The 57671-nt window shown below is 62.7% G+C and carries 50 protein-coding genes, 1 tRNA gene and 1 pseudogene (1 of these 52 running past the window's edge); 26 read left to right on the top strand and 26 right to left on the bottom strand.

Annotated features, from left to right (window positions below; translation table 11 throughout):
* The 5 genes from IPM16_17820 to IPM16_17800 form a co-directional block, all read right to left on the bottom strand.
* Nucleotides 1-714: the 5' portion of an HAD-IC family P-type ATPase gene (locus IPM16_17820; protein ID MBK9124957.1), read on the bottom strand. Its footprint begins 498 nt before the window's first position; only the first 714 of its 1212 coding nucleotides appear in the window; its start codon is at nucleotides 712-714; the stop codon falls past the left edge of the window.
* The gene (locus IPM16_17815) at nucleotides 632-2416 is read right to left on the bottom strand and encodes an HAD-IC family P-type ATPase (protein MBK9124956.1); all 1785 of its coding nucleotides are present in this window, start codon (nucleotides 2414-2416) and stop codon (nucleotides 632-634) included. Before IPM16_17815 ends, IPM16_17820 begins: the two co-directional genes overlap by 83 nt.
* Nucleotides 2417-2500: 84 nt before the next feature.
* Nucleotides 2501-3481 carry an ABC transporter permease gene (locus tag IPM16_17810; protein ID MBK9124955.1) on the bottom strand — a complete coding sequence of 327 codons (981 nt, stop codon included), beginning with the start codon at nucleotides 3479-3481 and terminating at the stop codon, nucleotides 2501-2503.
* The gene (locus IPM16_17805) at nucleotides 3478-4524 is read right to left on the bottom strand and encodes an ABC transporter permease (protein ID MBK9124954.1); all 1047 of its coding nucleotides are present in this window, start codon (nucleotides 4522-4524) and stop codon (nucleotides 3478-3480) included. Before IPM16_17805 ends, IPM16_17810 begins: the two co-directional genes overlap by 4 nt.
* Nucleotides 4525-4621: 97 nt before the next feature.
* Entirely contained in the window at nucleotides 4622-5440 is an 819-nt protein-coding gene (locus tag IPM16_17800; protein ID MBK9124953.1) for a hypothetical protein, read from the bottom strand.
* A 100-nt stretch (nucleotides 5441-5540) separates the two neighbouring features.
* Here IPM16_17800 and IPM16_17795 point away from each other — a divergent pair, with 100 nt between their 5' ends.
* The 4 genes from IPM16_17795 to IPM16_17780 all read left to right on the top strand — a co-directional run bounded on the left by IPM16_17795 (nucleotide 5541) and on the right by IPM16_17780 (nucleotide 9060).
* Nucleotides 5541-6161 (top strand): class I SAM-dependent methyltransferase, encoded by a 621-nt coding sequence (locus IPM16_17795; protein MBK9124952.1) that lies wholly within the window; start codon nucleotides 5541-5543, stop codon nucleotides 6159-6161.
* Between the two features lie 75 nt (nucleotides 6162-6236).
* Nucleotides 6237-7691 carry an NADP-dependent isocitrate dehydrogenase gene (locus tag IPM16_17790; GenBank protein ID MBK9124951.1) on the top strand — a complete coding sequence of 485 codons (1455 nt, stop codon included), beginning with the start codon at nucleotides 6237-6239 and terminating at the stop codon, nucleotides 7689-7691.
* A gap of 3 nt (nucleotides 7692-7694) precedes the next feature.
* A complete protein-coding gene (locus IPM16_17785; GenBank protein ID MBK9124950.1) occupies nucleotides 7695-8288 on the top strand; it encodes a hypothetical protein in 594 nt (197 codons plus the stop codon).
* Complete coding sequence (locus IPM16_17780) at nucleotides 8275-9060, top strand: class I SAM-dependent methyltransferase (protein ID MBK9124949.1); 786 nt, start codon at nucleotides 8275-8277, stop codon at nucleotides 9058-9060. The genes IPM16_17785 and IPM16_17780 overlap by 14 nt, the downstream gene beginning before the upstream one ends.
* 6 nt (nucleotides 9061-9066) lie before the next feature.
* Here the strand turns inward: IPM16_17780 and IPM16_17775 are convergent, their stop codons facing one another.
* From IPM16_17775 to IPM16_17750, 6 genes are all read right to left on the bottom strand, one after another.
* Complete coding sequence (locus IPM16_17775; protein ID MBK9124948.1) at nucleotides 9067-9438, bottom strand: hypothetical protein; 372 nt, start codon at nucleotides 9436-9438, stop codon at nucleotides 9067-9069.
* Between the two features lie 71 nt (nucleotides 9439-9509).
* Nucleotides 9510-9992: a hypothetical protein gene (locus IPM16_17770; protein ID MBK9124947.1), complete on the bottom strand. Its 483-nt coding sequence runs from the start codon at nucleotides 9990-9992 to the stop codon at nucleotides 9510-9512.
* Nucleotides 9993-10360: 368 nt separating this feature from the next.
* Nucleotides 10361-10744, bottom strand: a complete 384-nt coding sequence (locus IPM16_17765) for a DUF302 domain-containing protein (GenBank protein ID MBK9124946.1) — start codon at nucleotides 10742-10744, stop codon at nucleotides 10361-10363.
* 85 nt (nucleotides 10745-10829) lie between these two features.
* Nucleotides 10830-11642, bottom strand: coding sequence for an ABC transporter permease (locus tag IPM16_17760; GenBank protein MBK9124945.1), 813 nt, complete (start codon nucleotides 11640-11642; stop codon nucleotides 10830-10832).
* The gene (locus IPM16_17755) at nucleotides 11639-12571 is read right to left on the bottom strand and encodes an ABC transporter ATP-binding protein (protein ID MBK9124944.1); all 933 of its coding nucleotides are present in this window, start codon (nucleotides 12569-12571) and stop codon (nucleotides 11639-11641) included. Before IPM16_17755 ends, IPM16_17760 begins: the two co-directional genes overlap by 4 nt.
* A 112-nt stretch (nucleotides 12572-12683) precedes the next feature.
* Complete coding sequence (locus tag IPM16_17750; protein ID MBK9124943.1) at nucleotides 12684-15209, bottom strand: DNA translocase FtsK; 2526 nt, start codon at nucleotides 15207-15209, stop codon at nucleotides 12684-12686.
* 155 nt (nucleotides 15210-15364) lie between these two features.
* Between IPM16_17750 and IPM16_17745 the strand changes: the two genes are divergently transcribed.
* Nucleotides 15365-19705, top strand: coding sequence for a hypothetical protein (locus tag IPM16_17745; GenBank protein ID MBK9124942.1), 4341 nt, complete (start codon nucleotides 15365-15367; stop codon nucleotides 19703-19705).
* Between the two features lie 85 nt (nucleotides 19706-19790).
* Here IPM16_17745 and IPM16_17740 read toward each other — a convergent pair whose 3' ends face one another.
* Genes IPM16_17740 through IPM16_17730 form a run of 3 tightly spaced genes read right to left on the bottom strand, consistent with a single transcriptional unit; the run spans nucleotide 19791 to nucleotide 21468 of the window.
* A complete protein-coding gene (locus IPM16_17740; protein MBK9124941.1) occupies nucleotides 19791-19997 on the bottom strand; it encodes a cation transporter in 207 nt (68 codons plus the stop codon).
* A gap of 33 nt (nucleotides 19998-20030) precedes the next feature.
* Nucleotides 20031-20291 (bottom strand): hypothetical protein, encoded by a 261-nt coding sequence (locus tag IPM16_17735; protein MBK9124940.1) that lies wholly within the window; start codon nucleotides 20289-20291, stop codon nucleotides 20031-20033.
* 1 nt (nucleotide 20292) lies between these two features.
* Entirely contained in the window at nucleotides 20293-21468 is a 1176-nt protein-coding gene (locus tag IPM16_17730; protein ID MBK9124939.1) for a hypothetical protein, read from the bottom strand.
* Between the two features lie 70 nt (nucleotides 21469-21538).
* Between IPM16_17730 and IPM16_17725 the strand changes: the two genes are divergently transcribed.
* From IPM16_17725 to IPM16_17715, 3 genes are all read left to right on the top strand, one after another.
* Nucleotides 21539-22663, top strand: a complete 1125-nt coding sequence (locus IPM16_17725) for a hypothetical protein (protein MBK9124938.1) — start codon at nucleotides 21539-21541, stop codon at nucleotides 22661-22663.
* A 32-nt stretch (nucleotides 22664-22695) separates the two neighbouring features.
* Nucleotides 22696-22998, top strand: a complete 303-nt coding sequence (locus tag IPM16_17720) for a hypothetical protein (protein MBK9124937.1) — start codon at nucleotides 22696-22698, stop codon at nucleotides 22996-22998.
* 71 nt (nucleotides 22999-23069) lie between these two features.
* Nucleotides 23070-24362 (top strand): SH3 domain-containing protein, encoded by a 1293-nt coding sequence (locus tag IPM16_17715; protein ID MBK9124936.1) that lies wholly within the window; start codon nucleotides 23070-23072, stop codon nucleotides 24360-24362.
* A 63-nt stretch (nucleotides 24363-24425) separates the two neighbouring features.
* Here the strand turns inward: IPM16_17715 and IPM16_17710 are convergent, their stop codons facing one another.
* Nucleotides 24426-25706: a hypothetical protein gene (locus IPM16_17710; GenBank protein MBK9124935.1), complete on the bottom strand. Its 1281-nt coding sequence runs from the start codon at nucleotides 25704-25706 to the stop codon at nucleotides 24426-24428.
* A 4-nt stretch (nucleotides 25707-25710) separates the two neighbouring features.
* Nucleotides 25711-26001, bottom strand: coding sequence for an Asp-tRNA(Asn)/Glu-tRNA(Gln) amidotransferase subunit GatC (gene gatC / locus IPM16_17705; protein ID MBK9124934.1), 291 nt, complete (start codon nucleotides 25999-26001; stop codon nucleotides 25711-25713).
* A gap of 145 nt (nucleotides 26002-26146) precedes the next feature.
* Here gatC and IPM16_17700 point away from each other — a divergent pair, with 145 nt between their 5' ends.
* The 7 genes from IPM16_17700 to IPM16_17670 all read left to right on the top strand — a co-directional run bounded on the left by IPM16_17700 (nucleotide 26147) and on the right by IPM16_17670 (nucleotide 34802).
* Nucleotides 26147-29344 carry a VWA domain-containing protein gene (locus IPM16_17700; protein ID MBK9124933.1) on the top strand — a complete coding sequence of 1066 codons (3198 nt, stop codon included), beginning with the start codon at nucleotides 26147-26149 and terminating at the stop codon, nucleotides 29342-29344.
* A gap of 93 nt (nucleotides 29345-29437) precedes the next feature.
* Nucleotides 29438-30592: a thiolase family protein gene (locus tag IPM16_17695; GenBank protein ID MBK9124932.1), complete on the top strand. Its 1155-nt coding sequence runs from the start codon at nucleotides 29438-29440 to the stop codon at nucleotides 30590-30592.
* 3 nt (nucleotides 30593-30595) lie between these two features.
* Nucleotides 30596-31351, top strand: a complete 756-nt coding sequence (locus IPM16_17690; protein ID MBK9124931.1) for an NAD-dependent deacylase — start codon at nucleotides 30596-30598, stop codon at nucleotides 31349-31351.
* Nucleotides 31344-32414, top strand: coding sequence for a hypothetical protein (locus IPM16_17685; protein MBK9124930.1), 1071 nt, complete (start codon nucleotides 31344-31346; stop codon nucleotides 32412-32414). Before IPM16_17690 ends, IPM16_17685 begins: the two co-directional genes overlap by 8 nt.
* Nucleotides 32415-32428: 14 nt before the next feature.
* Nucleotides 32429-33160 carry an endonuclease III gene (locus IPM16_17680; GenBank protein MBK9124929.1) on the top strand — a complete coding sequence of 244 codons (732 nt, stop codon included), beginning with the start codon at nucleotides 32429-32431 and terminating at the stop codon, nucleotides 33158-33160.
* Nucleotides 33161-33162: 2 nt separating this feature from the next.
* Complete coding sequence (locus tag IPM16_17675; GenBank protein ID MBK9124928.1) at nucleotides 33163-33936, top strand: PIG-L family deacetylase; 774 nt, start codon at nucleotides 33163-33165, stop codon at nucleotides 33934-33936.
* A complete protein-coding gene (locus IPM16_17670; protein ID MBK9124927.1) occupies nucleotides 33933-34802 on the top strand; it encodes a HAMP domain-containing histidine kinase in 870 nt (289 codons plus the stop codon). Before IPM16_17675 ends, IPM16_17670 begins: the two co-directional genes overlap by 4 nt.
* A gap of 4 nt (nucleotides 34803-34806) precedes the next feature.
* Here IPM16_17670 and IPM16_17665 read toward each other — a convergent pair whose 3' ends face one another.
* Complete coding sequence (locus IPM16_17665; GenBank protein MBK9124926.1) at nucleotides 34807-35934, bottom strand: hypothetical protein; 1128 nt, start codon at nucleotides 35932-35934, stop codon at nucleotides 34807-34809.
* A gap of 180 nt (nucleotides 35935-36114) precedes the next feature.
* On the opposite strand from IPM16_17665, the gene IPM16_17660 reads away from it, so the two are divergent.
* Together IPM16_17660 and IPM16_17655 are read left to right on the top strand one after the other, a co-directional pair.
* The gene (locus IPM16_17660; protein MBK9124925.1) at nucleotides 36115-37047 is read left to right on the top strand and encodes a Stp1/IreP family PP2C-type Ser/Thr phosphatase; all 933 of its coding nucleotides are present in this window, start codon (nucleotides 36115-36117) and stop codon (nucleotides 37045-37047) included.
* Between the two features lie 43 nt (nucleotides 37048-37090).
* Nucleotides 37091-37162 (top strand) — tRNA-Gln (locus tag IPM16_17655).
* 794 nt (nucleotides 37163-37956) lie between these two features.
* Here IPM16_17655 and IPM16_17650 read toward each other — a convergent pair.
* The 3 genes and pseudogenes from IPM16_17650 to IPM16_17640 all read right to left on the bottom strand — a co-directional run bounded on the left by IPM16_17650 (nucleotide 37957) and on the right by IPM16_17640 (nucleotide 40044).
* A pseudogene (locus IPM16_17650) lies at nucleotides 37957-38490 on the bottom strand (recombinase family protein).
* A gap of 386 nt (nucleotides 38491-38876) precedes the next feature.
* Nucleotides 38877-39815, bottom strand: a complete 939-nt coding sequence (locus IPM16_17645) for a recombinase family protein (protein ID MBK9124924.1) — start codon at nucleotides 39813-39815, stop codon at nucleotides 38877-38879.
* A 13-nt stretch (nucleotides 39816-39828) separates the two neighbouring features.
* Nucleotides 39829-40044, bottom strand: a complete 216-nt coding sequence (locus tag IPM16_17640) for a hypothetical protein (protein ID MBK9124923.1) — start codon at nucleotides 40042-40044, stop codon at nucleotides 39829-39831.
* A gap of 399 nt (nucleotides 40045-40443) precedes the next feature.
* On the opposite strand from IPM16_17640, the gene IPM16_17635 reads away from it, so the two are divergent.
* Nucleotides 40444-41103: a response regulator transcription factor gene (locus tag IPM16_17635; GenBank protein MBK9124922.1), complete on the top strand. Its 660-nt coding sequence runs from the start codon at nucleotides 40444-40446 to the stop codon at nucleotides 41101-41103.
* A 21-nt stretch (nucleotides 41104-41124) separates the two neighbouring features.
* Here the strand turns inward: IPM16_17635 and IPM16_17630 are convergent, their stop codons facing one another.
* Nucleotides 41125-43923, bottom strand: coding sequence for a tetratricopeptide repeat protein (locus tag IPM16_17630; GenBank protein MBK9124921.1), 2799 nt, complete (start codon nucleotides 43921-43923; stop codon nucleotides 41125-41127).
* 120 nt (nucleotides 43924-44043) lie between these two features.
* Between IPM16_17630 and IPM16_17625 the strand changes: the two genes are divergently transcribed.
* From IPM16_17625 to IPM16_17615, 3 genes are all read left to right on the top strand, one after another.
* Nucleotides 44044-44772, top strand: a complete 729-nt coding sequence (locus tag IPM16_17625; protein ID MBK9124920.1) for a hypothetical protein — start codon at nucleotides 44044-44046, stop codon at nucleotides 44770-44772.
* Nucleotides 44773-44784: 12 nt separating this feature from the next.
* The gene (locus IPM16_17620) at nucleotides 44785-45174 is read left to right on the top strand and encodes a hypothetical protein (protein ID MBK9124919.1); all 390 of its coding nucleotides are present in this window, start codon (nucleotides 44785-44787) and stop codon (nucleotides 45172-45174) included.
* Nucleotides 45175-45384: 210 nt separating this feature from the next.
* On the top strand, nucleotides 45385-48135 hold the full coding sequence (locus IPM16_17615) for an SBBP repeat-containing protein (GenBank protein ID MBK9124918.1): 2751 nt from the start codon (nucleotides 45385-45387) through the stop codon (nucleotides 48133-48135).
* Nucleotides 48136-48483: 348 nt separating this feature from the next.
* On the opposite strand, the gene IPM16_17610 is transcribed toward IPM16_17615, so the two are convergent.
* From IPM16_17610 to IPM16_17600, 3 genes are all read right to left on the bottom strand, one after another.
* Nucleotides 48484-48732 (bottom strand): hypothetical protein, encoded by a 249-nt coding sequence (locus tag IPM16_17610; protein ID MBK9124917.1) that lies wholly within the window; start codon nucleotides 48730-48732, stop codon nucleotides 48484-48486.
* Nucleotides 48733-48797: 65 nt separating this feature from the next.
* Nucleotides 48798-49568: a hypothetical protein gene (locus tag IPM16_17605; GenBank protein ID MBK9124916.1), complete on the bottom strand. Its 771-nt coding sequence runs from the start codon at nucleotides 49566-49568 to the stop codon at nucleotides 48798-48800.
* Nucleotides 49569-49653: 85 nt separating this feature from the next.
* Nucleotides 49654-49932, bottom strand: a complete 279-nt coding sequence (locus IPM16_17600; protein MBK9124915.1) for a hypothetical protein — start codon at nucleotides 49930-49932, stop codon at nucleotides 49654-49656.
* Between the two features lie 236 nt (nucleotides 49933-50168).
* On the opposite strand from IPM16_17600, the gene IPM16_17595 reads away from it, so the two are divergent.
* The 5 genes from IPM16_17595 to IPM16_17575 all read left to right on the top strand — a co-directional run bounded on the left by IPM16_17595 (nucleotide 50169) and on the right by IPM16_17575 (nucleotide 56522).
* Nucleotides 50169-50807: a response regulator transcription factor gene (locus tag IPM16_17595; protein ID MBK9124914.1), complete on the top strand. Its 639-nt coding sequence runs from the start codon at nucleotides 50169-50171 to the stop codon at nucleotides 50805-50807.
* 104 nt (nucleotides 50808-50911) lie between these two features.
* Entirely contained in the window at nucleotides 50912-52126 is a 1215-nt protein-coding gene (locus tag IPM16_17590) for a hypothetical protein (protein ID MBK9124913.1), read from the top strand.
* A gap of 12 nt (nucleotides 52127-52138) precedes the next feature.
* Nucleotides 52139-52804, top strand: coding sequence for a hypothetical protein (locus tag IPM16_17585; GenBank protein MBK9124912.1), 666 nt, complete (start codon nucleotides 52139-52141; stop codon nucleotides 52802-52804).
* Nucleotides 52805-52815: 11 nt separating this feature from the next.
* Nucleotides 52816-55170, top strand: a complete 2355-nt coding sequence (locus IPM16_17580) for a hypothetical protein (protein MBK9124911.1) — start codon at nucleotides 52816-52818, stop codon at nucleotides 55168-55170.
* Complete coding sequence (locus IPM16_17575) at nucleotides 55170-56522, top strand: hypothetical protein (GenBank protein ID MBK9124910.1); 1353 nt, start codon at nucleotides 55170-55172, stop codon at nucleotides 56520-56522. Before IPM16_17580 ends, IPM16_17575 begins: the two co-directional genes overlap by 1 nt.
* Before the next feature lie 283 nt (nucleotides 56523-56805).
* On the opposite strand, the gene IPM16_17570 is transcribed toward IPM16_17575, so the two are convergent.
* Together IPM16_17570 and IPM16_17565 are read right to left on the bottom strand one after the other, a co-directional pair.
* A complete protein-coding gene (locus tag IPM16_17570; GenBank protein ID MBK9124909.1) occupies nucleotides 56806-57315 on the bottom strand; it encodes a DUF4411 family protein in 510 nt (169 codons plus the stop codon).
* Nucleotides 57315-57671 (bottom strand): peptidase (locus IPM16_17565; GenBank protein ID MBK9124908.1); only part of this gene is annotated, 357 nt, incomplete at its 5' end. The genes IPM16_17565 and IPM16_17570, both read right to left, overlap by 1 nt.

The following is a 57671-nucleotide window of genomic DNA, read 5'->3' as shown; positions in this document are numbered from 1 at the left end:
TGGGTCCAGCCCGTAGCTGACGTGCCCGAGCGCAAAGCCGATCAGCGTGACGATCGCCAGCACCACGGCCATCACGATCACCTGCCGGCCCAGCCCGCGGGCGAAGATGCTCTCGTCCTTGGCGCGCGGTGGCCGGTTCATCACCGTCGGCTCCGGCGGCTCAAACCCGAGCGCGATGGCCGGCAAGCCGTCGGTGACGAGGTTGATCCACAGAATCTGGATCGCCAGCAGCGGGATCGGCATGCCGATCAGGATGGCGACCAGCATAACGAGGATTTCGCCGATGTTGGAGCTGAGCAGGTAGCGTACAAATTTACGGATGTTGTCGTAGATCGTGCGGCCTTCCTCGACCGCAGCGACGATGCTGGCAAAGTTGTCGTCGGTCAGCACCATGTCGGCCGCGCCCTTGCTGACCTCGGTGCCGGTGATGCCCATCGCCACGCCGATGTCGGCCTGCTTGAGCGCCGGCGCGTCGTTGACGCCGTCGCCGGTCATGGCGGCCACGTGGCCTTGCGATTGGAGCGCCTTAACGAGCCTCAGCTTATGCTCGGGCGACACGCGGGCGAAGACCGACGTGCGTTCAAGCGCCTTGACCATGCCAGCGTCGTCCAGCTTCTCAAGTTCGAGGCCGCTAACCGCCTGTTCGCCCTCGCGCATGATACCGAGGCTCTTGGCGATGGCCTCGGCGGTCAGCACGTGGTCGCCGGTGATCATGATCGGCCGGATGCCTGCGCTGCGGGACTTTCTCGACCGCGGCGCGCGCTTCAGGCCGGGCCGGATCGAGGATGCCGACCAGCCCAAGCAGGTTGATCTGGCGTTCGATCTCCGGCGTCACTTTGTCAGGGAGGCTGTCGAGCGGGCGATAGCCGACACCCAACACGCGCAGGCCCTGAGCCGCCATACTGTCGACTTGATCCTGCCACGCCTTGTGGCGCTCTTTCGACAGCGGGACCACCCCTTCAGGCGTGTGTTCATAGCCAGCCCACTCGATCAGCCGGTCGGGCGCGCCCTTGGTGATTGCGATGTACTTGCCGTCGAACAGCAAGTCGGCTTGATTACCTTTCACCTCGTGGATGGTCGTCATGGCCTTGCGTTCGCTGCTAAAGGGCAGCTCGGCCACGCGCGGCAAGTCCTTCTCCAACTGCTCGCGCGTCCATCCGATCTTCTGCGCGGCGACCAGCAGCGCGCCTTCGGTCGTGTCCCCGACCACGTTGAAACGGCCCTCGGAGTCGCGTTCCAGATACGCGTCGGTATCGAGCGCCATCGCCTTGAGGAACCGGCCGATGCTGGGTGTCGTGCGCGGATCGACGCTCTCGTCGCCGATCTTGAAGTCCCCGTCCGGGGTGTAGCCGATGCCGGTCACGTCGACATCGTCAATTCCGGGCAGGGCGAGCATCGTCGCCGTCATTTCGTTCTTGGTGAGCGTGCCGGTCTTGTCCGAGCAGATGACGGTCACGCTGCCGAGCGTTTCGACGGCCGGCAGGCGGCGGATAAGCGCGTTACGGCGCACCATGCGGGCCGCGCCCAGCGACAGGCTGACGGTGATCACGGCGGGCAGACCCTCCGGCACCGCGGCGACCGCAAGGCCAATCGCGGTGATCAGCATGCGCTCCAGCGCGAAGCCGCGCAGCAGGCCGACGACGAACACGACGAACACGATCAGGATCGCGCCGCGCACCAACGTGATGCTCAGGCGATGGAGGTTTTCCTGCAGCGGCGTGCGCGTCTCTTCGACACCCATCAACATCTTGGCGATCTTGCCCAGTTCGGTCTCGAGCGCCGTGCCGGTGACGATCATCTCGCCGCGGCCGAAGTTGATCGCCGTGCCCATGTAGGCCATGTTGTCGCGGTCGCCTAACCCCGTCTCTTTCTCGTAGACGATCTCGGCGTTCTTCTCCTCAGGCTGAGATTCGCCGGTGAGCGCGGCCTCTTCGACGTTCAGGCTCTTGGCGACCGTCAGGCGCCCGTCGGCGGGGATGCGGTCGCCTTCTTGCAGCAGCACGATGTCGCCGGGGACCAATTCCTCGGCGCTGATCTCGGTCACCTTGCCGTCGCGCTTGACGCGTACACGCGGCACCTGCATGGCGCCCAAGGCTGCCAGCGCCTGCTCGGCGCGGTACTCCTGATACGTGCCGAGAAGCGCGTTCAGCACGACGATAACCATGATGACCAGCGCGTCTTCGAGTTCGCCCAGCAGGCCCGAAATGACCGCAGCACCGATGAGCACGAGGACGAGCAGATCGGCAAACTGGCTGAACAGAATCTTCCACACCGACGTGCCTTCGCCGGTGGGCAGCAGATTATGTCCGTATTTCGCCAGCCTCTGCTGTGCCTCTGCCGTGCTTAGGCCGGTATCGATATCGACGCCGAGTTCCTCTGCAGATTGCTTGACGCTAAGCTGGTGAAATGCTGGCATCGCAATGTCCTGACTGTATCGATGCGGAGTGAACGTTACCGATTGTACATGATGGCGCGCAAATCGCAGGAACTGCGGACTCCGTCAGCGCTGCGGCTCGAAGGGTGTACCGAGTGCGCTCGGCGGGTTGGAGCGCAGAATCGCACGCGCTGGCCGCTGAATGCGCTCAGGCAGCACACGCAGGACGCGCTCGATCCAGCCCGCGCTGACCAGCATCAGCGTCCCGATCATCAACAGCCACGGCAGCGTGTTGAGCAGCACGACCGGAAAGTTCACGTCCGGCGAACGTTGAATCTCGGACGCAACCGCGCGCAATGCTGCCAGCAGATAGGCGCCCAGCACAACGCGGAAGGGGTGCCACCCGGCGAAAATGACGATCGCCAGCGCGATCCACCCGTCGCCGTCCATGGGCGGGTTTGCGGCCCAGCCTGCCTTGATCCGCAGCGAGTACGCCGCACCGGCGAGGCCGACCAATGCCCCGCCGATCATCGTGTACACGAACCGCTGCACGTTGACGTTGGCGCCGCGGGCATAGGCCGTCTCAGGGCGTTCGCCGATGGCGCGCAGCGTCAGGCCGGTGCGGGTGCGGAACAACAGCCACCACGTCGCGAACACCAGCGCGAAGCTGAAGTAGACCGACAGGTCGTGCGTAAACAGCACGCGGCCGACCACCGGCAGGTCGCTCAGCAGCGGTATGGGCAGGGTTTCGAGGCGCGGGCCGGGGATGTTGACGAAGGGCTTGCCGAGAAAGCGGGCGAGGTCGGCGCACAGCAGTGTGAGCACAAACCCGACCGCGACCTGTTCTTGCTTGAGCTTGATGGCGGTGAACGCCAGCACGAGCGCCACCAACGCTCCGACGGCGGCAGCAGCGGCGAGGCCGACGAGTACCGACCCGGTCGCTTGCGCCGCGGCGAATCCAGCCATGGCGGCTAACAGGATACTGCCGTTGAGCGAGAGGTTGACGACGCCGGCACGCTCGGTGATTGTCTCGCCGATGCCGGCAATCACCAGCGGCGTGGCCGTCGCGACGATGCTGGCGAGGATGTTGATCAGGGTCTCGCTCATGCTGCACCGCCCTTACGCGCGAAGTACGTTTGTCGCACGCCCGCGCCGACCAAGATGAGCAGCACGATCAGCCCTTGCAGCACACCGACCAGCGACGGGTCGACGCCGAGCAGCGTGTTGACGCGCGTGCTGCCGGCCAAAATCGCGGCGAGGATAAACGTCAGCACCGGGATCGGCAGCGCGCGGAAGCCCGCCAGCAGCGCGATCAGCAGTGCGTAGAAGCCGATACCGCCGCTGACCAGCGGGCGCAGCGCGTGGTACGTGTGCAGGACGCGATGCGATCCGGCCATGCCCGCCAGCGCGCCGCACAGGATCAGCGCAAGCAGGGCGGTGCGTGTCACCGGCACGCCGAGCAATCGGGCCGATTTGGCATTCTTGCCGGTTGCCTTGAGTTCGAGGCCAAAGCGGGTGCCGCGCAGGCTGGCGATGACGAGCAGGGTGAGGCCGACCACGAGCGCCAGCATGAATAGGCTGACCGGGAACTCGCTACTGGCGACCGGCAGCCAGGCGTCAAGCGGGAAGGGCGGCGTCGACTGTGCGCTGCCGCCCTCCGGGGGCTGCCACGGGCCAGAGATGAAGTAGATCGCGACGGTGTTGGCGATCGCGTTGAGCGCCACACCGCCGAAGATTTCGTTCACGCCGAAGCGCGTCTTGAGCAGCCCGACCAGCGCGGCCCAGCCCATGCCACCGAGCGCCCCCAGCGTGACGCATACCGGGATTAACACAGGCTGCGGCAGGCTGATGAACTGCGCGCCCCAACTGGCCGCCATCGCTCCAGCCATCATCTGCCCTTCGACGCCGATGTTCCACAGCCCCGCCGTGAACGTGATGACGAGGCCGATCGCGCACAACGTGAGCGGAATCCACAGGTTCAGCACGGCGGCCACGCGGGCGCTGTCGCGGAACGCGCCGGTCCACGCCATGTTGAAGACTTCGAGCGGGTCGTTGCCCAGCGCGGCGATCAGGACGGCCGTGATGGCAAGCGATACGGCAACCGGCACGAGGATGAACAGCGCGCGGTTCAGTAGGCGGGGGACGGGCATCAGCGGGTGACTCAATGCATAAGAACGACCGCCTAACTATAGCCAGCCAACGCCGCGAGGGCTATATACAGCGTGACCACACGCGCACGGGGCCGAATCAGCTCAGGTCAAGGCCGATGTCAAACACTGCCGTATAGCCGGATTCGCCTTCTTCTTCCGCCTCGTCTTCCGTGAAAGGCACGAGGTCGAGGACGAGCTGCTCGCCGCCGCTGCGGTAAATGCCGTCGCGGCTGTTGGGCGTGTTGGGCAGACCGCGATCGCCATAGGGCAATTCCGCGTAGATGGTCTCGATCTGCTCAGGATCGAAGAACCACTGCGACGTGAACCCGTAGCCCCGTTCGGCCTCCGGATCGGTGCGGATCTTGAAGTGGATGTGGACCGCACGGCCCGGGTACCAGCCCGGCACGATCGTCTTGAACTCGGCTAACCCGAATTCGTCCGTGATCTGATACCCGCGCAGGAACAGCGTGTCAGGCGATCCGGCGACGCCGGAGTACACACCATAGGCGTCGCAATGCCACACGTCGACCTGGGCGCCGGGGAGCGGCTTGCAGTCGCCGCTGGTGACGTCCATGACCTGTACCTTGAGCTTCATCAGCATGCCGGGCACGATGCTGTCGTCGGACGGCTCGACGCGAATGTCGGAGCGGTTGAGGATCGTTTCGACGAAGTACGGTCCTTCGGTCAGTTCCGGCCGCACGATGCACGTTGGCAGCGCGGTGCCGGTAGGTGCAGCGCCGGTGGCAGCTGTGCCGGCCGGCGTGGCCGTCTGTTCGAGCGGGATTACGCGCAGGCCGGCGCCCAACGCGATCACCACCGCGCCCGCGCCGCCGAAGAGGCTCAAGACCTCGCGCCGGCTCAGCACCCGGCCGACCGGCTTGTCGTCATCGTGCTGTTCGCTATCGTTGTGCGTCATAGAATCCATCTCCTCGTTTCGGTACGATCAATCTAACGCCGACCCGTGAGTACCGCCTGCAAAACACGTAAACTCTGTGTAAACCGGAAAGGACGATTCTGTGGACATGCAAGCGCATTGGTCACGCGTGTATCAAACGAAAGCCGCTGATGACGTGAGCTGGTATCAAGCCACGCCGCGCGTTTCCCTTGATCTGCTGCGGCGGACTGGCGCGACGCCCGCAAGCCGTCTGATCGATGTCGGCGCAGGGGCATCGACACTGGTGGACCACCTACTGGCGAATGGTTACGCGACTGTCACGCTTCTGGATATCGCGCCCGAGGCGCTTGATGCCGTGCGCGCTCGGTTGGGTGAACGCGCCGCATCAGTCACGTTCATCGCCGGAGACGTCACGCGTATCACACTTCCCGCCGACGCATACGACGTCTGGCACGACCGCGCGGTGTTTCACTTTCTGCGCGATCCGGCACAGCGTGCGGCGTATGTCGAATCGGCGCGGCGTGCGCTCAAGCCGGGCGGTGTGGTGATCATGGCGACGTTCGCGCTCGATGGCCCGCAGCAGTGCAGCGGGCTCGACGTGATGCGTTACGACGCCGCCGGCCTGCAGCGCGAATTCGGGCCGCAGTTCGATTTGGTCGAAAGCATGGACGAGACGCACCGCACGCCGTGGGGCGGCGAGCAGCAGTTCGTCTACTGCGTGCTGCGGCGGGTCGAAAGCTAGCGACTGAAAACGGCGAAGCTCCATGATACAATGCGCGTCGTTCCGACGGCACACGACAGCATGGACTTGCCCCTGATGACCAACAAAGTCCCGATTACCTACACGCGCGGCGACGGCATCGGCCCCGAGATTATGGACGCCTGCCTGCACATCCTGACCGAAGCCGGCGCGCAGATCGAACCCGAGGAGATCGTGCTCGGTGAGCGCGTCTTCCTTGCCGGTACGCTGACCGGCATCACACAGGACGCCTTTGACTCGATCTTCCGTACCGGCGTGATCTACAAGGCGCCGCTGACCACGCCGCAAGGCAGCGGCTTCAAGAGCGTCAACGTCACCCTGCGCAAGACGCTCGGATTGTTCTCCAATGTGCGCCCGGTCGTCAGCTATCACCCCTTCGTGGCGACCAAGTACCCGGATGTCGACATCGTCATCATCCGCGAGAACGAGGAAGACCTCTACGCCGGCATCGAGCACCGGCAGTCCCGCGAGGTCTACCAGACCCTCAAGCTCATCTCGCGCCCCGGCTCCGAGCGCATCATCCGCTACGCGTTCGAGTTCGCCCGCCGCAACGGCCGCAAGAAGGTGACGTGCTTCACCAAAGACAACATCATGAAGATGACCGACGGCCTGTTTCACAAGGTCTTCGACGAGGTCTCTGAGGAGTACCCGGAAATCGAGACCGACCACAAGATCATCGACATCGGCGCCGCCCGCGCGGCGACTCAGCCCGAGACGTTCGACGTGATCGTGATGTCGAACCTGTACGGCGACATCGTCAGCGACATTGTGGCCGAACTGACCGGTTCAGTCGGCTTGGCCGGGTCGGCCAACGTGGGCGACAAGTTCGCCATGTTCGAGGCGATCCACGGCAGCGCGCCCGATATCGCCGGCAAGAGCATTGCCAACCCGTCCGGGCTGCTGTTAGGTGGCGTCCAGATGATGCTGCACATCGGTCAGCCCGAGGTCGCAACGCGCGTCCATAACGCGTGGCTGCGCACCATCGAGGACGGTATCCACACCGGCGACATCTTCAAGACTGGCATCAGCAAGCAGCGCGTCAACACGAAGGAATTCACCGACGCCGTGATCGCCCGCCTCGGTCAAGCGCCGCAGCAGTTGAAGGCGGTGTCGTACGAGTCGGCTGAGCCGATCCGGGCCGAGTACCGGCCGCGGCTCGTCCGCCACAAGGAGCTGGTCGGCGTCGACCTGTTCCTCGATTGGGGGAACGACCACGACGTGCGCGATCCGAACGCGCTGGGCGAGGCGCTGCGGAAGATCGACGGCGACGGCTTGCAGCTCATCATGATTACGAACCGCGGCCAGAAGGTGTGGCCGCAAACGCGCACCGAAACGTTTCTGACCGACCACTGGCGCTGCCGGTTCGAATCGGTCGGCGAGCTTCCGCTCAAGCCGCAGCAGGTGATCAACCTGCTCAGCCGCGCCGTAGAAGCCGGTTTCGACGTCATCAAGACCGAGAACCTCTACATGTTTGATGGCGAGCGCGGCTTCTCGCTCGGGCAGGGGCAGTAGCCGATGGTCAGCGTTACGCGCAGCGGCAAGCTGGGCAGCTTTGCCTATACGCCACCGTCATCGATCTTCCGTACGGTGCGCGTTCTGCTCACGCTGTCACAGTCGGCGCAGGCCCCGGCGATCGCGGCGGCGCTGCGCGGCTTGTGGCGCTTCACACCCCTGACCCGCGCGCTGGTCACCGAACATCCCGCGCTCGAAGCGTGGATGTTGGGCGCCAACATGGCGGTCGTCGATGTCGACGCGCTGCCCGCGCGGCCGTACGTCCCGATTGGCTCGACGACGGCCCGCCCGGTGATGGCGTCGCACCTGTTTGGCGACTGCGACGGGTGCATCACGCTGTGCGCCGTCGACCCGGCCGCGCTCGACGCGCCGCCGTCGCTGAGCACGATCGCGGAATACATGCGCGGCAATACCGATCTGGCTGCGATCTATCGCACGATGCGGACGTATTTCGTCGGAGCCATCGTGCAGATCGGCCAGCAAGTGATCTGGGGCGACGACCTGCTGGATGTCGACGCCGCTGTGTATCGGGCGGCAGGGCGCCCCGAACACCCCGTATTGAGTGAACTCAGGAGCACGACGAATGAACACGCGTGAACTGAACCGGCGCGCACGTGAACAGTGGGACGCTAAAGCTGAGTTCTGGGATATGCTGCACGGCTATGACGGCAATCAATTCCACAAGGAGTTGATCAGCCCGTCCGCTGAGCGGCTGCTGGATGTCAAGACCGGCGAGGTCGTGCTCGATCTGGCGTGCGGCAACGGCGTGTTTTCACGCCGCCTCGCCGAACTCGGGGCCGCCGTGGTCGCCACCGACTTCAGCGCGGCGCTCATCGAACGGGCGAAAGCACGCACGACCAGCGCCAATGTCACCTACAAAGTGGTCGACGCGACCGACGAGTCGGCGCTGTTGGGACTGGGAGTCGGGCGTTTCGATGCCGCCGTGTGCAACATGGCCATTCAGGACATCGCCGACATCAGCCCCCTGATGCGCGCGCTGCGCCGCCTCGTCAAGCCGGGCGGACGCTTCGTCATCACGACGTCGCATCCGGCCTTCAATATGGTCGGAACCGCGTTCATCGAGGAGCGCAGCGAACGCGACGGCGAGATCGTCTACAGCAAGTCGCTGCAGTTGTCGTCGTACCTCACCGAAGTTGCGGAAGAAGGCCTCGGGGCTGTGGGTGAGCCCGCCTCGCATCCGTACTTCCACCGTCCGCTGCACGTGCTGGTCAATACAGCGTGCGAGGCCGGCTGGATGATCGACCGCATCGAAGAGCCGGCCTTCGCCGAAGGCTCGATCGGAAGCCGGCGCCTGAGCTGGACGGAGTTTCCCGAATTCCCGCCCGTGCTGGCGATCCGCTTGCGGTAATCGCGCTCAGCGCGCCAGTCGCGCCAGCGCGCCGTGCTTGCGCGCATTGAGGATGTGCAGTCCGGGGCGGCGTTCGTGCTGAACGACGCGCAGGTCGAACGTCACCCGGTTATCTACGTCCAGAAAGCCGCTTTCGATCGGCGTTACCGAGACCGTCACGACGTGCCCGTTCGGGATCAGGTCGAGGGCCGTCACACGCTGGCCGTTGGAGTAGAAGTCCAGCGCGACGGACACTGGCTCTGCGTGTCCTTCGTATCCGACCATCCGATCCCATCCATTGTCTGCCGGATCATGTGACGTATTGGATGCCGTGAGGCACACGATGGCCGTTCCGCTGATAACGAGGACGCGCTGCTGCCGGGCCATATTGATCTCCATGTCGAACTCCAGTCAAATTCAAGGGAAGCGCCCGACAGCCGAAACCGCCGGGCGCATGATGTGCCGGATCGTTAATCGTCGTCGATGTTGTAGGCGAACAGCTTGCCGTTGGATGTATAGAATTCGACTTTCACGCGGCCGCCGACGTAGTAATCCGCGTCGCCTTCGACGGTCGCAAACTTGGTCTTGAACTTTGCGCCGCCGACGATGATGCGCTTATGGTTCTTATCGGTGATCATGCCGCTGAGCAGGCCGACGCCATCGAGCGGGTCGTCATCGTCATCGATGTACGTCGCGCGGAACACGCCATCGCGCAAGTTGTAGTCGACTTTGACTCCCAGCCCGACCCGCAGCCGGTCGATATCGTCATCCAGCCCGGCCTTGTTGACCTTCACGACGAGGCCGGAGATCACGGCGTATTTGCCATAGAGGCTCTCGATTTCGCCTTCGAACCAACCGGTTACGCCGCTGGACTGCGCACTTGCCGACGATACGGACAGCGCAACAAGGCTGATCAGGACGATCATGAGTACGAGAATACGTTTTGCGTTCACTGCTGTTTTCCTTCTTCGGTAGGATGCGATATATGGCTGGGCAATTTCAGCCCGTCCACCCATACCGACGGAGGAATCGAAGAAAGGTTGCGGTCAGTTTTATGAGAGATTGCGAAACCGGGCAATAGGCGAAAAGGCCCACACGCCCCGACCGGCGCCCGGTTGAGGGAACCGGACGCCAAATTACACGGCTACGTCGGCACAGTAAGCGACCGTGTCCGGGTGGTGGGCGGCGATCCCCCCCCCCCCCCCCCCCCCCCCCCCCCCCCCCCCCCCCCCCCCCCCCCCCCCCCCCCCCCCCCCCCCCCCCCCCCCCCCCCCCCCCCCCCCCCCCCCCCCCCCCGGGCCCGCCGCCCGCTGTGCTGATGTTAGGCCGAGCGCAGGGCGTTTGCCACCCGCTGCAGCTTCTCGCGGGCTTCGACCGAGATCGCGTCGAGGTCGGGGTGCTGCATGATGTCCATCATGGCGGTCGGGTCGACGATTGAGACCTCGACTTCCTCCGCGCCAAGCTGCGTGACGGTGACGTTGCACGGCAGCAGCAGGCCGACCTCGCCGGTGGCCGTCAGCGCACGATGGGCCAACGTCGGGTTGCACGCGCCGAGGATGCGATAGGGCCGGAAGTCGACGTTAAGCTTGTTCTTGAACGTGGCCTGCACGTCGATCTCGGTCAGCACGCCAAACCCTTCGGCCTTCAGCGCGGCGGTGACGGCCTCCAGCGCGTGCGCGAAATCGGTGTTGAGGACAGCCTTCATGCCGAGTTGCGGTGGTGCGTGAGTCATTGCGGTCTCTCCTTTGGTACAGTGCAGCGAACCTATGACGTGCGTACCCGCGGTCTCCCTACAGGTACGAGACTGCCAGCGCCAGCACAAACGGGATAAGCGGAATCAGCGCGAGTGCGCGGTTTCGCGGTGCGCGATTCTGGTTGTCCCAACTGAACAGGTAAATCGCGATTCCGAGCGCCAGCGCCCCTGCCGCAAACAGCGCAGCGGCCGAGACGTACGGGTTCAGCGTGACGATGCCGTCAGGGGCCCAGCCGTTGATGACGTTCATGGCGTGCGTGGTCGGCAGCAAGAACGAGACCTTCGACAAGGTAGCAGGCAGCAGGTGGGCCGGGAACATCAAGCCGCCGATCATCATCGACGGCAGGAAGAAGGCTTGCCCGAGCAGGATCGTCGCGCGGCTGTTGGGCGCGATCACGCCGATCAGCAAGCCGAGCGACGCGCATGCGAAGGCCGCCATCAGGTAGCCGAGCGCAAAGCTGAGCAGGTTGCCGGGCATGACGGCGTCGAACAACAGCGGCGCGGTAAGCACGATGATGGCCGACACGATAGTGGTGTGCAGGATCGTCGTCAGCACCGGGATGATCAGGATCGAAAGCTGCGGGACGCCGTGAATCTTGTAGCTGCGATAAATGCCGGCGTCGCGCGCGTTCACGATCGGGTCGGGCAGGCCGAGGAACGTGCTGGTCAGTACGGTGAACAGCACCATCGCCGGGATGAGGGTAGCGCGGAAGTCCGGGTTGAGGCCGGTCATCAGCATACTCGCCATCAGGTAGAAGCCCAGCGGAAAAAGGTAGTAAAGCAAGAGCAGCGACCGATTGCGGATGCCGCTGCGGAACTCGAAGTTGAGATGAATCGCAAAGGCGCTCACCGGGTCACCTCCGGTTTCGCGGCGTGGTCTGCCCGGGTGATCTCAAGGAACCGTTCTTCCAGCGAGGGCCGCTCGACGCGCAGGTCGATCAGCGCATCGTCGTGCTGCGCCAGATGTTCAAGCAACGCCGCCACCGTTTTGGCCGGCGCTGTGCTGAAATACACCAGATGATGATCGACGATGGAATGCTGTTGAACGCCGGGGAACGCGTGGCCGTCGCTCAGGCTGTCGCCCTCGGACTGCACGGTGATTTTGGTCAAGCCGGCGCCGGTCGCGGTCAAGTCGTACGGCGAACCGATAGCCGCAATCGTGCCACGCAGCAGAATCGCCACGCGATCGACCAGCTTCTCGACCTCGGCCATGTCGTGCGACGACAGGATGATAGTCGTGCCGTCGCTGTTAAGTTCGTGGATGATGTCGTGCAGTTCAACGCGCGACGAGACATCGAGGCCCGCGGTCGGCTCGTCGAGGAACAGCACTTGTGGACGATGCGCGATCGCCAGCGCCAGTGCAAGCCGCCGTTTTTGCCCGGTAGAGAGCATGCTGAACTGCGTATCGAACTTGGCGCTGAGGCCGAAGCGCTCGATCAGGTCGAAGCGCGGCGCGACGCCGTGATACGCGCAGAAGAAGCGCATCGCCTCGCGCACGGTGATGTTCTCCGGCATGGCCGACGACTGAAGCTGGACGCCGGTCAAATCGCGCAGGCGGGCGGCGTCATGTGCAGGGTCGAGGCCCATGATGCGCAGAATGCCGGCGTCGGGTTGACGCAGGCCTTCCAAACATTCGAGCGTTGTGGTCTTGCCAGCTCCGTTGGGGCCAAGCAGACCAAAGACCTCGCCCCTTCCCACGTCGAACGTAATCGAGTTCACCGCTGTAAACGTGCCGTACTTCTTGGTGAACTCACGAACTTGGACAACGCAATCATCCATGGCCGACCTCACTGAGTGACAGGCAGACTCCACCATGATCTCAGTGTGGCACCATCAAGGCGTGAACGGCAGTAACGGACGTAACCCGCAACCGCGCCGAATATCAGGGCAGCTAGGATTTGCCCATGCGTTCGTCGATCAGATCCTTAAACGGGTCTTTGCCCTTGGGGATGAGCACCTTGCGGCTTCGCCCGCCGTTGATCGTTTCGCCGACGATGCCGAGTTCAACCAACAGGTCGAGGATGCGTGCCGCGCGCGGATAGCCCAGATCGAGCTTGCGTTGAATCTGCGAGGCGGACGCTTCCTGTTCCTCGACCACAAGCCTGATCGCGTCTTCGAGCAGCGGGTCGGTTTGGGCGAGGAACTCGCGATAGGTCAGGCTGCGCTCCCACGGCACCGATGACTCGCGCGGGAGCCTGCCGGAGTCGATGGCGTCCTGTTTCCACACCCGCCAGTGGCGGACGATCTCGCGCACTTCGTCGTCGCTGACGAGGCAGCCCTGAATACGCTGCGGGCCCGCCGCGTCGCCGGCGAGGTACAGCATGTCGCCCTTTCCCAACAGCGTGTCTGCGCCGCCGGTGTCGAGGATCACGCGGCTGTCGACGCCGGACGCCACCGCGAATGCGATGCGCGACGGGAAGTTGGCCTTAATCAAGCCGGTCAAGACGTCGACGCTGGGCCGCTGCGTGGCGATCACGAGGTGCATACCGACCGCGCGTGCCATCTGCGCAAGGCGGGCGATGGCCGCTTCGGTCTCCTCGCCGCGGCTCATCATCAAGTCGCCGACCTCGTCCACCATGATGACGATGTACGGCAGTTGATCCTTGCGCCGGCGCGGCCCCATCTTCGCGTTGAACGCCTCGATGTGGCGTGCACCGGCCTCTTCGAGCAGTTTGTAGCGGCGCTCCATTTCGGTCACGCACCACTTCAGCGCCGCCACGATGCGCTCGATGTCGGTCTCGACTGGGCCGATCAAGTGCGGAAGCGTATTGAACCGGCTGAGTTCGACCATTTTCGGGTCGAGCAGCACCATACGCAGCTGCTCGGGCGTGTTGTCGAGCGTCAACGCCGTGATCGTCGCGGCCATGAACACCGACTTGCCCGACCCGGTCGTGCCGGCGACGAGCAGGTGCGGGCAGGTGGCGATGTCGATTCCGATGGGCTGGCCGGTGACGTCGCGCCCCAGCGGCACCATCAGCGGGGTCTTGCGCTTGGCGTAGGCATCGGCAAACGCCTTGCTCTCGTATACCGACCGCAGCGTGACGAGGCTCGGCATGCGATTCGGGACCTCGATGCCGAGATAGTTCTGCCCGGGTACGGGCGTTTCGAGGCGCAGGCGTTTGGCGGCCAGCGACAGCGACAGGTCGTTGGTCAGCGCGGCGATCTTGCTCAACCGCGTGCGGTGCAGCGTGGTCGCGCCGAGGTCGTCCTTGGCCTCGACGTACGGGCGCACCGCGTACTGCGTCACCGTTGGCCCGACGCGCACGTTAACGATGTCAACGTCGATATCGAACTCAAGCAGCGTGTTTTCGATCAGGACGACATTCTTGTTGATTTCCTCGTCGTCCGGCACCACCAGTTCACCCTCGTTCAGCAGCGTGATGGAAGGCAGGGCTGCGTCGCGCTTGATCGGTTTGCGCTGTTCCTTGATACCCTCGACAGTGAAGTAGCGACGCACGCGTCCATCCGGGCGCTGCACAAGTGGATAGCCTTCGGCGCTGACCTCTTTCAGCAGCGTGCCGATGCTCGACGGGTCGATGCCCGCTTTTTCGGGCCGGCTGAACAGCGCTTGTTCCTCGGCGGTTAGCGTCGCAATCTTCGACTCTTCAAGCCCCAGCGGAGGAAGCTGCGCGTCCCGCAGCGACGGTCGGATGTGCTCCGGATTGGGTTTGATGCGCATGATGCTCGAGGTCGGGCTGCGCCCCTGCCCGACGATCGCTTTCACCCGGCGCTGATTGACAGCATAGCGATAGCGCAAGTCGGTACGGTCGCGGAAGCGGCTCAAGGCACGGCCGACACGCTGGAGGCCGCGGGTAAAGTGCTCGCGGCGAAAGCCGAGCGCCACCGCGCCCGCCGTCCCCAGAATGATAGCGAACACAAGGCCAGCCGCTGCGCTGCCGATCATGCCGGTCACGACACTGCTCAGCGCCCCGCCGATCGCACCGCCTCCCTGACCGGCACGCGCCACCGCGCGGAACTCCGTATCGCCGACCGCCAGATGCAGCATCGCGAGGATGGCGAAAAAAGCCAGTTCGATGGCGAGGATGCGATGGATCCCGAGTTTGACGTGGACCCCGATGCGCGGCAGCAAGATCCAAACACCGAGCATGAAGATGCCCAAGCACACGAGAATCGCGCCGTAGCCGAACAACGACGTCAGCGCGCCGCCCCACGCCCGCGCCATCGCCGCACTGCCAGACACGTCGGCCAGCGCCATGAACGACACAAGGCCGAACATGATCAACACGACGGCGATCACTTCCGGTGTCCACGGCGGGATGTTGTCGAACACCGTGTCCCAAAACTCAGGCGAGACGCGGAACTGTTCGAGCTTTTCACGCCGGCTCATCGGAGGCGGGGTGGGTTCGGCGGGGGCTGCCGGGGGTTTCCGGCCGCCGTTGGTGGGGCGCTGGGCCACGCGCGGTAATACCTCTATTCAGGGTGCCTTGACGCCCCATTTTAGCACGGACGGCGGCTGGCACACCGTTGATTGCGAGCGCGAGTTCTGTCGGTACAATAGGGGCCTGATGCCTGTCGGTGCGCGCCACCGGGGCAAACAGGAGAGTTTCTTTCATGGCGGAAAGCCTTTTTGACGGTCGATTCCGGTACGACCTGATCTATCCGCGGGGGCGCAGCGGTGAAACGCTGCGGGCGGTGGATACGGCGAACGGAGATCGTCCGGTTGTCATCAAGCGCCCGGCCCCGGGCGATGCGCCCCCGATTCGTGCGGCTCAAGAAGTGAGTATCGCCAACGAACGGCGGGCGCTGACGCGTTTGGCCGGCCATCCCGTATTGACCGAACTGGTCGCCGAGGGGCAGTACATCGTCGGCGGGCAGGCGCACCAGTACATCGTGGTCGAACGTGCCGACGGCATCATCGTCGCTGACGAGGTGCTGCGGTTGTCTCAGCAAGGCGACCGGCTTCCCGAGCTGGAGATGCTGGTCATCGCCGACCGCCTGCTCGATCTGCTGTACACCGCGCACAGCAAGGACATCGTCTACAACGACGTCGACGCCAAGCACCTGTTCTGGAACCGCGACACCTACCGGCTCAAGGTCATCGACTGGGGCAATGCGGTATTCCTGCAAGGCGACGAGGTGACCGGGCAGGGCATCAGCAAGCAGAGCGACATCTATCAAGTCGGCGAACTGCTGTATTTTATCGTGACCGGCGGCGGACGGCCGGAAGTCCCGCGCGACGCCCCCGACGAGTGGTCGCCCGACTTCAAGGAGGACGACCCGCGCATCCAGCCGCGCTTGCGGGCGATCATCGGGCGGGCGCTGCATCCCCGTACCGCGCGCCGCTATCAGTACCTGATCGAAATGCAGCGGGCCTTAACCGAATATCGTCAGCCGTTGGAGCGCGAGCGTGACTCGGTGCTGGCACGCTGCCGCGACCGGCTCAAGAGCAACTTGAGTAAGAACGACCTTATCGCGCTCAACCAGACGCTGGAGAGCGCGCTGGCGATGGACCCCGGATTCCCGGCCGCCAAGCAAATCCGCGCGGATATCGACTCGCGCCTGCAAGCCCTCGACCTCGCGGCCGGGCTGGATGCTGCGCGAATCTACATGGAAGGCGGCAACTACCCGCGCGCGATCGAGTTGTTCAGCGAGTTGGCGCAGCGCGCCAGCGGCGATTGGTTGCTGCGCGTTAACGTGTTGATCGACTCGGCGCAGATTCTGCATGACATGGCGCCCGGGCGCGCGCCCGGCACCGGGATTCTCGACGGGTTGGACTTGCTGTTCGACGGCAAGTTCGCCGCGGCGGGCTATCTGTTGGTCGCGGCGGACAGCGAGGACGCCGCGTCGCGCAAAGCGCAGTGGCTGATCGCCGAGCGGATTTCGGCGCACGTGCCGGAAGTTCAGCTCCTGAGGCCGAACCTGTACCGGCTTGAACTTGCTCTGTCGGCGTTGGGCAGCGCAGGCGTGAGCGTGGGCGAGCCGCGGCGCGTGTTGTCCGAAGTGCGCACGACGCTCGACAGCATGGAGCCCGATACGCAGGTCGCCGAACTGCGCGATCGCTTCCGCGACGTCGTGGATCGACTGACCGCGCTTCAGGCGCCGCTGACAACGCTCACAGTCAAGAACAGCTTGACCGACGCACAGCTTCCACTCGGTGCGCTCGACCGCGCGACCAACGCGGCAATGGCGCTGGCCGACTGTATGCACGTTATTGGGCGGCAGGCGGTGACCAGCCCGGTCGACGCGCGCGACGCGGTGCAAGCCAGCCGTGCCATCGACCCGACCAACCCGGCGTGGGACGAAATCGAACACCTGTTGGCGGGCATGTATCAACGCCTGCAGACGTACCAGACGTATACGCCGACGCCCGACGGCGCCGATATCGACGGCTGGCTGACGCAAACGCAGGCCGAACTCGATCCGTACCGGCAGGTGCTGTTCGACGACACGCTCGACAGCATGCTGGCCGGGATCAAGTCGGCGCAGTCCAAGTGGAAGGACTTCGCCGCGTCGTCGATCGTCGGCAACCGCGGCGAAGCGGTCAACGCGCTGACGCAGGCCATCGACAACGTCTCGATGCTCAGCCCGACGCTGTCCGGGTGGCTCAGTCACCTGCGCAGCGTGGTCGAGAATACGCGCTATGTCGAACGCCACGCGCTGTACGGCGGGTTGGGCCGCACGCTTGCGGACGGGTGGGAAGCATTCGACCGAGGGCGGTTGGTCGACGCCGAACGCTTGGGTGAGGATGCGCTCCAGATCGCACATGACGAACGCGAGCGCGCCGCGGCTTCCAAGCTGCACAGCCTGTCGAAGCTGGCCCGTGAGTGGGTCGAGCGCGGCGGCGCTGCCAGCGCCATCCGCAGCAAGCAGGTGCTCGACCTGCTGGTGAACGAATACGAACCCGACCAAGCGGAGTTGAAGCAGGACTTCGACGCGCAGATGCCCAGCAGGGAAGCCTATCTCAAGTCGATGAGCCGGGCGCTGGTCGAAATCTTCGCGCGGCACAGCACGGCATCGACCCGCGTACTGGCGTTCGACTATCTGCTCAACGCGACGATACAAGCCCACGAAGGGCAGTTCGCCAGCTACGAGTTCTACCGCGAGGCGGCGATGCGCGCGTTCGGCGAGGCCGGCGCACGCCATCCGCTGACACGCTCGCTTGAGGAGTTTGTCGACCGCAAGCGCGAGCTGATCCGGATCAGCGACGAGACCAACAAGCTGTCCGGCGCGCAGGCGCTCCCCCACATCGAGCGCGTGCGGCGGACCATCGATGAAAGCCCGTTGAACAAGAGTCTGCTGTCGCTGGTCGGCAGCTTGCGCGATGTCGAGGCGGCCCTGCGCGATTGGGGCGACGGCGAGTTCCGCGTCGCGGGCGGACGCATCGAGTCGGCGATCAAGCAGCTTCAAGAGGCGGAAACGGCGCACGGCGTCGTCGCGCCGGCGTACCGTGCGTGGCTGGAAAACCTCATCCGGGCCGCGGCCGAACTCACCGTCCAGATGCGCGCCATGCGCCAGACCATCGAGAAGATGCCCGACGTCCCGCCAGATACCGTGCGCGATGCACACCACAAGATCGTCGACATTAGCACCAAGCAGGTCGGCGACCTGACCGCGGCGAAGCTCATCCAATGGCGCGACACCTACGAGAAGTTCCTCGCCGTATTTACCGACACGCGGGTGCGCCGCAGCGCGCGCCTCGAACGCTTCAGCGAACTGTTCCGCGCCATGTTCATCGACCGGCATCCGGCGTATCCGTTGTACCGGCACTGGTATACGGTCACCGAGAACGCGCCGGAATTCCCCGCGCCACCGACCAGCGAGCCGGTACCGACCCTGCGCGACGAGGACGATTTGATTCTGACGCCGTCGGTCATGCCGCCGCTCGATGACGACGACGAGCAGGTTCTGCCGCCAGAGACTCGCCCAAAGCGCAGCGCACGGCCAGCACCTGAGCCGGCGCCAAAGCGCTGGTGGGGGCGCTGGATCCTGCTGTTTGTGCTGTTGGCGGCGATCGTCGCGGCAGTGCTCATCATCGGGCCGCGCTTGTTTGGCCAGCAGCAGTCGGGCGATCTCGATTCGCTCGGTGTTCCGCTCACGATCACGGCAACGCCCGAACCGTCGATCACGCCGACCGAGACGGCGACCCTCACACCAACGGGCGATGCGCCTTCGGGCGAATTGCCGATTACGCCCGTAGCGGCCGTCGGCGATGCCACGCAAGCTCCGGCCGACGAGGCGACACCCGAGCCGGAAACCGCCGCATCCGAGCCGACAGCCACCGAGACGCCGACCGAAACACCAAGCCCGACGCCGTCGATCACGCCCACCGCCACCGAAACCCTGCCACCGCAAGGCTTGCAGGGCGATCAGGATTTGCTCGCGTTGATTCAGCGACTCGCGCCCGAATCGCTGGGCTGGACGGTCGATCAATTCGGGCCGGGGCCGGATACCGGAGTCTGGCGGTTAGGGTCCGGTGGTGGCGGCACCGGTGGCGAGATTCAGATTGTCCTCGACGGTGTGACGCTGGACACAGCGTATGGAAACGCCGCGCCTGCACGCATCCGGCGTGTGGAAGCGCAGGTTAGCCTGTCGACGTATGATCCACAGTTGTCCTCCGACCAAGTGTATTTCGGCTTGATGCTGGTTCCGGCCGACGGCAGTGCGCCGGTCGGGATCAAGATTCAGGCGCCGACGCTCACGCAGATCAACATCTACCAGCGCGGCCCGGACGGAGAGCAGTTGATCGCCCAGCGTGCCGTCAACGCCGTCTTGGGTCGCCTGCGCGTGATTCGCGATCCGAACACGGCCACCGCTGCCGTGTTCTTCAACGACGAGCAGATCGGTCCGTCGATCCCGTTCGTGCGCGCCGACGTTCCGGTGCTGCCCGTGCTGTTCGTCCGTGACGGCGGCGTGGTCGTCAGCGTCAACAACTGGCGCGTTCAACTGCGATAGACGTTCGGGCGCAAGCCCTCAGGCAAAAGAATCGAAACCGCCGCTGGAACCCCGGCGGCGGTTGTCGTTGTATTTAGGAGACGGACTAGGACTGCGGTGCGTAGTCGATCTCGCGCATCTTAGCTTCGATCGTGGGCCACGTCGCCGGATCCTGCCACTTGACGGTGACGGTCTTGGCGTCGACGACGCCGACCACCTCCACCACGCCCGGGATCTCGCTGACTTCCATCTTGATCGAATTGACACACCCGTTGCAGCCGATATTCGGCACGACGACAGTTTTGGTTTCCATTGTGCTGCTCCATTCAGGCAGTAAGCTTTGCCATTAATCCGGATTATAGTCCGGTTTCAATTCAGACGAAAGGGGCTGAACGGATTCGAGAATCGCATCGAGCTGTGCGACCGGAAACATACGGCCCATCGGCGTGTCGACCGGTTCGAGGCGCCTTTCGGGTTGGGCGGGGATGACCACCGACCGGCCGTCGACGCGGCATTCGCAGCCCCGTTCGTGCACGTACGCTGCTGCTGCGTGCGCCGTGAGGCACTCGCCGTAAACCGGACTGATCCACCGCGCCGGCAGGCCCAACTCAGCCCCCTCGCGCCTGCATATCGACGATGTAGTTGCGTGCGCCGCCGCCCAATTCGAGCACCCGCACCTCGTACGGCACGGTCTCGCCTGCACCGATGACCGGCGTGAGCAGCGGCTGGAACCACGCGCCGATGACGTCGCCTGAGCTGTCGAACACGGTGATCACTGCCAGAGGGTCGCGCACGGGGAGGTTGCCCGTGTTGGTCACCGTCCCGCTGACGATCAGGTGGCCCTCGGGCGTAAATGTCGACTCGTCCGTCCACGACAAATCCGGCGCGCCGACGACGGTATCGCCCAATGCGCGGGTCGGATCGTCGCCCAGCAGCACACGGAAGCGCACCGTGTCGATGGGTTGACCCTGACCGAACCGCAGGCTGAAGGGCGCGAAACCGCCCGCCTTCACCGCATAACCCATCGTGTCGTCGCTGGCTTCGATCACGACGCCACCAGCCGAGTCCAGCAGCGCGACCCGCACCGGGATCGGTTGCAGGGCGAGCGCGGTGTGATTGGCGATCTCGCCGGTCACGAACAGCACGCCGGTCTGGTTCGTCCACGCCGCCGTGTTGAGGATTTCGTAGGCAGCGGTGTTGACGAACGACAGCGCCGACAGGTCGGACGTGGTTAAGGTTGGCGCGAGACCGGGCCGGATCGAGTTGACCGCGTATTCGTTCGATGCGCGCAGCGCCTCATCCGATGTGACGACCGCCTCGACCAGCAGCACCTGCGCCCCGTTGAGCGCGAAAAACGTGTTCAGTGGGATTTGCGACCCGTCGCTGAGGGTGCGCACGCCGCTGAAGCGCCACGATCCGTCGAGCTGTTGTTCGCGCGCCGTCTCGACATACCGGCGCAGGTCGGGCCGGTGAATCGTCTGGTAGTCGTTGGCAAGCTGCTCAACGTCGCCGGGCTGTGCCAGCACGATCGACGCGGCGGTGAGTACAGGTGAGTCGTAGCCGGGCGGGCTGAACGCCATGCTGGCGATGGCGTTTGATTCCTGCGCGTAGACGGCCCAGTCCGGGGGCACCTGCAGCGAGAACGCGCCGGACGGATGGTTTATCGCGCGTGGCGACAGGTCGGGCGGCAGCGGAGTCGGGGCAAACACAACCGCACCGGTCCCACAGCCTGCGAGGACCAGTGCCAAGATCAATCCAGCCAACAGTCGCGCCGTCGTTTGCATCGCGGCTCAGTATAGCACGGCGCAAAGCGAAAAGGGTTACAATACAAGTCAGACGCGGAAGGGGGATCGTATGACCGTATTACAGCACGTGCTGCAAGTACAGGCGACGTTTGAGAGCCAGATTCTGTCAAAGCCGAACGTGGTCGGCGTGGCCGTGGGCCTCAAGGAAAGCAACGGGACATGGACCGATACGATGGCGCTGGTCGCGCTGGTCGAGCGTAAGGTGCCGCTCACGGCGCTGTCGGCCGATGCCCGCATCCCGCGCCAGATCGATGACATCCCAACAGACGTATACGAAGTCGGCCAGCTCAAGGCGCTGCAGCTGCTGCCGCCGACCTCGCGCTTCCGCCCGACGATTCCGCCCGGTGTCAGCAGCGGGCATTTCGCCATCACCGCCGGCACGCTCGGCGCGGTCGTCAAAGACCGGATCACCGGCGAGAAGCTGCTTCTGAGTAACAACCACGTGTTCGCCAACAGCAACGACGCGCAGGTCGGGGACTCGATCTTGCAGCCCGGCCCGGCCGACAGCGGACAGAACCCCGGCGATGCGGTCGCAACGCTAGAACGTTATGTCCCGATCCGGTACATCGAGGACGCCGACAATCCACTGCCTGACCCAGGCAATCCGACCCCGACGCCCAATCCGCAGCCCGGCGGGTGTAACGCGGCGGTATCGGCGCTGGTGGCGCTGACCAACGCCGTTGCACGCATGGGCGGCAGCGACCGCCGTGTTGTAGAGGCTGCGGCGTCGCAGGCAGCCACCGCCTCAGCGAGCATCTCGGTCAAGGCGCAGGTCGCCGTCGACAACGCGCTCGATGCCGCGCTGGCCAAACCGAACGATCCGACGGCGTTTTCGACCGACATCCGGCATATCGGCACCATCACCGGCACCAAAGCGCCGCAGATCGGCATGGCGGTGCGTAAAGCCGGCCGCACCACCGACTACACCCAGTCGATGATCACCCTGCTCAATGCCACGGTCAACGTCGGCTATGTCACAGTGCGCGGCCCGCGCACGGCGCGCTTCACCGGGCAGGTCATCACCCAGCCGTTCAGTCAGGGCGGCGACTCGGGGTCGCTGGTGGTCGACGGATCAGAGAACAAGGCCGTCGGGCTGTTGTTTGCCGGGTCGGCCATGGCGACTATCTTCACGCCCATCGATGTCGTGCTGGCGGCGCTCAACGCGACGTTCTAGCAGTCAGGCAGTTGCCTGCGGAGGGTACAGCGATGACGGATTACGCCTACAGCGCATCCATCGACTACGTCAAGGCTGTTCAGGAGCGCTATACCGATTATCTACTGCACAAGCCGTACGTCGTCGGCGTGTCAATCGGCACGCTGGACTACGACGGCGACGGTACAGCCGACGTCGTGTACTACTGCATCGTCGTGTTGGTGTCGATCAAGGTGCCACAGGACGACCTGTCGCCGGACGAGCGTATCCCCGACGAGCTGGACGGGGTGGCGGTCAAGGTACAGGAAGTCGGCACGCTGAGCGCACTAGGCGGGGATTTCTCTGCCGGTGGGTAATCGCCACTCGCGCGTCGGGGTGTGATCAAGTAGAGTTTTGAGGCACGCGCAAGCGCTGAAGGCCTTGATCTATGCTCCGTCTGACAACCGTAACTCTGCTCTGTATCCTGCTGGTTGCCGCGGGCTGTACCCTCAGCCTGCCCGGCCAACAAGCCGAGGCAATCCCGCAGTTTGCCGGCGCCCCGCAGGTGCGCATCACCGCGCCGCTGGCGAACGCGACGTACCTGCAAGGCGTCTCCGTCAACGTGCAGGTGCAGGTCGTCAACGCTGGCCCGGACATCGACCGCGTAGAAGTGAGCGTGGATGGCGTGCTGCTGGCGATGCTGCCCGAGCCGAACCCGACCGGCGCCTCTGCGTTTGGTGTTACACAATCGTTTACGCCGGAAGACGCCGGTACCTACCGCATCGAGGCGCGCGCGTTCCGTGCAGAGGGCGCGCCCAGCGATCCGGCGGCGGTGACGATCAACGTGATCGACTCGCTGCCCACCCGTACACCGCAAGCTACCAACACGCTTTCAGCGACGCTGACCGTTCAGGCCACGACGGCCGTGCCGTCGGTGCAGCCGTCGGCCACGCCGCGCCCGCCGACTCAGGCCGGCAGTGTATCGCAGACGCCGACATCGACGCTGCCACCCGGCCCGACCGCGGCTGTCAGCGCGACATCGACCGTGCCAACCGCGCGCTTCCAAGGCATCGTCAACGTGCGGCGTGGGCCAAGCACCAATTTTGAGCCGCCGTTAGGCACGTTCCAAGCCGGCCAATCGACCGAGATTCTTGCGCTTAACACTGACGGGACGTGGCTCAAGGTCCGTTTCGCCGGTGGCGAGGGCTGGGTCTTCCGCCAGATCGTGGAGACCGACGGCCCGGTCGATTCGCTCCCGCGCGAGGCCGGCCCGCCGATCCCGACGCTGCCGCCAGCTACGGCGACATCGCCCGCGCCGGTCGTCCAGCCGACGTCGGCCCCGGCACAGCCGACTGCCTCAAGCGGCGATGGCCCGAACCTGATCGTCGTCAACTGGGAAATGCGGATGATCAACGGCGGCGGGATCAACCAGATCAACACCAATCAGCCCGCGATTGCGTTCGTACGCGTGCGCAACACCGGCAATCAGCCAGCTGGCGGGTTCTTTGCCTTGATTACGATCGTCAACAGCAGCGACAGCGGGAACAAGATTGTCGAGGCCGGTGCAATCGGCGGCCTTGCCCCCGGCGAGGAACAGATCGTGCAGGTGGGGTTCACGGACACGTATCCGGCAGGTACGGGGCGCACCGCCGTTATCCGGCTCGACGAGAACAACCAGATTCCCGAGACCAACGAAGGCGACAACGAGTCGACGCCGATCAGCTACACGCTGGGGCCCTGAGCAAGACGTTGACGGTGATGAGTATCTGTTGCGCGGCCGAACACGCCGGACTCAGTCGCCAGGTTAGAAGCCTGTGGCCTCCCTTAGCGCAACCGCCAGTTCGAGTGTCGGTGCGCGGGTAATCACGGTATCGCCGCCGGGGCCGTTCTGAACGACGCACGCCGCGCCGTCGCTGCCTGACCAACATCCGTCGCTCGGCTCGGCGCCGAAGCGCGCGGTCATGAACGTGTCGATCGCAGACGCGAACTGCTCGGCGTCGTTGGTGGTGTCCCACGTCAACTTCCACACCCACGCGAACCGGGCGTCGTCATCGGTGTACAGGCGATACCGGTCGCCGCCCCAACCGCCCGCGGCGCGCGTCACCGCAATGGATGACAGCTGCGTGTTCAGGTACCGCCGCAGAAAGAACTCACCGCCGGTACGGTCGAATCGCTGAGTCCAGCCCTCACCGAGGATGCTGCTGACGTCGAGCAGGTCGACCGCGATCGGCTCGTCGCCGGAGAGATACGCGTCCGGATCGATGATCTGCTCGGACGAGCGCGGCGGGTTCCGAAAGGCCTCGTCGACCAGCGCCCAGCCCCCGGCGGCGACCAGCGCCTGCACGAACTTCTGTCCGGTCAGATACGGGAAGGTCAGCTCGGCTTCGAGGATCGGCGGTGTACCGGCCGGAATATCGAGCGATCCCATCATCCCCGTCAGCGCAGACAGATCTTGCAGGACTTCGGCTGGCCGCTCTTCGGTGAGCAGCTGCGTGAAGACGGTCATCACCTCGGTCGCGTCGCCTTCGACCAGCGCCTGCACTGCCAATGCTTGATCGGGGTACTGCGTGCTGAACGCGATGTCGTCCTCGCCGCCAAAGAGCTGCGCGAGATCGAAATTCTGATCCTGCAGCGCGTGTGTGAACTCGTGCACGTACACGATTTGTTCGAGCAGCGGCAGGCGGTCGGTGAGTTCGCCGCCGGTAATCAGCAGCGTGTTCATGGCCTTGGTGTCGGTGTCGTAGTAGCCGCCGACCTGCGCGACCAGCAGCGTCTGCAGCGATCCCACCAAATCGAGATCGGCTGGCAGCAGGTCGAACGCCACGTATGCGATCTGCGCCTCGCGGTAGTAGTCCTGAAGCTCGGGATTGTCAAGCTGGCCGGCGATGAACGCCTCGACTTCGCCGCGCCCGGGGAAGCGCCGATCGACCGGCGTCGACGCTTGCAGGCCGCGAATCTCGGTGGTCCACTGTTCAAGCTCGTCGATTTGCGCGAGCAGGGCGGGCGAGGGGGATGCGTCTTGGCTTGCGACCAGCCCAACCGTGGCGACCAGCGCCACGAGGGCGAACAAAAGGCGGCGGGTCATGCGGTTATTCCGGCAGCACGGCGCTGACGCGGAACTGGTTGTCCTCGCTGTCGGGCGCGTTGGCGATCACTTCGGACGGGTCAAGCGCAGGCTGGGCCACGTCTTTGCGCATTACGTTCGTGAACGGCAGCACCGACGCGGTCGGTTCGATGTGCGATGTGTCGAGTTCCTGCAGGTGCTCGAAGTAGGTCAGAATGTGCGCGAGTTGATCGGCATAGGTGGCGATCTCTTCCTCGGTCAGTTCCAGCTTGGCAAGCTCGGCGATCCCGCGTACGGTCTCGAGGTCGAATTTCATGGGGGTTCCTCCAGCGATTCGCCCCCATTATAACGGTATGGTCAGGGGCGTCTACCGAATTGATGACAAGGCGAGTCAAGTGGGGTATAACGTCACGTAATGGTTGCGTGCCTATACTATTGGATTTCCCCTGCGAGAGGCTCCCGTGAAACGTTTCGCCGTACTAATGCTGGTGTCGCTGCTGGCCCTACCGGCGTTCTTGCTTCAGCCCGACATCACCACCGCAGCGTCCACGACACTTGAGATTACCGGCGTCAACGCCGTTGAAGCGCCAACAATTACGATTACCGTCGATGTCAAGGATACCGTCGGCCAAACCGTTCGCGGCCTCACCCTTGAGGATTTCCATCTGGGCGGACGCCTTGCGGACGTCGCGCGCATCGTCAGCGTACAGAACGTAACCGAGGAAGACCTCCCGTTCGCCACCGTCCTCGTCATCGACACGTCGGGCAGTATGGCTGGCGTGCCGCTTGAGCGCACGGTGGCCGCCGCGCGCGACTTCATCAATCGGCTTGGCCCGAACGATCAGGTCGCCGTGATTTCGTTCAACGACGACGTTCGCGTGGACGTAGGATTCACAGCCGACAAGAACGTCGCGCTGGCGGCGGTCAATGCCTTGCGGTCCGGTGGACAAACGGCCCTGTACGATGCGGCCGTCGATGGCATCGAGTTGGCCGCGCAGGCGCCCTTCCCGCGGCGAACCGTCATCTTGCTCAGCGACGGCGCCGAGTACGGCGGCGCGAGTGTCAACCCGCGCGAGGCGGGGCCGGAGCTTTCGCCGGTGCGTGGTGTACCGGTGTATGCGGTTGGCCTCGGCTTCGGCACCGACCGCACTTACCTCGAGGCGCTGGCCGAGTCGAGCAGCGCGCGGTTCTACGAGTCGCCATCGCCGAACGACCTCGAGGCGATCTACACCGATCTGGCGGCGCTCTTCCGCAGCCAATACATTCTGACACTGGAATTCGACGCGCCGCTTGACGGCACGATCTACCCGTTTACGCTGCAAGCGCAGATCGACGGAGGGTCGACCAACATCGATGCCGCGACCGTGCGCGCACCAATCCCGGTGCCGATCGTCAGCGTGTCGCCTGTCCCGACCGCGCCGCTTGCCGCGCCAGTCACGTTTATCGCCGACGTGACCGCCGATCAAGCCCTCTCGTCGGTCGACTTTTCGCTTGCCGGTCAGTCATTTAGCCTTGCCGAACCGCCATATACGCTGGCCTTCGATCCGTTCACCGTGCCGCCCGGCGATTACGCCCTCGACGTCGTCGCCACCGATGCCGACGGCGACAGCGGCAGCATCAGCCTGCCGGTGACGGTCGCCGCCATCCCGGCGCGCATTACGCTCGGCACCGACCTGCAAGCCCTCGGCGCAATCCGCGAGCCGGTCGATGTGCAGATCGACGTTGAAGGTCAGACCGAGGTACAGGAAGTCGACGTACGTGTCGACGGCGCTCAGGTCGCGGCTTTCGATGCGTTCCCGGCCGTATTCACGCTTGATCCGTTCGAGTTTGCTCCGGGCGCGCATTCGATCGAATTCGTCGCCCGCGACGCGTCCGGCGCCGAAGGCGCCGTCAGCCAGACAATCGAGATTGCAGCCCTCCCGCCACGAATCGCGTTGTCGCCCAGCACGTTTCCCGGCCCGCTTGCCGAGCCGACGGATGTTGCGCTGACCGTCAGCGGCCAGACCGAGATTGTCGAACTGGCCGTCACGCTGGCCGGCGAGACGCTTCAGCTTGCGCCGCAGCCCGAAACGTCGTTTACGATCGACCCTGCCAGCTTGGCTCCCGGCGCGCAGCGCGTGCTGATCCTCGCCACCGACTCAGCCGGTACGACCGGCTCGGCGGCGCTCGATGTCCAGATTGCGGCTCTGCCGCCTGAGGTATCGATCGACGGATTGGTCGACGGACAGGTCATCACCGGGCCATTCCAGCTTGCCGTCGATGTGGCCGGCCAATCCGATCAGGCGACCGTACGCGTGTTGGCCGACGGCCGCGAAGTGCTCTCCGGGCCGGCGCCGTTGAGCTTGCTCGCTTCGCCGGAGGGCTGGTTTGCGCAGCCGGGCAGCAGTACCCTGACGGTCGACGTGGTCAACGCATTCAACCAGCGCGTCACCCGAGAGTTCGCCGTCGAGGTCGACTCGCTGCTGTTCCCGACCGCGACGCCGACCGCGACCGCCACGCCCAACATCACGCAAACGGCTGCAGCGCTTGCCTTCATCGCGCAGGCGACCGCCGACGCAGCTGCGACATCCGATGCGGGCGCGACCGCGGCGGCACAGTCGACGGCCGAGTTCGCCGCAACGAGTGCCGCGCGGGCGACAGCGAATGCCGAGGCGACCGGGTTTGCCGCTGCTACACAGGCCGCTTTGTCGACGGTCGAGGCGCAAGCCACAGCAGACGCACAGGCAGCGCTGGATGCCCAAGCTACGACGGATGCGCAGGCGACCTTGGAGGCACAGGCATCGCTAAGTGTCGAGGCGTCTGCTGTCGCTGAACTGACCGCGACCGCCGCGGCAGATATCAGCATGCAGGCGACGCAAGACGCATTGTCCACGGTTGAAGCACAGCAGACTCAAGACGCAGTGGCGACACAGGGCGCGCAAGCCACCGTGGAGGCACAGGCGACTGAGGCAGCAGAGGCGACTCAATCGGCGCAGGTTACGCTCGATGCTGCTTCTAGCGCGACGGCACAAGCGCGGGAGTCGGCGCAATCCGTCGCGACGAGTATCGCTGTGACCGCACTTGCCGCCACCCGCGATGCCGAGAATGCAGAGCAGACCGCAGTGGCGCGCCAGACGGCCGAGGCCCAGGTCACCGCCGACGCCGAAGACCGCGCGACCGCGCAGGCCGAAATGGCTCTGCTGCGGCAGGCAACCGCCGACGCGCTTGCCACGTCGCAAGCGGAGGATGCGGCGGCGACCGAACAAGCCGCGACGGCCGAAGCGCAGGATCAGGCCACCGCACAGGCCGCGGCGGAGCAGACGAGCGTCGCGCTGACCGAAGCGCCTACGACGCCGGCGCCGGTTACGGATACCGCGACATCCACCGCCGAACCTACTTCGACCGACACTGCCGAACCGACGGCGACGGATACCGAAGAGCCGGGACCGACCGACACGCCCGAGCCAGTCACCATTACGCCAGCGCCGGCGACCGATGTCGTCGTGCCGACGCCGACCGTGTTTGACCCGACATCGACGCCCAGCGAACTGACCGACGTTATCGCGCAAGGGACGCAAGCGCCGGAAAGCTCGGTCGCGCTGATCGCGGTGATCGCAGGCATGGCGCTGCTGCTGCTCATCCTTGTGATCATCATCGCAGCGCGTAGACGCCGGCAGTAAGGCCGCACGCGTCTCATTCCAAATTCAGTTCTGCAGACACGCCGATGCGGTATCATCGGCGTGTCTGGTTTATGAGTGGCGGGATGATCGAAGATGACCGATATCGTGATTGTTGACGCGGTGCGCACGCCGCTGGGTCGTCGCAACGGCGCCCTGCGTGAGATTCACCCCGTGCGGCTGGGTTCGCATGTCGTTTGCGACCTCATCGCGCGGGCGAACCTGCCGATCGAAGAAATCGACCACGTCATCATGGGATGCGTCTCGCAGTCTCACGAGCAGACGTTCAACTTGGCCCGCAACGTGGTGCTGGATGCCGGGCTGCCGGATTCGATCCCCGCGACGACGGTCGACTTCCAGTGCGGCAGCAGCCAGCAGGCGATCCACTTGGCCGCGGGTATGGTGGCCTCAGGGCAAGCCGAGGTCGTGATCGCCGGGGGCGTCGAAAGCATGTCGCGCGTCCCGATGGGCAGCAGCTTGCATGGGGGTCAGCCGTTCACCGACCGCATCATGCAAACCCACAACATGATCCCGCAGGGTCTCGCCGCCGACGAGATCGCGCAGAAGTGGGGGATCAGCCGTGCAGCGGTGGACGAGATCGGATACCACAGCCACATCCATGCCGCACAAGCCATGCAATCCGGCATATTCGCGCGAGAGATCGCGCCGATCGACGGTGTGGACGAAGCCGGCGCACCGGTGACCGTCAGCCATGATCAGGGCATCCGCCCGAACGCCGATCTGGCCAAGATGGCGACGCTTCAGCCGGTCTTCTCCGAGAGCGGCGTCACGACCGCCGGTAACAGCAGCCAGATCTCCGACGGCGCGGCGGCGGTGATCGTCACAACGTCGGCGTGGGCCAAGCACCTTGGCCTTAGACCACGGGCCCGCATCGTGTCGATGGTTACGGTCGGCAGCGATCCGCACCTGATGCTGACCGGCCCGCTGGCCGCGACGCGCAAGGCGCTGGCCCGCGCCGGTATGGCGTTCGCCAACATCGACCTGTTCGAGGTCAACGAGGCATTCGCTGCGGTGATCGCCATGTGGCGATCGGAATTCGAGCCGGACATGGCGAAGGTCAACGTACATGGCGGGGCGATAGCGCTCGGCCATCCGCTGGGGGCCAGCGGCGCGCGCCTGATGACGACGCTGTTAAACGCACTCGATACCCACGACAAGCGCTTTGGCTTGCAGACGATGTGCTGCGGTGGCGGCATGGGGACCGGCACCATTGTCGAAAGGCTGAGCTAGTCGATGGACGGCGATCTGGAGCGTGCGGCCTCGTACTTGCGGCAGGCGCGTCACGTCGCGGTGCTTACCGGCGCCGGAGTCAGCAAGGAGTCGGGCGTCCCGACGTACCGCGACGCGCTGACCGGCCTGTGGTCGAACTACTCGTTCGAGGAACTCGCCTCGCCGGACGGCTTCCGGCGCGATCCCGCGACGGTGTGGACGTGGTACGAAGAACGGCGCGCGCAGCTCGCGTACGTCCAGCCAAACCCCGGCCATGTCGCGCTCGCGCAACTCGAGCCGCTGTTTGAACGGTGGGACTTGATCACGCAGAACGTGGACGATCTGCACGAGCGCGCTGGCAGCACCAACGTGTGCCACCTGCATGGGCGGCTGAGCGAAACCAAATGCTTTGCGGACTGTCAGGGCGCGCCCACGTTGATCGAGCCGCAAGCGTACGTCAACGGCGAGCAGCCGCCCCCCACTTGCCCCCACTGCGGCGCTTGGCTGCGCCCGAACGTGGTCTGGTTCGGCGAAATGCTCGACTTGAACGATCTGATCGTCGCTCAGGACGCGGCCGAAGAGTGCGATGTCATGCTCGTTGTCGGGACATCTGGCTTGGTGTTTCCGGCGGCCAGCATGCCGTACACCGCGGCACAGAACGGTGCGGTCGTCATCGAGGTTAATCCCGAGGCGACCGACATCTCGCGGATTGCGAACGTGTACCTGCGAGGCCCGTCCGGCGAGATGCTGCCGAGACTTCTGGAGCAACTGCGTGCGTAAGGCAATCGCCGTACTGGTGGCGTTGGTTTGCGTGGCGCTGGGCAGCACGGCCCAGACCCTGCGCTCTGCGGCTGTGTTCATCGAACGCGGCGCACGCGCCACGCTGGTGTTTGTCGATTTGGCGACCGGCGAAGAGCAGTCGGTACAGACGGACGGCTCGACATTCGCCGTGTTGAGCGATGCGGTCATGACCTACGACCCGTCGACGCGTTCGGTCGTCCTGATCGGGCCGGACGGGCGCAGCAGGCCGCACCCGTTCATCACGCTCGACCCACAGGACGCGCGGGTCGATTGGGCTGTCAGCGCAGACGGCAAGCGCATCGCGTGGACAATCGTGCGGGGAGGGGGCGGCGCGCTGACGACCGTAACGAACGTCGCCGACATCAGCGGCGAAGATCAGCGCACCGTATTCGAGGAGACCCGCGGTGACGGCTTGCGGGCCCGTCCGGTCGCGTTCAGCCCAGACGACTCGATTCTATACCTCGACTATCAGCCCGACGGCCTCGACACGCTGACGCTGTTTCCGCAGTATGCGGGCCTATTCCAGCTTGACCTGAGCGCCGAACGCCCCGGCGAGACGTTCGCGTTCCTGCCCGGAGAGCCGGGCGACTTCACCGGCGCGGGGTTCGGCAGCGGGTACTTCCTGCGCCTTGCCGTCAGCCAGCAGGCCGGCGGGTTCGACGTGCGGGTCGTTCGCCTTGCGACCGGCACCGAGTGGTCGATCCCCGCTTCCAACAGCGGCGGATATTCGGTTGCTGGGGATGTCTTGATCGCTCCAGACGGCCGCTTCGCCGTATACGCGCAGACGGCGCTGTCCGGGTTAGGCTCGGGTTCGGCGCAGACCTCGACGGTCATCATGCGGGTCGACCTGACCGAAATGACGCAAACGCCGCTGACCGTGCCGCAAGAAGGCGTGCTGAGGCCGGTGGCGTGGACGGAGAACGACGGCGCCGTGCTGTTGATCTCCCCTAACCGGGCCGGGACATGGAAGGTACGCACCTCGGACGGGCGCGTGCAGCAGGTCGCGCAGTTGACGTATATGGGACAGATTTCCGGAACGTGAGGGCAGGCAAGCGCATGGCAGGACAGACAAGCGACGAGAAACGGCGCAAGGCGAAGGTCAAACCGGTGTTCGACGCGCTGCACAAGGTCTATGGCGACCTCGAATGGCAGCCCGGCGTCGACCCGATGGACGAACTGGTGAGCTGTATCCTGAGCCAGAACACCAACGACGCTAACCGCGACCGCGGGTTCTATGCGATGAAGGCTAAGTATCCGACGTGGCAGGACGTGGTCGACGCGCCGACGCCGGAGTTGGTGGACGTGCTGCGCCCGGCCGGGCTGAGTAACCAGAAGGCGCCGCGCATCCAGCGCGTATTGGAGCGCATCTACGACGAACGCGGCGCGTACAACATCGACCATTTGGCCGAGATGTCGCTCGATGAGGCGCGCGCGTACTTGACGTCGTTCGAAGGCATCGGGCCGAAAACCGCGGCCATCGTGCTTTGCTTCGCGTTCGGTCGTCCGTCGTTTCCGGTTGACACGCACGTTCACCGCGTCGGCCAGCGCATCGGACTGCTGCCCAACGGCATCACCGCCGACAAGGCCCACCCGGTTATGGAAAGCCTGTTCCCGGTCGAGTGGCATTATGCCGGCCACATTTACCTCATCCGGCACGGGCGCGACACGTGTACGGCGCGCGTTGCCCACTGCGAGCGCTGCCCGCTGACTGCCTACTGCGACCACTTCGCTGCCCTCGAACCGGCCAAGCCGAAGAAGGCCGCATCACCTAAACGTGGCAAATCCTGATAATGCACGTCGTCCTCTCGCCACACTCGGACGATGCACCGCTCAGCCTCGGCGGGCGAATCCACCAGTTGACCGCGTCCGGGCAGGAGGTCTTGATCGTCACGACCATGTGCGGCGATCCGCGCCCGCCGATCCCCGATACGCCTCTGATCCATGAGCTGCACGCGCGCTGGGACGTGGGCGAGGCGGCCAGCGTGGTGCGGCGGCGCGAGGATGAAGCGGCGGCGCGCGTCCTCGGCGCACGCATCGCGTTTCTCGATATCCCCGACTGCATTTACCGTGTCGATGCGGACGCGGCGGCCCTGTATGAGACAGGCGAGGCGATCTTCGGGCCGCTTCACGGTGCGGACCCGGCCCGCAGCGGGGTCCCGGCCGACCTGCTCGATAGGATCGGGCAGGCGACCGACATCTATGCGCCGCTTGCGGTCGGTAACCATGTCGACCATCAGGCGGTGAAGCAGTGGAGCCTGTCGATTGCAGCCCGCTTAAACGGGGTGCGCTTGTGGTTGTACGAGGATTACCCGTACAGCGAGTCGGCCGAAGCGGTCGATGCCGCGCTTGAGTCGACGACCGGCGCGCTGTCGCTCTTGCCGTTTCAACTCTCCGCGCAGGATATGCGTGCTAAGATGGATGCGATAGCGTGTTACACCTCTCAGATCAGCACGTTTTGGGCGTCGCTGGAGGACATGGAGGCGCGCATTACAGCCTACTTCACCCGCGGCGGCACGCGGCCTCCGCACGAGCGGTGCTGGGCATACGAAGGGTATTGGGGATGAGTGTCGATCTCAAGAAAGCGCGCGACCACCTGACGGCTATCATGCAGTCGGCCCGTTCCGGCGGGACGGTCGATGTGGGGCAGCTCGAAGTGCTCGGGCGGATGTTGGACGCGGTCGAAGCCGAGCGCACGCGTGCGGCGATCGGGACCGATCTGCGCTCGATGATGACCGAAAACGCGGACTTCTGGAAGACGGCTATCCACGAGCTGCGCACGCCGATGACCAGCATTCGCGGCTACTCGGACATGCTGGCCAAACCCGAAATGGGCGGCGCCCTGAGCGAGATGCAGCTCAAGCTGCTGGGCGTGGTGCGCGCCAACTCGCGGCGGATGGAACTGCTGCTGGCCGATTTCAGCGTGCTGAACAAACTGCGCAGCGGCGTGCTGCCGATCAAGCCCAAGCTCGACACGGTCAAGAACGTCGCCATGATGGTCGAGAAGCGGGTCGAGCCGGCGATCGAAGAACTCGGCCGGTCGTTCAAGGCGGATGTTCCGAGCGGGCTGCCGATGCTGCAAACCGACGGCGAACACCTGTCGATGGCGCTCGCCAAGCTGGTCGAGAACGGCCTGCGCTATTCGCCGGCGGAGGGCGGCAAGGTCGAACTGACCGCTGCTGCCGAAAACGCCGCGCTTCACATTATCATCAGCGACAACGGCATCGGCATGAACGAGGCGGAAGTGGCACAGTTGGGCCAGCCGTACTTCCGGGCCGATAACGAAGTCGTGCGGTCCTACAAGGGAAGCGGCCTCGGCGTGGCGATCGCATACAGCCTGCTGGCGGCGCTGGGCGGTTCCATCCGCGTGACGAGCACGCCGGGTAAGGGTACACGCTGGACGGTACAGATGCCGGCGATGGGCGTGCGCTAGACGGCTAGGGGATCACCCGGGCGTTCAACATCGCGTTGACGGCCAGCAGCACCCGGCGCAGTTCGTCCTCGATGTCGGGCGTGATGTCGTCGATGATGAGGGCTTCGCGCAGCACGTCGCGCGCCTCGCGGATCGAGTCCTGTCCCTGCCGCAGCTTCTTCAGCCCCTGCCGGACGTGATCGCGGGCGGCGCGGCACGCGGGCGTGTTTTCACCGTGCGGCGTATCCCAGCCATGCAGCGAAGCCGTCTTGTTGAGTTCGACGATCAGGTCGTCGACCGTATCGTACTCCATAGCCGCACCGCGCTGAATCACCTGCTGAACCGCCGGACTCAGGCTGGGCTCGACGCCGAAATCGAGCACAAGGATGTCTTTGTAGCGTGCTTCGACTTCCGCCATGCTGCTCGGCGTAGCGCGCAGGCCGCCGGTGATCGCCGAGATGCCGGTGAATACGGGATAAAGGATGCCCACGCAGAAGTTGTGAATGTCGGCCTTGAATTGCTGTGCGTCGGCGGACGCGCCGTTCAACGCGCGCGAGCTGTTGAGGTCGATCACGTGCAGGCGCGCACCGTCCCAATACACGTGTTCAAGCTTGTGATCGAGATAGACCACGCGGTTCTGATGCGCCACCTGTAGAAACTGGGCGAACTGCATCGCCAGTGCGATACCCTCTTCGGTCGGCAAACGCCAGCGCGTCCCCGGCTGATTGGGCTTCATGACGTACAGCAGGTTGTTGTGGCGCGGCAGCATGTCCAGCGCCAAGTACGGGCGCCAGCCTTCGGCGGCGTACTTCGCGGCGGCGTCGGTAAACTCGGCCACGTCGATTCCGAACGACGCGATCTGACCTTTGACGGGCAGCTCGGTCGAAGATTCGATATAGCCGCAGTCGTGCATGCGAACCAGCGACGGACTGGCGGCGAGGCGCTGCAAGAGCGCCGCCTCGTTGTGAAACGCCTTGAATTCCCACTTCATGTCGCCGTCACGGTTCACGTGCTCCGAGCGCATGACCTTGAACGCGACCGTCTTGTTGCCACGCCGGTCACCAGCAGCGACGACGCGCGCGTAATGGCCGAGCGCGTAAGTGTCGATGGTGTCTTCCAGCCGGTACAAATCGGTCAGGGGCGCAGTTGTCATCGTCTGTCGACCGGTTTGGGATAAACTTGGGTTAATGGGAGAAGGTTAGCACGTTTGACCCCGACCGGACAGGGTGCCCTGACTTTCAGCCGGTACATGCCAATTGCATAGACCATCAACGTTGCCGCCATAGACAACTGGTATACAATTAGGTGCAGTCGCTCAGTGAAGGATCGCTCCATGACGGATCTGCAGCCGCACGTTGCTTTGGCGTGCGACGCCCAGTCGAATACGGGTCGCGTACGTGAAAACAACGAGGATTCGGTCCTGTTGTGGGCGCGGCACGATATTGCCCTTGCGGTGGTGGCCGATGGCATGGGCGGGGCAGTCGCAGGCGAAGAAGCGAGCCGTATCGCCGTGCAGACGATCTATCAGGCGCTCCTGCCGACCGAGCTGCAACCCTCCGCGCCGGCGCACGTCGTCGACCCGATCGTCGTCGGCGACAAATTGAAGGACGTCATCGCGCAGGCCAACCGCGCTATCGTGCGTCAATCCGACCTGCATCCGCACCTGCGCGGGATGGGGACGACCGTGACGTCGGCGTTTGTACACGGCACGCGCGCAGTCATCGGCCATGTCGGTGACAGCCGCGCCTATCTAGTACAGGGCGATACCGGTCACATTGAACAGATTACCGTGGACCACAGCTTCGTCGAAGCGATGGTGCTTGCCGGTCACATCACGCGGGCTGAGGCAGAAGACCATCCGATGCGCAACATCCTGTATCGCGCGCTCGGGCAGTCGATGGATATGGACGTCGACCTGTACGAAGTGGCGCTGGATGTCGGAGATCGGCTGATTCTGTGCTCGGACGGGCTGACGCTGCACGTCCATCCGGAGGAAATCGCGGAAGCATCGCTCGAGGAGAGCGGCCCCGAAACGATTGCAAAGCAGTTGATCCTTCTGGCCAATGAGCGCGGCGGAAAAGACAACGTCAGCGTGGTGGTAATTGCCGTATTGCCAGCCGAAAACGGCACGGGCGAACAGAATTCCAAGGTGGTGATGCGCGGACGACAACACACTGGCCCGTGGGTCGGCAGCGGCGTGTCGGTCGCCGATTTGGATCCTGAACAGTATTCCGGCGACGGACGCGACCCACTGTCCTCATCGTAAGGGTTTTCCCGCCGTGGAGCGTATGCTATACTAATCTCACAAATGGGGAGTCGCCAAGTGGTAAGGCAGCGGACTTTGGATCCGCCATTCGTTGGTTCGAATCCAGCCTCCCCAGACAGAGTGGACGTGACTCGAACATTGTTCGGGGGAAACGCCGGGTAACAACTCTCCGGCGTTTTTGGTTGCCTTTCGCCCACGCTTCACCGTTTTCTCAATGCGCGGTTTATCACGCTTGATGTCGTCTACCAGTGTAGTGAGGTAGCCGAACGGTGTACGTAGTTCCAAGCTTACCTGACCGTCATCATCCACGATGACTCTTTCAACTACTTGACGCAGCAATTCTTTCTGACTGCTGCGTTCAAGCCGATTATACAGCGTTCCTATCTTTGCGATAATTTCCAGCGCCAAGTCCAGGTTATCGACATGAACCTGCTGCTCCTGCTGCATCGTTTCGAGCGTGCGTTGAATAGTCTGTCGACGATCCTGCCATTCCGCCCACATTCCTTCCCAAATCTCGTCTGAGATCCTGCCCGCCGCATACAACCGGGCTGCCCGCGCTTCCTCGTCATTGACCTGTTTCAATGCGAATTGCAGGTGGCTGCGCCGATCAGGGCGCGACGATCCCATGTACTTTTGAATGTCTTCGGTGTAGCTGGCACGGATGAGCGGAATCAGCGATGGCTCAACTTGGATCAGGCGGATTTCGTGTTGAACCGCTGCATCTATCACGGAACACAGGATGCTTGCTTCTCCTGCGCCTGCAACCCGATAGTAAGGTGTACCGCCGCCTCGTCGCCCAGCGTTGGAAGTCGAGCCGGTCATTCGACGGAGCATCCCACTCGGTTGACGGTAGAAAATCAATCCGGTGAGCAGATAGAACTGCTTGCTGCGCACGGTGCGATGTGCGTTTCGCCTTGCCAGGATATCCTGTGCCCGTTCAAATTCCTCCGTCGTTACGATTGGTTCCCAGTTGCCACGCACGGTCTTGGGCAATACGCCGTTCTTCAAACTGACGACCCAGCCCGCATACGTCCAGTTATGGAAGATGTTGCAGAGTGAGCTGATATTCGCCTTGCGCTTTCCTGCCGATGTCATTTCAACGAAGGGTCTGCCCGTGCGGTGACGATAGCCACGTTCGTGAAGGGTTTCGGCAATTTCCCGCACCGACATCGTGTCTTCCAGCAGCAGGTCCCACGCTTCGCGGACGATTCGACCGCGTTCAGGATCCAGCTCGATCCAACTGTCCCAACGCCCAAGGTTACTGCGCTTCTGGGGGTCGGTGCGCGCAGTGACGTTCCTATACCCATCGGGCGCAAGGCTGATGTAGCCGCCGCTCTTGCGCTTCGCCTGTTGTCCACCGCGCGAACGGATGCCGAGCAAGGCCGACTCGCGCCGTGCCAGCGTGAATGAAAGGGCGACCAGCACCCGGTCGTCGGGATCCATCGGATCAAGATCGGGGGAGTTGGCAAATCGCACCCCGACTCCGAATTCGTTCAGTTCGTCGATAGCGCGCAGCGCTTCCGTGTCATTTCGTCCGAAGCGATCTGCTCGCTCAACGATGACGTGCGAGAACTTACCTGCACGGGCATCTGCGAGAAGCTGCTGATAGCCGACCCGGTTGGGTGTCTTGCCCGTCAGTACGTCCACATATTCGTTGATCACGGGCAAATCGGAATGCGCCAGCACATTTCCATCGATTATCGAGCGCTGGCGTGCTCGCGACAGCTCTGGTTTCTGATTGTCCTCGCTGCTGGTGCGGAGATAGATCGCCCAGCCCGGCTGAGGTGGAACGGATGGTGACTTCCTGCTTCCATAGTTACTCATGACAGCTACTTGTCCAGTTCATCGTGCTGGAGCCGCTCGAGAATGGCTAGACCTGCCTCGAACTCCTCCGTTGAAACAAGCGGCTCCCAATTACCCTGGATGGTCTTGGGTGCGATACCGTCGCAGTCGCTTACGACCCAACCGGCATATGTCCAGTCAGTAAAGGCGCGCATCAGTTGGTCGATCGCTGGCCGCCGTCCGCCTTTTTGTCCTACCCAGACGAATGGCTTGCCTGTACGAAGGGAGTAGCCTTTCGCGTGCAGCGCCTCCGCGATCTCGTTCAAAGACAAGCGTCTCGTCAGAAGCAGCGCCCAAGCCTCTCGCCAGATATGCGCTCGTTCTGGATCAGGTTCGATCCAGTGGCTGATGCGTCCCATGTCGCTGCGTTTGTCGAATTCGGTTTGGCCGCGAACGTTGAGATAGCCGTCCGGGGCGCGCCCAGCATAACCGCCGCTCTCGCGCTTCGCTTTCAAGCCACCCTTCACCCGCAAACCCATCAGCGCCGACTCACGTCGGGCAAGCGCGAAGGTGAGCATGACCAGCACCCGGTCATCCGGGGCCATCGGGTCCAAATCAGGCGCATTGGCAAAGCGCACCGCAATCCCATATTCATGCAGTTCATCAATCGCTCGCAGTGCTTCAGTATCATCCCGTCCGAACCGATCAGCGCGCTCGACGACCACATGCGAGAACTTGCCAGCACGGGCATCAGCAAGCATTTCCTGATAGGCTTTGCGGCGCGGGTCTTTGCCCGTGAGCACGTCAATGTACTCCCTATGGACTGGCAGATCGGATGAGTCCAGAAAGCTCATCTGGATCATGGTACGCTGCCGTTCTCGCGAGAGTTCCGGCTTCTGGTTCTCGTCGCTGCTTGTTCTCAAATAGATGGCCCATCCGGGTCGGGGTGGGGACGGTGCTTGTCTCTTCTTTCTATTCGTAGCCATCGATCTGCCGCTCCTAGACTGTATGTGGCTTCGATTGTTCTTCACGATACTGCAACTTGCCCCGAAGCGGATTTCCAGCGCAGTTTTCTGTGATTTCTTCTTCGGAATCGCATGGGTATTGGACGACGGCCAGAATTCGCGCGACGCGGAGTACCCGCTTGATCATCACGTCGGGAGATTCAATGAGTCCTGAAGTCTGCAGTCTTGTTGTTGAATACATGTTGTTCATGCAGGACCTCCTGAACTTCCCCGATATCGCGCCAGATCATCGTTGAGTACCTGAGACAGCCGGAAGGCGACTTGGGTCGAAGCGTACGTCATGCATTCCATGAAATTTCCCCCCGGCGACTCGACTTGGTACCAGCGTAACCCACCATTTGGGGTACGAAATGCAACTTTTTGACAATCGATCATCACAGATTTGCACGCTGCAAATCTGTGTCTATCGAATGCGAAAAACTTGCAACGCGACCTCGAGAAACCGACAGAAAATCTTGAGATAGCGGTCTTCTCAAGAATCTTTGAGAACTCGTTGAGAACAGACGGCCATTTGGCGGCATAGAATGGCGACTGCAACCCCTTGACGCGTGGCTTGAAGGGGCGGAGTCCAAACAGGGAGTAGCAGCCGATGCGACCGATCAGACTGGCTTTCATTTCGACCAACGCGCTTACGCGCAGCGGTATTCATCAGATCATGGCCAGGTCAGAGCCGTCGATTGACGTGGTTTGCACCGTGTCAGATTTTCCGGCTGCTCATCTGTATCTCGACGACCACCCGGTCGATGTGATCCTGATTGATGAGTCGCTGCCGAGGCACACGAATCTCCTGCTTGAAGTGCAGTCGCTCTGTTTCGAGCACTTCGGAGTCGCCGTGATCCTCATCCTGCAGCGGCCTACCGTCAGTCAGGTCTTGAAGTTGCTTCAAGTGCACGGCGTTCGCGGAATCCTGCAGAGGAATGACGATCTGGAGAGCTATCTCGCCCAGGCGATTATCCTGGGCAAGCAGCGCGGCACCTATCTGTCACCGGGGATCTCAGAATTCATCGATTCGCAGCGCCGCTTGCCGACTGGAGTGTCTCAACGTGACATTGATGTGCTCAGACTGCTGGCAGATGGCCTGGACGCGAAGGAAATCGCGTCACACATCGGAGTGAGAAGCCACACGGTGTATCGGATTCTCCAGTCGCTGAGGGCTCTGTTCAATGTGCAGAGCAATACACACCTGATAGCGACCGCACACCAGAGCGGGCTGCTGGATACGCAGGGCGTTGAGCAGGCGAGCAGTTGATGTCCGCCAACGGGATACTGGCTATTGGCCGATGCCTTGGTCAAATCCGATCCGCCGGTCATAGATCAGCGCGGTGACGTCCGACCATCTCAGTGACCGTCCAACCTGCCAATTCGCGTTCCAATCTGCGTGCTTGTTTGCCCGCAGAGCCGTCGTCACCTCATCGTACTCTGCGCGGTCGATCAGCGACAACGGCAGGCCGTGAGTTACACGCGACTGATCTGCAAATCCATAGAGCTGCACGGCCAGCTTCACGTGACCCTGATCGGCGAAGTGAGCAGCAAATTCTTCCAGCGCTGCGGTCAACGCATTGTTGTCCCCGCGCTTGTGGCTGAGGGTCAACGCGCGATCGAGGTAGTCAAACGCCGACTCGACATCCCTCTCCAGGCGGTAGAGCTTTCCAAAGGCGATGTAGACCCACGGAGTCATGGGCGGGAAGTTCAAATCTTTGCAGAGGCGCAGGGCTTCTTCACACCAGTGCCGCGCCTGCGCCGGGTTTCCCAGAAACAACGCGCTGCGTCCGAGGCCGACCAGCGGCCAGACGCTCAGATTGACCAGCCCCAGCTCCCGGCATAGCGCCAGACAGTTCGACAACTTCTGCACGGCTGCGTCGACATCCGCCGTATACAGCGCGATCCAGCCGTCGCAGGCAAGCGCCAGCGCCGAACTCAGCAGATCCCCGGATTGCCGATGCAGTTCCAGGCTTCTATCGATATGCTTCTGCGCTTCAGAGTAATTTCCGTGCAGCAATTCCGCCCAGCTCAGGCCGGTCAACGCCCACGCCGTCCCTTGGCTGTAGTTGAGCGACTGCCAGAGGGACAGCATCTCCTGATAGTATTCCCGTGCCTTTAGCGCATCTCCCTGATAGGTCGCTACCATGCCCAGATTGTTGAGGGCGAAAGCGATGCCTGACGGGTTCTGGTTGTCATGTGCAACGCGCAACGCTTGTTCAGAAAGCTCGCGCCCTTCGACAAAATCACCCTGATTGATAAGCGCCGAGGCCAGGACCAACAGTGCGCTCGAAACACCGGCGGCATCGCCAGACGCTTCGTACAAGCGAAGGCTCTCTCTATAGAGGCTCTGAACGATCTGATACTCGCCAAGCCAATCCGCGAGCGCAGCAGCGCAATACAGGGCACGGGCGCGCAAAGGAGTGGTGAGATGCTGTGTGGCGTCGAGCGCATCAAAGAGCCACTGCTTCCCCTCACGCAGCATGCCCATATGCTGCCAAAGCTCATACATGCCGACCGCGAGGCGCAGCGCCGTCTCACCGGCCCTGTTTGTGAGCGCCCACCGCAGCGCAGCGCGGAAGTTGCCCACATCACGAGCAAGCCACCCCATGCGTTGGTCGGGCGGAACGTGATTCGTCTGTTCCAGCAGCCCCACGTAGTAGTCTGCGTGACGACGGCCTAGTTCCTCTGTTTCGCGCCGGCCGAGCAGCTGACCGGCGAACTCACGAAACGAACCCAACATCGTATAGCGTGTTTCGCCGTAGACGTCATCCGATTGCGAGGTCAGCAGACTCTTGTCTTGGAGGGACAGAAGCTTTTGTGGAACACGCGCAGCTTGATTGGCGTCGCTGGCGCATACGGCCGCAGCTGTGGAGGGCGAAAAGCTCCCGTTGAAGATGCTGAGGGCGACAAAGAGCTTGCGTTCTTGCGTGTCAAGCAGTTGGTAACTCCAGTCGATTGCCGCCCGCAGTGTCTGATGGCGTGGCGGGAGATTGGACTGTCCGTCAACGAGTACTGATAGTTGGCTGTCCAGCTTTGCCAGCAGCTCCTGCGGTGCAAACCGTTTGCTTTGGACGGCGGCCAGTTCTATGGCCAGCGGCAGTCCGTCTAGCCGGTCACACAGTTGCTGAACGATCGCGACGTTGTCGGCGGTGATTTCAAAGTAGGGGTGTACCGCTTGCGCCCGATCAACGAAGAGCTGCACTGCTTCGCTCAACGCGACGTTTTCGTCACCGGCAATGTCGGGATCGGAAGCCAGTGAAAGCGGGGGCACTTCGAAATTGTGCTCACCGTAAAGGTTCAGTTTCTCCTGGCTCGTCACCAGAACTTTCACACTCGATGCAGCTTTGAGAATCTCGAGAATGTGCTCTGCGGCTGAGTGAACGCGCTCGAAATTATCGAGAATGAGCAACAAGTCCTTATCGCGCAAATGCCGCTTGAGGGACGACAGCACGTCCTCGCCGAGTTTCTCTCGAATTCCGAATGTGCGCGCAATGGTGCCCACGACAAGATCGGCCGTATCGATCGTTTCGAGGGCAATGAAGTGAATTCCATCAGCGAAGAACTGATCATTCGCCAGGTGTTCAGCGACCTCAAGCGAAAGCCGCGTCTTGCCGATGCCGCCAGGCCCCGTGAGCGAGATCAGGCGTATGTCGCGCTTCCGAAGCATCCTCTCCAACAATCCGCGTTCTCGTTCGCGACCAATGAATGACGTCAGGGCAGCGGGTAGAAGACTGCGGCGGTCCGGTTGTCTTGCCGCCGCAAACTGAGGATGCACCTCTGAGTCGGCTTGCTCAACCCACTTGTATCCCACCCTCGGCAGGGTCATGATGTACTGTGGATCCCCTGTGCCGACACCGAGTTTCTTTCGCAGCTGTCCCACGAAGGAATGTAGATAGTTACTCTCTTTCCCGTAACCGTCACCCCAAACGGTCTGCAACAGGAACTCGTGTGACAGCGGTTGATTCTTGTGCTCAATCAAGACACGAAGCAGATTCCATTCGGTACGACTGAGTCGGATTATCTCCCCGCCTTTGTGCACCTCAAGCGAATTCAGATCAATTCTGAGTACAGGTTGGCTTGGATTCATTCCGATGCTCCTTATGCGATCGGCGTGAATTTTGAGAAATCTTTGAGGTTATTTTGAGAGTGAATGCGAACTATATTGCTTAGAATGGTGCTATGCGAATTTACCGCGCGGGGGCGCAAAATGCACCAGAACAGAATCACACTCATCGTCTGGAGCATGCTGTTCGTCCTCGCGGGCTTAGGGAACCCGACACACGCTCAGTCAGTTCCACCCGGGCAAGGGGATTGTCCTCCGGGCGTCATCTCCACAACCTTCGATGCACCACCGGCCGGCAAGGCGAACTTCAGGACAATACGGCTCGATGAAGACTGCCGTCCAGTCGTTGGCCCGGTCATCACCGTACCTCTAGACCAGCTGCCGACCATTGCCTTGAGCACGCAATCCCGTCAAACGGTCTTGGAGCCTTCTACGGCAGGAGAGCAGGCGAACGCTCGCGGGACTGCGACGTACTACGCGGAGCAAGCTGTTCATGACATCGTCAACATCACGTTGAACAAGGTGTATAGCTCGATCAGCTTCACATACAACAGCACTCAAATCGTGAGCTACAGCGCGGGCGGCGGAACGCTGTCGCACCGCGAGAACAAACCGCCGTCCTGCGGCAAAGGCTGGAAGCTCAAAGTTCAGAACAATATGCAGATTTCGGGCGGTGTCGGCCTGCCATGGGTGGGGTTCCTTCAATCCGGCGAATTCAAGTACAAGGGCCTCTTCGACTGCAGCGGGACGATCTACTACAACAAGCTGCAGAACTACCCCACCGTTTACGCAAACGGCACTGGAAGCTGTCGATTCACGCAGGAATACCGGACGTGGAGCTTGTTGTGGTACTGGACAATGGCTTGTTACTAGAGGGAGGCGGCAATGCCCAAGAGTCGAGCATCTCTATTTGCAGTTGCTGGCGGGTTGATGCAGATCGCTCTGGCGATCAGTATCCTGTTCCTTCCAGTGTTCGCCACATGCCTGCCGCAGGGTCAGGACATGGTCTGTAACCGGCAGTCGTATATCCAACAGGGCGGCAGCCCGGTGGGGTATGTCTTTCTGGCCTTGATGGTTGTTGCGGGCATCATGGCGCTGGTCAGTACGCGCATCGACAATGCCGCGCTTGCGCGTCGTTTGCTTTGGCTCGCGGTGCTCTTTACAGTGGGCATGGCCATCGTCGGGGCGTGGGGTTTTGGTCTGCTGTTCGTGCCGGGGGGATTGCTCCTGCTGCTCGCTGCGACGTTAAGGCCGATGGCAGCCGCAACCGCGTGACCTCCTAATGGGGTTAATTGCAGCGGGGAATTCGGCTTCGTTGCTCGACTACGATTTGTGCTGCTGAACGATCGAAGCTCCGCTGCCCGTGAGCTACTGCAAATGAAGAGCTCAGGGTATCGCCCAATCTGTGTGCGGACAGGTGGCCATATTCACAAAGTATTTCCAAGTAGTATATTGAAGGGGTATCCGCGTACGAGGACGTCGACCGTGGCTGTTCGCACAAAGACCGCGACAATCCTGATTCTTGCCTTAGCCTTCATGGGTTCGATAAGCGCAGCGTCCGCAGCCGGGTCCATCACGGCGCCGGTCAATACAATCGGGGACGAACTGACCGTCGCGCAGATGGACCTTGCCGCGGTATTCGAAGAGAACCGGGGTCAGGTGAAGTCCGACGCGCGATACATCACGCGCGCAGGCGCCCTCAATCTTTCGTTCACCGAAACCGGCGTTGGTTTCGGAGTGCTGACCGGGATCACCGACGACGAGTCACCCGCGTGCGATTGTCCGTACTCCACGTTGCCCAGAGGCACCGTCCACACCTACGGGTTGTCGCTCACATTCGCCGGCGCACGGCCAGATACCCAATTGGCCGGCGAACTGGAGACGGGTGGAATCACCAGTTACTTCAAAGGCCAACCGGATGAGTGGGTCACTGGCGTGCCGAACTACTCACGCCTGCGCTACGCCGCGCTTTACGATGGTATCGACGCCGTGTTCTACACCACGGCGGCGCGCCTCCAGTACGATTTCATCGTCGCCCCAAACGCGGACCCGTCTCAGATCCGACTGCGCTTCGACCCGGTCGACTCCATCCACATCGACGAGTCGGGCGACCTGATTCTCTCGTTCGGTGACGACTCGCTCGCCATGAACGCGCCCTTCACGTACCAGCTTATCGACGGAAACCAACAAGTCGTCGCGAGCCGGTTCGTGATCGACGGCGACGACGTCGTCTTCGAAGTTGGCGATTATGACCGCACACGTGAACTCGTGATTGATCCGGTGATCGAATACGTCGGGTTCTTGGGTGGGCTCAACGTAGACCGAGCCAACGACGTGACGGTCGACCAGTATGGACACGTCTACATTGTCGGCAGCACGTCGAGCAACGATGGGAGTTTTCCCTATGTCGGCGGTCCGCTAGGCACCCCTGCCGGTGGGACTACCTTCGTCGCCAAGCTCACTCTTTCAGGGACGGGGTTCGAGTATATCGCGTTCATCGGCGGGTCAAGCGAAGGGTCCGGTATCGTTGTAGATAGTTCCGGCAGCGCGTATGTTGCAGGCACAGTCAATTCAGGCTATGCCTTCCCTGGCGTCGTCGGGCCAGATCTCACTGCAAACGGTATGGAGGATGCCTTCGTTGCCAAGATCAACCCGGAGGGTACGGCGTTGGTATTTGCCGGCTTTATCGGTGGTCAGATCTGGGACTACGGCTATGACGTCGCAATCGACAGCGACCTGAACGTGTACGTAACGGGCTACACAGTGTCGGTGTATCGCGGCTTTCCAAATGTTGTCGGCCCGTACTTTGCACCAGTTAATCCCGGATCTTCAGGTCACCTAGCATTTATCACAAAGGTAGTCGCCTCGGGGGAGTCGCTCGCGTATTCGGGATACCTCGGCGGCATCGATGATTCTTGGGGCAGAGGGGTCGCGGTCGATCTGGACGGCAGTGCCTACGTAGTGGGCAATGCGTATGGTGATTGGGACCCGCCGGGCGTGCCGGTATTCAGTCCTGATCCTACTGTTGGCAACAACTCAGGAGACGTGGCATTCGTCGCCAAAGTAAACCCGGAAGGAACTGGACTGGAGTACCTTGCCTTTCTGGATGGGATTGCGTGGGATGTCGTGGTCGATGCTGACGAGCACGTATACTTCGTTGGCAGTGTCTACGATCGCTATCCCCCACACACCTTTCCAGCTTCGGTAGGACCTAAGCTGATTCTCGACAATCAATACGACGGGTTTATCGCTAAGCTCCACCCGTCCGGTACCTCGTTCATCTACGGCGGGTACATCGGGGGTCCAAGAGGAGAGTATGCCTATGGCGTTGCAGTTGATTCGTCTGGTATCGCATACGTCACCGGGGTAACCTTAAGCGGCGGTTCACAGTATCCAGTGAAAGGCGGACCCTACTCTTCTGGCAACGGGGCCGGCGACATATGGGTCGTCAAGGTGAAGGCCGACGGAACCGGCTTGCTGTCGGCGGGCTATTATGGCGAAGAAAACCGTGACGAAGGCGAAGGAATTGCGGTGGATGGCCAAGGCAACATTTACATCGTCGGCCATACGGTGTCTCGGTATCTCGAAACGTTCGGACCATGGCCCTATCTGACCTTCAACGGCGGGACGTATGACGCCGTAATCCTCAAGATTGTGCCGAATCTACCACCGCTGGAGCTCATGAACGGCGGCTTCGAGACCGAAGGCATTGACCCGAATTCGGCGGACGGGTGGATCGGAAAGGGATTGCTCGCCAAAGATCGCCGGCGCTGCACATCACCGTCAAAAGTGATCGGCACGGTTGAAGGCGACTGCATCTTCGAATTCAGCAGCGGCCTGCCGACTACCGTCAGCCGCAAAATCCAGCAGAAGATCCCAATGTCGGGGTGGAGCGAAACAGGCGAGAAGGTGCATCTCGTAATTCACGCTTCGGCAAAGAATCTCTCTGACGGCGCGAAGATCGTCCTCAAGTCCAAGTATGCAACCGGGCAGTCAAAGAAGACCGTCGTCGCAATCCCGACCGGAACGTACGACTACGCTCCAATTCATGTTGAGGCACCATTGAAACACTCTATGGACAAGGTCGTCTTGGTACTCGGCGCCTACACCGCTTCCGGCCGGCTTCGAGTAGATGACCTAACGCTCGAGATCGTGGCGCCCACCAGCGAACGCGAGCTGCTGCCTGTTCCGCCCCCGGTCTCCGGTGTTGACACGTTCCGGCGTACGGCTCCGTGATCTGCGCGGCACGGCAGAGTTGATCGGCGACCAGCCGCCGGCGTTTGTCTCTTGGAGGAAGAGTCCCCCTTGACCGACTCGAGGATCCGCTGCCCGTGGTGTGTGGGCGATCCGTTGTACGAGGCCTACCGCGACACCGAGTGGGGCCAACCCTGTCAGAACGGCTGACAGAAGCCGAAGTCTGATCACGGTCGTAGGGTTCAGTTTGGCTGCTCTTGCGATGCGCGGGTGACGCTGGAAGCTACCGCGCCCTCAGGTCGAATCGACATGCCGATGCGTCGACGTCGGCATCAAGCCCGGTTCGTTTCGTCTCAGTCTAGAGCGTCTCGGGCCGGCTTCGTTGCTCGACTACGATTTGTGCTGCTGAACGATCGAAGCTCCGCGTGGCGTAAGTTCGTACTCGTCATGACTTGGATTCACAGCCGGAAAGCGCGTAATCAATCCTTCCTTCTCGAGAAACCTCAGATCGGCAATCAGATCCGTACCCAGCTCAACGTCGTACTTTGGCAACCTAATGGCAATTCCGTACCAGCCGGCACGTGGTTTTAAGGACAAGATGTCCAGAATTGCCAAGTGAATTGGCTTAAGGTCATTCATGAGTGGTGGAACTCCGAAGTCACTTCGCACTGGGGTGGTTACCGTTGCCCACCCGCGCAAGCCGATTAGGTCGACTCAGCCACCGGCCAGAAGCCGACACCGGTGACCTTGTGGCGCTGGAGCGATTGGACCAGTTGCTGTGACGCCAACAGCGGTTGATAAGCGCTTGCACCGCCTCCCGCCGGGCCAAACGTCTGCCGCGTTCGGACCAGATTCGCGGTCGGAGGCTCCTTCAGGCCCGGGAACATCCCGCGCATGGTAAACGCATATTTGGTCTGGCCACACTCGGGACACGGCGTGCCGGTTTCAGGGTTCACGTCGACGTCCACGTACTCGTCGACGGCGAGCTGAACCACGGTGGTCAGGAGTTTGCCCCCGGCGCTCAGAACTTCGCGTTTCCTAACTCCCAAGGGTTCGAAGGCCCTTTGCCATACGTCGGGCTTGACGAAGAATTCGTCACCAACCCAGTTGACCTGAAAGACATCGGTCTTTCCCCACTTCGGTTCGCCTTTGAGCCGGAAGGGGGCTTTCTGCACTTTGCCGACACCACATCTGGCGCAGTAGTTAGAGAGATCGTAGGTGATGTCCTCGTAACCGTTCTCTGGCTGAGGGTATCCTTTCGCACGGTGTGCAAACATGAACACGTATGCCGCATTCTGAATCTCTTCGGGCGTGAATTCCGTCCAAGCGAAAACGACAGCTCTATGGCGACGTGCCCACTCCCGTATCTCGGGCCAGTGAACATTGGCCTCATCGACTTCGAAAGCACCCACTCCGAGATCGACGGACACGCCGAGGCGGGCCAACTCCCGTTGATCTTTGGTGTCTGCGTTCACTCCAACACGATGTACGATCCGCATAGTTTAGTTTAGCCCCAAGGCGTCTAGGATTTCGGGATAGGTCTGCTGCATCCGCCCACCCTCACCAAGTCTTCTCAGCATAGGCCAGCGGAAACCAGATGCCACGCTTCAGCGGATTGCCCATATTGGGCCGCACATGGTCTGCGTCCAGCGTCGAAACGTCCACATCCTCTATGACAGATAGTACAGGGGGAATCGGCTTCTCCGTGAAGACCTTGTCTTGCAGCAAGTCCAGTGCGTCCTCGTAGCTGAACGCAGTTACGCCGCAGCCAAGCCCCGTCCCAATCGCGCGGCTATTCGGATGCTGATCGAATTTGATCCAGTATCTACGCAAGCTCATGGTCAAACTCCTCGCATCGCTGAAGGCATCAGACAAGGCAAACCTTGTCCCCGATTCTGCTCCTGAATAGCCTCAGGGTATTTGCCATATTCGTCGGTGCTCATCACGCTTAGTCTACAGTCTCGTGATTTTCACATCGATGCAAATCTTTGTGCATCAAATGTCACAGCGTGACATCGCGCGCGGAATGACCTGCGATATGCTGAGAGCACAGCCTATCATTCGAGGGTAAAACGATGTCAGCGCGAATCCTGGTCGCAGACAGCAACAGCCTGAGCGTCATCGGCGCGGAAACCGTTCTTCTGCGGCGAGCCCAAACAACACTCAGCAGGGCCGAAAACGGCAGCGATCTGATCGCGAAAGCCACGTCGGAGCAGCCCCATATCATCCTCCTGGGGGATCGCTTCGATCCGCTCATCGACACGCTGGCGCTGGTCGAGCAACTTCGACACGCTGTGCCACCTGCGCACATCATCGTCATGGGAACACTGAGCGACGGACTGCTGATCCGCGACCTGCTCGCGGCCGGGGCGAAAGGCTACCTGATGGTCGGCGACGATCTGAATATCTGTCTGCCTGTGGCCGTCGATATGGCACTGCGGGGGTGGCCATACCTCTCGCCAACCGCGAACGCCGAGTACCTGACCGCGATGCAGTCCCCGCTGCGCGACTGGAAGCTCGACGCGGAAGCCCGCGCCGTGCTGCGGCTACTCGCGCAAGGCTTGCATGTCAGCGACATCGCCCGGCAGATGGACGTGCCGCTGCGGCGCATCTATTGGGTGCGCCAGAAGCTGCGCCGGCGCTTCGGTGTCCAGACCAACGAGCACCTGATCAGCATGGCCATTCAGGAAGGCTTCGCATTCCCGTCCAACTGACATCGTGACGTTGGCAAAATCGCCAACGCAAGACTGTAATTCTCGTCAGATTGAGATCGCCGCGGTTGCTACGCTGAGATGCAGGAATCTCGGCGGAGGCGAACATGCGGCGATTACTGGTGTTGACGGCTGTATGCCTGATGGCATGGAGCGTAGCGGCCTACTTTGTCGTTGAGCGACATGTCAAGGCCAGTGAGCCGCTGCCCACGCTGATGGTGCTGCCGTCACTGACTTCATCCCAGACGGCTACACAGACCGCCACGGCAACCCGAACACCGACGCCGTCAGCGACATGGACGGCGACCGCGACGCTTACGCACACCGCGACGTCCACTTCAACGACGACTCCCACGCTTTCGACACGCGTGCTTGAAGTCCATGCGGTCGTGCCCGGCGTGTTCGTCCCGCCGACACCCACGGGACTTCCAGCTGGGACGATCTTGCTGCCAGCTCCCCCACAGCCGTTCGAGCCGCTGCCGGATGCAACCGATCAGGCGCCGCCTTACACCGGATGGATCAGCTACGAGTCGGATCATCCGGCCATACGCTACAGCACGCCGTGGGAGCGCCGACAGCAGGCCGGTGCCAGCCGCGGTCAGTATCACCGCTCAGACGAACCGAACAGCGCCGTCAGCATGGTGTTCGACGGCGAGGGACTGCGGATCCGGTATGTCGCGGCGCGCAACATGGGCGTGTTCGACGTGATTGTCGACGGAACGATCATCGATACGGTCGATGCCTATTCGCCTGAGCTCGCATTTCCCGGCTCACCGGTGTACAGCCTCGGCGCAGGACCGCACGTTCTCACGCTGCGGAGCGCCGGCGAGCACAATCCGGACAGCGAACGTTCAGCAATCGCGCTGGACGCCGTGCAGGTGTATCGCGCTGAACTCAACACGATCATCGGCGCGCCGCCATTTGTGCCACCGCCGACCGACGAGCCGCGCGACGTTGCACGCATTGAGCTCGTGTCGGCCCCGCCGATGGCTCTGCCGATCACCACGCCCATGCCGCCTGCACAGATGATTATCTCCGTGGTCATTGCCTACGACGAGAACGGTAACCGCGCCGTCGATCCGGCGGAAGGCGTGGCTGGCATCCCCGTGCGCGTGGTCGAAACCGGCACCAATCGGGTGATCGCGCAGGCGTTCACAGACGTCAGCGGCTACGCGCAGATCCAGTTCGTAGCTGATACGCCGGTACGGGTCGTGGTGCCGTATTTCGGCAAAGTGTGGTCGGTGCCGAACGGCCGGCGCGGCGGAAACGTTCGCTTCACGCATCTACTTGCACCTGGCAACCAGCCGGGGCTGATTCCGTAGGAAGGAACGCGAATGTCGCGCATGCTGCGTTTCCTGACCGCGGCAGTGGCCGTCGTCTCTGCGATCTTGGCCTGCGGGACGGCGGTCCTGCAGACACCGTACTATGTCTGTCCGACTCCCGTGCCGACGGCCGTCATCCCGCAGCCGACCCCGCTCCCCGGCACGCCGCTGCCGCTGCCAACACTGCTTCCGCTGCCGCCGACGCCGTACGTAATCACACCGCCTCAGGACTTCTATGCCGGCGATGCCGTGTTCGTCGGGCAGTCCGGCGCGCCCCTGCGGCTGCGCTTCCGTTTGCTCGACGTGGCGTCAGTGCCCGCTGAGCCGATCAGCGGCGAGCCGCGCAGCTTGTACACGTGGCAGCTTGAGATCGCCAATCTGGGCAGCGCGGTATACGAAACGGTCCCGGTCGCGCTGATGACGATCACGCGTATCGACACCTTCAGCGGACCGTTGATCGGGACGTGGCCGACCTCACAGGCGGCAATGCAGGCCGCCGGCTACTGGAACGAGAACTACGCCGCACTCGAGCCCGGCAACTCGCGGATCTACCGGTTGGCCGCGTTCGGACCTGCCGGGAGTCTGCACCAGCTTACGTACTCGCTGGACGGCGGCGCGAACCGGATCACCTGGGTCAACGCTTCTAACCCGTTTTGCAGCGGCGATGTCGCCGATTAGAGGGAAACCCAATGCCTGATTTCGCGCGCATGCTCGACGAGTTGTTGTACAGCATTATCGTGCTGATCGCCGGGATTCACTGGAACCTGCAAGAAGCCCTGATTATGGCGGGCTACACGGTAAAACTGGTCAACCAGTGGCTGATTGATCACGTATTCGCGCCGGTGATCGCGCAGACGAACGGAAGCCTCGGCGTGGCGGTCGGCTACGTGTTCATCGCGGCGATGCTGGTCCTCGGCATCACCTACATGCTGGCATCGTTCATCCGGCTGGATGTCGTCAGTCCACGCAGCGCACTGATCTGGTACGTCGCCGGCGCGCTGTTCTTCAGCATCGGGCCAAGTTTCTATCAGGGTCTCAATGACTTCCGGCTGAACATCGGTCAAGTCATGTACGTGAGCGTGCTCAATGGGATGGGCGCCAACGCCGGCGATTTCTCGTCCCTAGCGCAGGTCAACTCCAACGACCTCGGCTTGGGCAGTCTGTGTGATCAGTTCGACGTCTATCTGCCCGGCGCGACCGGACCGGGACCGATCGACGGGCTGGATATCGCGATAGCCTACCTGCGCGGCCACGCTCAGGATGTCATGGGCTATCCGCAGCCGGTCTTCTCACCGGGCTGCGGCATTTACTTCCAGAACCCGAATCCGTCGACCTGGGCAGGTGTTGGTGGAACCTCGGTCGTGCCAATGGACTGGAACTTCGACGGCGGCTACTTCGACCACACCGTCGCGCCGATTACTTGGGACGGCGTCGATGGTGCGGTACGTGCCACGGCGGTGTCGATGGCGGGATCGTCGCAGCAGCGCGCCTTGAGCGCTTGGCCGCTGCTGCTGTTCGCGCTGGTCGAGCAGATCGTGCATCTGCTGATCACGATCGCGATGGGGATCACCTTCGTCTCGTTCGGACTGGCGATCCTCTTCGCCTTCTTCAAACGTACCGAAAGCATCGCCCACAACATGATCAACCAGTGGATCGAGCTGATCGTGCAGACCGCGATCATCGCCTTGATTCAGGCGCTGGTGATCGGCTTCTTCCTCGCAGGCGCAGCGACCGGCAGCGCGACCGGGATCATCGGCATCGGCCTGATCTGCCTGGTGTTCATCGCCATCACGTTGTGGTCGGGCGTCAAAGCCGTCTGGAACAGCTTCAACCGGCTGTTCAACGCGATGGGCCAGGCGACCGGTCGGGTGTTCATGACGCCGGGCATGGTCACATCGGCGGCGGTGACCGGTACGGCGGGCGCTGCACTGGGGACGGCATCGGCGGCGGCCAGTGTCGGATCGAACGCGCTGGCAGGCATGAGCGCGCTGCACAGCGGGGCGACGGCGGCGCAGGCAGCAGGCCTGATGTTCGGCGGAAGCAGTGTTCTGACGGGCGCGGCGCGAACCCTGACGCATCTGCCGGGTCTTCGCAACACGGCGCTCGGCAGCGCGGCAGAGCAGTTCAGCGAAGGCGCAGCCACGCGGCGGGTAGCCGACAACTTGCCGGTCATCGGGCGCATCGCAGGGCCGCTGATCGGCGCGCTGCTGCTGAGCGACCGCGATCCGGACCACGCCGTTTATGACGAGCGGGGCCGCATGCTCGCGCGTCCGATGCTGGTGCCAGCGGTCGGCGAAGCGCTGGCAAGCTGGACCGTACCGGGAGGCAGCGGCGCCGCTAAATCGACAGAGAGGGACGAGGGTACCGGTGAACCACCATCGCCGCGCCGAACCGGCATGTTCACGCCTGCCGAGCCACAACGGGAGGCGGTCGAGCGCCAGACCTATGCCGACGACATGCGCGGCGAAGAGTTGGAAACGCACCTGACCGAACGTCTCGGGCAGCTGCAAGTCACCGGCAGGGACAACATCGCCGGCGTGATGGGGGACGTGATGCGGTTGCTGGGCGGTCACGGCGCGTTGGGCGTCGATACCTTGAGCGTCGGGCTGGCGATCGCGCAGGCGCTTGGCGTGAAGCCGACGGAGGACCGGCCGCCAGTGCGCGACGATCTTTCGCGTTTCGGCGTGTTCATCGATCAGGCCGCGCGGCTTGGCCTCTCGCCGCAGCAGACCGAGCATGTGGCACGGGAGATCAACCAGACGCCGGATCGCCGCCTGACGGACGAGTCCCGGTCGCAGTTGATCCAGCAGATCGTGAGCGCCGGCGCGTCGCGAGACGAGGCCGAGCGCGAGGTGACGCGGCTGGAAGTCACCGCCCGGCTGCTGCCGAATACACTGACCGCGCACGGGCTGGTCAACGTCCCGCCGCAGATTGACGTGACCGTGAACGCGCCGACACCCGAAGGCGGAACGGCGTACTCAGTGACGACACCTAGAGATTCGGCTCAGGGTGATAGCGACAAGGTAGTTGGGGGCAACGGCTGATGGAGACGGTGCGCTATCACACCGTGGACGAACTCCAGACGTTGAGCCTGAGCGAATTGCAGGCGCTTTGGGAGCTGGTGCCGACCGAGCGACAGCGCGCATACAAGGCGGCCTACGAGCGCGAGGTCCGCACGGCCGGCGCGGTCGGCTCGGACCAGCTTGAGCGCAAAGTGGCCGGCGAACTGCTCCAGCGCTACGCGACATCGGCGCTGATCCCGATCGGCTCGCGCTGGGCGAGAACACCGGGACGCGTGCAGGATGCCGCCCGGCAGAACGTCGTGTTGGACGCGCCGGAAGACGAAGCGAACGCCGCATCCGGCAAGCCGTCACGCGCGGTCGTCATGTGTATCGGCGTGGCGGCGCTGCTGTTCGTCGTGATGCTGGTCTCGCGGCTCGGCGGTGGATCGCCGTCCGTCGTCGCTGACCTGCCGTCGACCGAAACGTTGACGCCGGCGCCTGCGATCAGCCCGACGCCGACACCGCTGGCGCTTGAGTCGCAGGACGACGTGATTCAAGGCAGCGACGGCGGCCGCGAAGTCGCTTATCCGGTCAGTTTGCAGGTGATCCTGCCTGACGACTCCGCGCCGCGGTTGTGGGTGGTGCAGCGCCGCCGCGTGCAGGCGTCCGAGTGGCGCTACGACGACAACCCGGACACCGCGTCGTTCGTCAGCGGCATGTCGGTACGGCCGGTGATCGGCATCCCGTGGTCGGACGAGAACGCCGCGTATTTCGATCAGATCGGCGACGGCACGCATTTCCAGCTCACGATGAACACCGGCGCGATCCTGACCTACGACTTTGACGACAAGCGCGCGGTACGGCGCAGCGAAACCGACATCTTCCGGCAGGTGAGCCCGGGACTGGTGCTGTTGTTAATCGGCGAGACGGACGCGGAAGGCCTGCCCACTGCGACACGCACTCTGATCATGGCCGCTTATCCGCCGGAGCAAGAACTGGGCCGCACCGGTGAGCTGATTGGAGGTGCCGCGCCGTCAATTGTCGCGGACCGTCCATCGCTGTCGCAGCCGACCGCAACGCCTGCGCCGGACACGGTCTCCGGTTTGGACGTCCAGATCATCCGTGTGACGACACAGACAGGGCGGCTCACGACCCGGTTTCGCCTGTACAACGGCGGGTCATCGCCGATCCCGATCACGCCGGACGACATCTGGCTGGCGCTCGGCTATGTCGAGAATCCGCCCGGGCCGCGAACGCCGGCGGAGGGGATGGAAGCATTTACGCTACTGCCCGGTCAGGCAGCGGATGTGGAGTTGGTGTGGCTGTGGTCGGGCGAGCCGTATGGGAGTTTTGGTGTCGGTAAATACCGGATTGCAGTTCAGGTAACACAATAACGCCATCGTCGTTATCTCGGACAGCGTGATGTCTGCTTTATCCAAATCGGACGCCAAGCAGCGTAGGTCATGTGTGTCCTTCACGCGCCATCGCGCCGACAAGCGCTTCGCGTGCTGGAAGAAGGATAACGTTCGCCTGAGTAAGCGCAAGCTGGGCGAGAATGTCGGCCCAATCCGGCAGGTCGCTTCGGAAGCCCTTGTAGCCGGCTGCGATGTCAAACGGACGCGTGCCGACATAGCGGACTGCGATAGTGCAACGACGTTCAGGCTCGATCGACGTTGTTTATGGTTTTTTGTTCCAACCCGTCGTAAAACCTAGAATCCTAGTCAGTTGATTGGGGTGTATACATTCCACGCCAACATCTGTACATATATCGGGAATTCGTCGGTTCTTACCTTGTTTCTTCGGCGCACGGCTCTCGAATGTAACCACAGTTCGATTAGCAGGATCAGCAAGTGCATACGCGATCAGGAATGGGTCGCGTCCCACTTGCTCCCAATCATCTTCACTAAGATCGTTTCCGTAGCAGTCCCGGACTACGTGCACGTCTTTGACATTGGCACTCTCGTCTAGCAAGAGATCAACCTGCGTATTTTTCGCCGAGATCCAATCTAGGAGCGGGTCGCCGGACTTACGTCCTGCTTGTACTTCATCGAAATTCACCCGTAGGATTTTGACGTCCCCTCGTCTACCGACGTAGCAAAACCACTCCCAAATTTCTGGGAATTGATCAATCGGCCAATAGTCTTTGTGCCCTTGGATGAATACATTGGCGTCCAGAAGGTACAACACTATCGACGCTCCTGAAAGTCAAGGAGCGGAGCGATATTTCGAGGCTGAACGCCGAGAATCATCCCCGCCTTCGTGGGAGAGATATTGCCTTCATTCAAGGCGCGATCAACCAAATCAAGCACCGCATGACCAAGGCGATGCCGACGTACGACATAGTAACTCGGTCCGCCTTTTGACTGTGTTTCTTGCTCGTCCTTCGCCCGCGGCTTAACCTTGTACGCGGCAAGCCGGTTCTGTATCACATCCCAACGAGACTTTGAGATGAAATTGGCCTTATAGAGCCGGTACGCAACCATGGATTGACTGACGTTGAAGGCCCTAGATGCAGCATAAATCTGCGCCAGCGCCTCATCGAT

This window comes from Candidatus Flexicrinis affinis (genome assembly GCA_016716525.1).
Classification (GTDB): domain Bacteria; phylum Chloroflexota; class Anaerolineae; order Aggregatilineales; family Phototrophicaceae; genus Flexicrinis; species Flexicrinis affinis.
This window is presented reverse-complemented; position numbering and strand designations above follow the sequence as displayed.

Coding starts and splice junctions, on each gene's coding strand:
- IPM16_17815 (MBK9124956.1), bottom strand. CDS start 2,416: ATGCCAGCATTTCACCAGCTTAGCGTCAAGCAATCTGCAGAGGAACTC.
- IPM16_17810 (MBK9124955.1), bottom strand. CDS start 3,481: ATGAGCGAGACCCTGATCAACATCCTCGCCAGCATCGTCGCGACGGCC.
- IPM16_17805 (MBK9124954.1), bottom strand. CDS start 4,524: ATGCCCGTCCCCCGCCTACTGAACCGCGCGCTGTTCATCCTCGTGCCG.
- IPM16_17800 (MBK9124953.1), bottom strand. CDS start 5,440: ATGACGCACAACGATAGCGAACAGCACGATGACGACAAGCCGGTCGGC.
- IPM16_17790 (MBK9124951.1), top strand. CDS start 6,237: ATGACCAACAAAGTCCCGATTACCTACACGCGCGGCGACGGCATCGGC.
- IPM16_17785 (MBK9124950.1), top strand. CDS start 7,695: ATGGTCAGCGTTACGCGCAGCGGCAAGCTGGGCAGCTTTGCCTATACG.
- IPM16_17780 (MBK9124949.1), top strand. CDS start 8,275: ATGAACACGCGTGAACTGAACCGGCGCGCACGTGAACAGTGGGACGCT.
- IPM16_17775 (MBK9124948.1), bottom strand. CDS start 9,438: ATGGAGATCAATATGGCCCGGCAGCAGCGCGTCCTCGTTATCAGCGGA.
- IPM16_17765 (MBK9124946.1), bottom strand. CDS start 10,744: ATGAAGGCTGTCCTCAACACCGATTTCGCGCACGCGCTGGAGGCCGTC.
- IPM16_17755 (MBK9124944.1), bottom strand. CDS start 12,571: ATGGATGATTGCGTTGTCCAAGTTCGTGAGTTCACCAAGAAGTACGGC.
- IPM16_17745 (MBK9124942.1), top strand. CDS start 15,365: ATGGCGGAAAGCCTTTTTGACGGTCGATTCCGGTACGACCTGATCTAT.
- IPM16_17740 (MBK9124941.1), bottom strand. CDS start 19,997: ATGGAAACCAAAACTGTCGTCGTGCCGAATATCGGCTGCAACGGGTGT.
- IPM16_17730 (MBK9124939.1), bottom strand. CDS start 21,468: ATGCAAACGACGGCGCGACTGTTGGCTGGATTGATCTTGGCACTGGTC.
- IPM16_17725 (MBK9124938.1), top strand. CDS start 21,539: ATGACCGTATTACAGCACGTGCTGCAAGTACAGGCGACGTTTGAGAGC.
- IPM16_17720 (MBK9124937.1), top strand. CDS start 22,696: ATGACGGATTACGCCTACAGCGCATCCATCGACTACGTCAAGGCTGTT.
- IPM16_17715 (MBK9124936.1), top strand. CDS start 23,070: ATGCTCCGTCTGACAACCGTAACTCTGCTCTGTATCCTGCTGGTTGCC.
- IPM16_17710 (MBK9124935.1), bottom strand. CDS start 25,706: ATGACCCGCCGCCTTTTGTTCGCCCTCGTGGCGCTGGTCGCCACGGTT.
- gatC (MBK9124934.1), bottom strand. CDS start 26,001: ATGAAATTCGACCTCGAGACCGTACGCGGGATCGCCGAGCTTGCCAAG.
- IPM16_17695 (MBK9124932.1), top strand. CDS start 29,438: ATGACCGATATCGTGATTGTTGACGCGGTGCGCACGCCGCTGGGTCGT.
- IPM16_17690 (MBK9124931.1), top strand. CDS start 30,596: ATGGACGGCGATCTGGAGCGTGCGGCCTCGTACTTGCGGCAGGCGCGT.
- IPM16_17680 (MBK9124929.1), top strand. CDS start 32,429: ATGGCAGGACAGACAAGCGACGAGAAACGGCGCAAGGCGAAGGTCAAA.
- IPM16_17675 (MBK9124928.1), top strand. CDS start 33,163: ATGCACGTCGTCCTCTCGCCACACTCGGACGATGCACCGCTCAGCCTC.
- IPM16_17670 (MBK9124927.1), top strand. CDS start 33,933: ATGAGTGTCGATCTCAAGAAAGCGCGCGACCACCTGACGGCTATCATG.
- IPM16_17665 (MBK9124926.1), bottom strand. CDS start 35,934: ATGACAACTGCGCCCCTGACCGATTTGTACCGGCTGGAAGACACCATC.
- IPM16_17660 (MBK9124925.1), top strand. CDS start 36,115: ATGACGGATCTGCAGCCGCACGTTGCTTTGGCGTGCGACGCCCAGTCG.
- IPM16_17645 (MBK9124924.1), bottom strand. CDS start 39,815: ATGGCTACGAATAGAAAGAAGAGACAAGCACCGTCCCCACCCCGACCC.
- IPM16_17640 (MBK9124923.1), bottom strand. CDS start 40,044: ATGAACAACATGTATTCAACAACAAGACTGCAGACTTCAGGACTCATT.
- IPM16_17635 (MBK9124922.1), top strand. CDS start 40,444: ATGCGACCGATCAGACTGGCTTTCATTTCGACCAACGCGCTTACGCGC.
- IPM16_17630 (MBK9124921.1), bottom strand. CDS start 43,923: ATGAATCCAAGCCAACCTGTACTCAGAATTGATCTGAATTCGCTTGAG.
- IPM16_17625 (MBK9124920.1), top strand. CDS start 44,044: ATGCACCAGAACAGAATCACACTCATCGTCTGGAGCATGCTGTTCGTC.
- IPM16_17620 (MBK9124919.1), top strand. CDS start 44,785: ATGCCCAAGAGTCGAGCATCTCTATTTGCAGTTGCTGGCGGGTTGATG.
- IPM16_17610 (MBK9124917.1), bottom strand. CDS start 48,732: ATGAATGACCTTAAGCCAATTCACTTGGCAATTCTGGACATCTTGTCC.
- IPM16_17600 (MBK9124915.1), bottom strand. CDS start 49,932: ATGAGCTTGCGTAGATACTGGATCAAATTCGATCAGCATCCGAATAGC.
- IPM16_17595 (MBK9124914.1), top strand. CDS start 50,169: ATGTCAGCGCGAATCCTGGTCGCAGACAGCAACAGCCTGAGCGTCATC.
- IPM16_17590 (MBK9124913.1), top strand. CDS start 50,912: ATGCGGCGATTACTGGTGTTGACGGCTGTATGCCTGATGGCATGGAGC.
- IPM16_17585 (MBK9124912.1), top strand. CDS start 52,139: ATGTCGCGCATGCTGCGTTTCCTGACCGCGGCAGTGGCCGTCGTCTCT.
- IPM16_17580 (MBK9124911.1), top strand. CDS start 52,816: ATGCCTGATTTCGCGCGCATGCTCGACGAGTTGTTGTACAGCATTATC.
- IPM16_17575 (MBK9124910.1), top strand. CDS start 55,170: ATGGAGACGGTGCGCTATCACACCGTGGACGAACTCCAGACGTTGAGC.